Origin of the sequence: Streptococcus mitis (assembly GCF_946190065.1) — a bacterium.
GTDB lineage: Bacteria > Bacillota > Bacilli > Lactobacillales > Streptococcaceae > Streptococcus > Streptococcus mitis_DE.
Genome location: NZ_CAMHZD010000011.1, coordinates 1 through 57,671, shown reverse-complemented (window position 1 = coordinate 57,671; position 57,671 = coordinate 1). Strand labels below are relative to the sequence as shown.

Below are 57,671 nucleotides of genomic sequence, written 5' to 3'. Positions count from 1 at the left end.
TCAAGATCAGGAACTTAAAAACTTCCTCTCCTATCTCGATAACCTGGAGAATACCTTTATCAATTTTTATGATACTGTGCTTTATAAAACGCTCCTAGCTACTGGACTGCGCATCCGTGAATGTCTGGCCCTGGAATGGTCTGATATTGACCTGCAGAACGGAACGATCGATATTAACAAAACACTCAACATTTTAAACCAGGTAAACAGTCCTAAGACAAAATCAAGCTATAGAGTTTTAGATATCGATCATAAAACAGTGCTCATGCTTCGTCTCTACCGAGCAAGACAAGCAGAAAACGGTAGAAACATTGGCTTAACCTATGAGAAAGTATTCTCTGATAGCTTTGACAACTATGTCAATACTCGAAAGGTTGATTATCGCCTACATAAGCACTTAAAAAACGCTAACTGTACTGATTTAGGCTTTCATGCTTTCCGACACACTCACGCTAGTATCTTGCTTAATGCCGGATTACCATACAAGGAGATACAGACACGGCTTGGCCATGCAAAAATATCTGTAACTATGGATACGTACAGCCATTTATCAAAAGAGAACCAAAAAAGAGCAGTCTCATTCTTTGAAACTGCCCTCGAAAAAATAAAAAGTTCTTAAAAAAGTCCACAAAATAAAAAAAGTGACACATAAAACCCTTATGTATCAACGATTATAGAATGATTTCGGTATAATGACTATTATACCGAAATTTTCTCATTTTTAAAAGAAAAAGGGCGCTGGTAAAGGATAATCTTCACCAACTCCCTATTTTTCTACTTATCTAAGCCTAATTCTGCCAAGATTTGACGTTTGTAGGCAATCTTTTGGACTTCCTTGTCCTCATCTTCAGACCAATCTAGTTTAATTTCTGAAACAATCTGCCCAGGGCGATTTTTCAAGATATAGATGCGGTCGCTGAGACTGAGGGCCTCCTCGATACTATGCGTGATGATTAAGGTTGTTAGCTGCAACTGCTTGTGAATCTCAAGGTACCAAATGTGTAGTTCCATCTTGGTCATCTCATCCAAGGCGCTAAAGGCTTCATCTAAGAGAAAGAGCTTGTGCCCGAAAAGATAGGTACGGAGTAAGGCTACACGCTGGCGCATCCCACCACTGAGTTCATGAGGGTATTTATCTCTTACAGCTGTCAACTGGAAGGTCGCAAGAATTTCATCCGCGCGAGCAATAGCTTCTGCCTTATCCACCTTTTGAATCAAGAGGGGCAGAATGATATTACCAAGCACGGTCTTGTGCTCCAAGAGCAGATCCTTTTGCAACATATAACTCACGCGCCCCTTGGGATTTTCTTCACCATCAAGGACAATTCTCCCTGACTGAACTTCTAAAATCCCCGCAATTAAGTTGAAAAGCGTAGTCTTACCAACACCACTTGGGCCTAGGATAGAAACCACTTCACCTGCAGTCACTTTCAGATTGATATCCTCTAAAATCCTCTCTTGACCATAGGCATAACTGACGTGTTCTAGTCTAATTTCTGTCATTATTTCACAAATTCATTGGTAAAGCCTTTGTCTGTCAAATCTTCTTTAAGGATACCATTTTCTTTATCCCATTTGTAGAAGGCATTCCAGCGAGCTGCATCAAATTGACCCCATTTTTCCTTGTCGCTTGCGTATTCTTTTGACAAGTATTTTTGAGATTCGATGACAAAGTCACGTTTTTCCTGAAGTTCAGGTGCATTTTTGATGAGGATATCAGCTGCTTCCTCTGGATGCTCCATGGCATATTGGTATCCTTTTTTGATAGCTTGGGTGACTTTACGTGCTTCTTCTTTGTTGTCTTTCAAATAGTCGTTGTTTGCGATGATAACTGGTGAGTAGTAGTCAAATTCTTTAACGTAGTCTTTCAAGTACATGAAATTAGCATCTACACCTTGAGATTTTGCAAGGATACCATCCCATCCGTAGTAGATCCATGCAGTATCAAATACTCCATTAGCAATCGGTGTGATAGAGTTTGAGTCGTTATTTGGTACTTTTTCAACCTTCTCAAAGTCCCCACCTTGTGATTCTACCAAGGTTTTCAACATAGCAAGTTCAGTTGGGTCATTCCAAGTCCCGTATTTCTTACCAACTAAGTCTTTTGGACTAGCTACATTGTCAGATTTACGAGAGATGATTCCTGATGTATTGTGCTCTACGATGGCTGCAACGGCAGTGATTCCTGCTCCTTTTTCCAATTTTTTAGCCATGTAGTCTTGGAAATAGACTGCAAATGGTGCCTTGCCATTGATAACCAAGTCAGAAGAACTTTCTTCTGGCGGCAATTTCAAGTCAACATCCACTCCAGCTTCTTTGAAATAGCCTTTTTCCTTAGCCACATAAAGCCCTGTGTGGTTGGTATTTGGTGTCCAGTCTAGGATAAAGTCAATCTTCTTAAGTTCTGCCTCTTTGTTGTCTTTAGAAGCAGTTCCTTGACCACAGGCCACAAGCACAACAGCTACAAGAGCTGTTAAAACAGTTAAAAACACTTTCCATGTTTTCTTCATTTCAATTTCCTCTTTTCTTTTTCAGAAACATTCTTATTCTACGAACGTTTCCATTTAATAACATATTTTTCACTGACATCAACCAGCTTCATACCGAGAAGACTGATAATCGATACCAGAATAATAATAGCAAACATAGTATCATACTGAAACAGTTTCTTGGACTGAATCATGTAGACACCTAGTCCTTCAAAGCCTCCCAACCACTCAGATACTACTGTTGTGATAAAGGCGTAGGAGACACTGACCCTCAGACCAGCATAAAAGTAAGGCAGACTGACAGGGATTTTAAAATGCCACAGGATTTGCCAAGGTTTGGCCCGCATCAGACTAAACAAGGTCAGCATATCCTTGTCACAATGCCTAAAACCGTCCAAAATGCTGACGATGATAGGAAAGGTTGTTGTCAAGATAATCAAGACAATCTTGGGCAAAATCCCATAACCGAGCCACAAAACCAGGATAGGGGCTATGGCAATGGTCGGGATAGTCTGAACAACCACCATCATAGGGTAAATCAGATCGTTAAGCCAAGTCAAACTGTCCATAAGCACAGCCATGAGACAGGCAATCAAGACTCCCAAAATCAGTCCCAATAAAGCCACTCTCAAGGTGGCCCAGCTATGGTGCCAGAGAAATTCTCTATCACGAACAAAGGACAGGAGAATTTCAAGAGGTGTCGGCAGGATAAACTTGGGGAGAAGTTTAAGAAAACCTGCTAACTGCCAGATTGACAAGACCCCCATAAAGCCCAATAGACTAATGTGTCGTCTCAGTATACTTTTCAAGTTTCTCATCAATACTTAAAATCTCTCCTACATTTATTTTGACATTGGCAAAAACATTATCTGCCTCCTGCCCTGCCACTTCTAGCGCTTCTTTGAGAATGCGCATAAGCTCATCAAACTCCCCTTCCAAGACCGTTTCAAATGGTGTCACCACCATAGTCACCTCTTGAGCTTGCAGATAAGCAATGACTTGATCGATAACAGCAATCCGATCAATCCCCTGTGATAGGGGTAAAATTTGCAAGGCGATGCTTGCTTTCATAAGAACCTCCTCTTCTCGTTTTCCTTTGACAAAAAGAAAAACCTTTGCCATATATGGAAAAGGTCAAGAGTAGACTAAGTATCGTTCCCTACGCTGGCATTACCCAGATCAGGTGCGGTCGAAGCTTAACGCTTCCTCTCAGACTGTACACAGACTCCCATATATTATATGGACATATGATAGCGCAAAACAAAAAAAATGTCAAGGAAACTGCTTACAGAAAAGAGTAGGAAAATTTTCCTACTCCCATTTTCTATACTCGTTCTCCATCACTGTTTACTCTGTAGCCATCCACCGTCGTATTAACAGCTAAGGCACCTGAAGAGTAAGAATAATACCACTTATCAGAGACTTGATACCAACCTGTTTTCATTGCCCCTGAGCTATCCAAATAATACCACAGACCATTTTCCTTTAACCATCCTGTCTGCATTTCACCAGATGATTTCAAATAATACCAACTAGATCCGTCTTTCAGCCAACCCGTTGATTTAGACCCATTTGATTTAAAATGATACCAACTACCATTTATTTTCTTCCAACCGACAGTTGAACTGTTATTGGATCCATAGTTAGAGCTATTTCCTGATTGATTCTGATAATTCTGTGAAGAGCTTACTCCCTCTAGCTGGATATAGCGACGACTTCCGTTATAAGCCGTATAACTCAACCACTTGTACCCATCTTTTTCGAGAATTTGATCATAATGAACATTCTCCCCAGGATAATAGTAATCAATCGTAGTTGCGCTAGCTAGAGGCTGATTTTTGATCGCAGCCTTAGTCTTAAAATAATGTGTTCCTCCTGTTGAAACTGAGGATTGACTATTCCCAACACTGCCACCAGCTAAATCTTTAAAATGAATAAAACCAGTCATAGTATTTGCCTTCACGACGCGCTTATTGTAAGATTCCCTTATTCCATAATTGTATTCTTCAATCTCAATCTCATCTCCTATTACATTTGACACCCAAGCAACATGACCATAAGTTCCTGCAGTAGACCAAGCAATGGAGCCAATCGCTGGTCTATTATCTACACGATAGCCTTCACGACGAGCCCGATAGCCCCATTCATTCGCATTCCCATAAGCAGCAGGAATCTCAAAACCATTCACATTACTCAAACGAAAGGCTGCAAAAGAAGTACATTGACGAGAATACATGCGCCACTTGTCAATTTCCTGACTGCCATTTTTATAGTAAGCAGGATAATCATCCCCACGCGCAATCGATCCATTTCCTCCGGAATAAGCATATGCACTATCACCCGCTGCTAACATCAATCCTACTACTAAAAAGGGAACAACTTTTTTGGCTGATTTTCTAAAAGAAAATCCTGTCTCTGTTACTTTAAATGGTAAAACTTTCATTCTTCCTCCTTGAAAAATAATATAAATCGAAGATTACCTTCACTTAAACTATTCGGAGAAAAAAAGAAAAAGTGAGAAAATTTCTCACTTTAGTCAAGATAATGAATCAAATTCTTTTCTGTAAGGATATCTGAGTAAGTAAAGGATTCAACGTAAACATTAGCTTGTTTATCTCCTTCAACGTTCCCAAATTCAACGATAAATAGGGATGGATAAACCTCAATTAGCTTACCCAATCTATTTTTTTGGCGCTTACGACCATTCTCCAAAGTCATTTCTACGACTTGTCCCTCATGTGCCTTGATTTCTTCTTTTATTTTTTTCATCTTGGCTACATCTGTAAATGCATCTGACATCTTATGCCTCCCTCTTTGAGATACTTGAAAATTTATTGTATTCTTTTTGGAAAATTAATTCCACCGTTCCACGAGCTCCACTACGGTTTTTCTCGATAATAACTTCTACCTTATTATTCGGTATGCCTTCCTCTTCTTCACCACCACGCTCATAGTAGTCGTCTCGATAAAGAAAGGCTACGATATCAGCGTCCTGCTCAATAGACCCAGATTCACGAATATCAGACAAGACCGGTCTCTTATCCTGACGTTGTTCTACGCCACGAGAAAGCTGACTTAGAGCGATTACTGGAACCTTCAGTTCCTTAGCTAAAATTTTCAACTGACGTGAAATTTCTGAAACCTCTTGTTGACGGTTTTCTCGACCAGTTCCCGTGATAAGCTGTAAATAGTCAATCAAAATCAAACCAAGATTTCCAGTTTCTTGAGCCAGTTTACGTGAGCGCGAACGAATTTCCGTGATCCGAATCCCTGGTGTATCATCGATATAGATACTCGCGTTTGCTAGATTCCCTTGAGCAATGGTATACTTTTGCCACTCCTCATCAGTCAATTGACCCGTACGGATAGAATGAGACTCCACCAAGCCTTCGGCCGCCAACATACGGTCTACTAGACTTTCCGCACCCATTTCCAGTGAAAAGATAGCTACCGTCTTGTCCAACTTAGTCCCAATGTTCTGAGCAATATTCAAGGCAAAGGCTGTCTTACCAACCGCCGGACGGGCTGCTAGGATAATCAACTCCTCCTCATGAAGTCCAGTCGTCATATGATCCAAATCACGATAGCCCGTAGCAATACCTGTAATATCAGTCGTTTGTTGAGAGCGAGCCTCCAGATTTCCAAAGTTGACATTCAACACATCTCGAATATTCTTAAATCCACTTCGATTAGCATTTTCACTGACATCAATCAGTCCTTTTTCTGCCTGAGCAATGATTTCATCAGCTGGTTGCGAAGCCTCGTAAGCTTGATTGACAGACTCTGTCAACTTGGCGATTAATCGCCGTAGCATGGCCTTCTCTGCAACGATTTTAGCATAATACTCCGCATTAGCAGAAGTTGGCACAGAATTGACAATCTCAACCAAATAAGAAAGGCCACCAATATTCTGCAAATCACCTTGATTATCAAGAATGGTACGAACTGTTGTTGCATCTATAGCATCGCCACGATCGGATAAATCTACCATGGCTTGGAAAATCAAACGATGGGCATACTTAAAAAAGTCCCGAGACTCAATATATTCTCGCACAAAAACAAGCTTACTCTCGTCAATAAAGATAGCCCCTAAAACGGATTGCTCAGCCAAGATATCTTGAGGTTGTACTCGTAACTCTTCTACTTCTGCCATCAGACTTCCCTTCCTTTTACAATCTTGTCAAGAAAGTGTAAATTTACCCTTCTTTCACACGAAGATTGATCACACTTGTGATATCTTGATAGATTTTCACTGGTACATCAATCAAACCAACTGCTCGAATCGGAGCTTGTACTTGAATATGACGTTTATCAATCTTAATTCCAAATTGCTTTTGCAGTTCTTCTGCAATCTTCTTATTGGTAATAGAACCAAAAGTACGGCCATCTGGACCAACCTTTTCAACAAATTCTACAACCGTTTCTTCTGCTTCTAGTTGGGCTTTAATTGCTTTTGCTTCTGCAATCATCTCAGCGTGAGCTTTTTCTTCGGATTTTTGTTTACCACGAAGTTCACCTACAGCTTGAGCAGTCGCTTCTTTTGCTAGGTTCTTTTTGATAAGAAAGTTTTGCGCATACCCTGTTGGTACTTCCTTAATTTCTCCTTTTTTACCTTTTCCTTTGACATCTGCTAAAAAGATTACTTTCATTCTTCTTTCTCCTTTTCCTTTATTTCATTTAATACAATTTCTGTCAGTTTTTCACCTGCTTCTGACAAGGTTAAATCCTTAATTTGAGCTGCTGCTAAATTAAAGTGGCCTCCACCTCCCAGCTCTTCCATAATCCGTTGTACATTCAATTTACTACGACTTCGAGCTGAGATAGAGATAAATCCTTGTGTATTCTTCGCAAGAACAAAACTCGCTTCAATACCTGACATAGCTAACATGGCATCTGCTGCCTTACTAATAACAACTGTGTCATAGCATTTCGAGTCCTTAGCCTCTGCTATGAGTACATCTGAACCTAATTTACGCCCCTGTAAAATAAGTTCGTTGACCTCACGATATTCTTCAAAATCTGTCGCAGCCATTTCTTGAATAGCAATACTATCACTTCCGCGCGTTCTGAGATAGCTAGCAACATCAAATGTTCGACTGGTTACTCTAGAAGTGAAATTTTTAGTATCCAGCATCATACCAGCCATCAAGACACTTGCTTGCATACGAGTCAGACGATTCTTCTTAGAATTTTGGAACTGAATCAATTCTGTTACCAACTCACTGGCACTGCTTGCACCACTTTCGATATAAGTGATAACTGCATTATCTGGAAAATCCTGATCCCGTCTGTGGTGGTCAATAACGATGGTTTGGGTAAACAAATCATAAAAATCTTTTGATAAAGTTAAGGCTGTCTTTGAATGGTCTACAAGAATCAACAAAGAACGATTGGTCACCATCCCCATTGCATCCTTAACAGACAACAACTTTGTAACGCCTTCTTTTTCTAAGAATGAAACAGCTCGTTCAATATCCGGAGACATTTGTTCTTCGTCATAAAGAGCATAACTATTTTCAGTCACATTACTAGCAAATAACTGCATACCTACAGCAGAGCCCAAAGCATCCATATCCAGATTTTTGTGACCAACTACAAAAACCTGATCCACACTCCGAATCTTATCTGAAATAGCTGTCATCATAGCACGCGTACGAGTTCGTGTACGCTTGATTGACGCAGCAGACCCACCACCAAAATAAACGGGATTTTTCGTTTCGTCATTCTCCTTGACAACCACTTGGTCGCCACCACGCACTTCAGCCAAGTTCAAGTTGAGCAATGCAACTTTCCCGATTTCATCGTGATTTCCATCACCATAAGAAAATCCCATACTTAAGGTCAAAGGCAACTGTCTCTGTTTCGACTCTTCTCTGAATGCATCAATCACAGAAAATTTATCATTCATCAATCCCTCAAGCACTGTGTAGTCCGTAAATAGATAAAAGCGGTCCATACTCACTCGACGAGAGAACATGGCATGCTTCCCAGCAAATTCTGAAACAAAATTGGCTACAAAACTATTAATATGACTGATATCAGACTCCGATGTTTCATCTTCTAAGTCATCATAGTTGTCAACGGAGACAATCCCAATAACAGGTCTACTCGTAACTAACTCAACAGTCGCTTCGTATTCTCCAGACACATCAAAGAAGTAAAGAACTCCAGATACCTTGTCCATATGAACCGAATAACGGATCTCACCTAAGGTTGCATAAGAACCTGGATTCCCCACAGACGCCTTTATAATTGTTTGAATTAATGCAACATCAATCTCGCCCACTTCATTAGTCAAAATCAATTCAGCGTAAGGATTGAACCATTCAACTTCACCTGACGATAAGTCTAGTTTAATAACTCCGACAGGCATCTGTTCTAACAAGGTTGTCAAACTATCTTCAGCTTGGTGGTTTACATACTGGATTTGTTCTACTTCACTCTTTGAGTAGTAGTCTCTCTGATGGATGAATAGTAAAATATATGAACCCAAAATAAGTAGCAAAAGAAATAGCGTTACCAGTGTATTCGTTACAAAAACAAGTTGCACAGATAGCACTCCGAACGCCACTATTCCTAATATTAAGGGGAAAATAGGACTTACATAAAATTTTTTCATTCCAAACCTCTTGGCACCCATTATACCATAATAACCACCAAAAAGCGACTTTTTAAAAGTGTAATCAGTAATTCTATCAATTATAAGAAAAAGGAGGTTTACAATTCAGTAAACCTTCCTTTACACATATTGAAATTAAGATTCTTTAACTTCTAACAAGCCAATCTCGCCATCCTCACGACGATAAATCACATTGGTTGTCTGATCTTCAACATCCACATAGATAAAGAAATCATGTCCCAACAAATCCATCTGTAGAATAGCTTCTTCCAAATCCATTGGTTTTAAATCAATTTGTTTTGAACGAACCACTCTAGATTGGACAACATTTGTATCTTCCACCAAAGCATCTGTAAATAATTGACTAGTTGCTACCTTGTTTTTATTTTTACGCTCGATTTTTGTTTTATTCTTACGAATCTGACGTTCAATTTTATCGGTTACAAGGTCTATTGAACCATACATATCTTGAGACACATCTTCTGCACGAAGAGTAATTGATCCAAGTGGAATCGTTACCTCCACTTTAGCCGTTTTTTCACGATACACCTTCAAGTTAACTCGAGCATCCAACTCTTGTTCAGCTTGAAAATACTTTTCGATCTTTTCGAGTTTAGAAACTACATAATCACGAATTGCTTCTGTTACTTCTAGGTTTTCACCACGGATACTATATTTAATCATATGAGTACCTTCTTTCTAAACATTTTTGTTTTTCTGATTTCATTATAACGCTTTCATTTTATTTTTGCAAATTTTTTCCTCATCTTACAAGGGAAAATGTTTTCACATCCTCAGCACCAGTTTCTTCCAACAGTTTCTTCACACGATTTATAGTTGTTCCAGTAGTATAAATATCATCTATAAGTAGGATTTTTTTAGGAATAGTGACTCCACTTTTGACAAAGAAAGGAAGTTCTGTTGCCAAGCGTTCTGAACGATTTTTAGAAGAACTAGCCCGTTCTTCTCTCTTCTCTAGTAAGTCTTGAAAAGAGAACCCTGCTGCTTCAACTAAACCTTCAACCTGATTAAATCCCCTCTCGAGCAATCTTTCAGGACTTAGGGGAATGACGACAAATTGATACTCTTTGTACTTTTTTAACTCCTCACTTAAAACTGAAGCAAAAACTTTTCTTAAAAGGAAGTCTCCATCAAACTTATACCGACTGAAAAAATCCTTCATAGCTTGATTGTAAATAAAAATCGCTCTATGACTGACTTCAACTCCTTCTTTACACCAAAATTGACAATCTTGACACTTTGTTGACAATTCTGTTTTCATACAGTTTGGACAGTACTCTTCTCCAATTCTCTCAAAAGTAGAATCACAATCTAAACAAAGACAGGAGGCATCATTCTTCAGAAGTAAAAGACTACTGAAAGTTAAAACAGCCTTCATAGTCTGCCCACATAATAAACACTTCATAGACCCGCCTCCTTATTCATCTGTTGAATTTCCTTAATTGCCTTTTTGATTGAAGTATTTAACCCGTCATGGAAGAAAAGCAGATCTCCTGTCGGTCTATCCATGCTTCGTCCAACTCGTCCACCAATCTGAATCAAACTAGATTTGGTAAACAGACGATGGTTGGCTTCTACTACAAAAACATCTACACAAGGGAAGGTAACTCCACGCTCCAAGATTGTCGTACTGATAAGTATTGTCAGTTCTCCATCTCGAAAAGCTTGTACCTGCTCTAATCGATCTTCCGTAACTGAAGACACAAAACCAATTTTCTCATGCGGAAATTCCTTCTGTAAGACTTCTTTTAATTGCTCCCCTTTCTTAATTTCTGAAGCAAAAATGAGTAACGGATAAGCTGTCTTTCTCTGCTTCTCAATATAAGACTTTAGCTTTGGTGACAACCGACTTTTCTCTAAACAGTGATTAAAATCTGATAACCAGACAGGTTTAGGAATAATCAAAGGATTTCCATGAAATCGTCTTGGTAAACTCAATCGTTTTAATTCTCCGATGCGAACCTTCCTATCTAACTCATCTGTAGAAGTTGCTGTTAAAAAGATTCTCAAGCCATTCTCCTTTACACTATTCTTGACAGCATGGTAAAGCGTGGAATTGTCAACATAAGGAAAGGCATCTACTTCATCCACTATCAGCAAATCAAAAGCTTGATAAAACTTCAATAACTGATGGGTCGTCGCAACAACTAGTGGTGTTCGAAAATACGGCTCTGATTCTCCGTGTAGTAAAGATATCTTGCAAGCAAAATCATCTTGCAGGCGCTTATACAGCTCCAAACAAACATCTATGCGAGGACTAGCCAAGCATACTACCCCACCCGCATTGATCACTTTAGCTACTACTTGATAAATCATTTCTGTCTTTCCAGCTCCTGTTACAGCGTGAACCAAGGTTGGTTCCTGCTTGTCTACTGCTTGAATCAATCCCTCTGACACCTTTTCTTGAAAAGGAGTTAATTGACCACGCCATTTAAGAACATCCTGTTTAGGAAAATCCTCCTGTGGAAAATAGTATAAAGCTTGGTCACTCCTGACTCGCTTCATCAGCAAGCACTCTCGACAATAGTAAGCACCGATAGGCAAATACCACTCCTCTGGAATAATACTATTACAACGTTGACAGAAAAATTTCCCCTTCTCCTTTCTCATTGCTGGAAATTTCTCCGCCAACTGACGTTCCTCTTTAGTTAATTCATTCTCCGTAAACAACCGACCGAGATAATTTGGATTTACTTTCATACTTCTTTATTCGTAAAAATCTAGCGCTTTAGATGATTTTTTAGTACAATTAAATCATGGAATTTAGAACAATTAAAGAGGACGGACAAGTCCAAGAAGAAATCAAAAAATCCCGCTTTATCTGTCATGCCAAGCATGTTTATAACGAAGAAGAGGCTCGTAACTTCATTACTGCCATCAAGAAAGAGCACTACAAAGCTACGCATAACTGCTCTGCCTTCATTATTGGAGAACGTAGTGAAATCAAACGTACAAGTGATGATGGTGAGCCCAGTGGTACTGCTGGAGTTCCCATGCTTGGGGTACTAGAAAATCACAATCTTACTAATGTCTGTGTGGTAGTGACACGCTACTTTGGTGGCATTAAACTAGGCGCTGGAGGATTGATTCGTGCCTACGCAGGTAGTGTCGCCTTAGCTGTCAAAGAAATTGGCATCATTGAAATAAAGGAACAGGCTGGCATTGCTATTCAAATGTCTTACGCTCAGTACCAAGAGTACAGTAACTTCCTTAAGGAACATAATCTCATGGAACTGGATACAAACTTTACAGATCAAGTCGATACGATGATTTATGTTGACAAAGAAGAAAAAGAAACTATTAAAGCTGCGCTTGTAGAGTTTTTTAATGGAAAAGTCACTTTAACTGATCAAGGTTTACGAGAAGTTGAAGTTCCTGTAAACTTAGTGTAAATAAAGGAGAAAAATATGGCATTTGGTAAATTCATTCAAGGACTCGCTGGTAACTTTAGCGAGCAAAACAAAGAAACTCTTATCAAAGAATATGGACAATATCTACTAGAATTAGCCTATCACAATCGCTTAAAAATTAATGGCTTAGACTTGTGATATAAAAAAATCCTATCGCTTCGATAGGATTTCTATATTTTACAAATGGTATAGATAGCGTTATACTAGAAATATCTTATACAAAGAGGTATCCATATGTCTATTTATAACAACATTACTGAACTAATCGGACAAACACCGATTGTTAAACTCAATAACATCGTGCCAGAAGGTGCTGCAGACGTTTATGTAAAGCTTGAAGCATTTAACCCTGGTTCATCTGTAAAAGATCGTATTGCCCTTAGCATGATTGAAAAAGCTGAACAAGACGGTATTCTAAAACCAGGTTCTACTATTGTCGAAGCAACAAGTGGAAATACTGGTATTGGACTTTCATGGGTAGGTGCTGCTAAAGGGTATAAAGTTGTCATCGTTATGCCTGAAACGATGAGTGTAGAACGACGTAAAATTATCCAAGCTTATGGTGCTGAACTCGTCCTAACTCCTGGTAGCGAAGGAATGAAAGGTGCTATTGCTAAGGCCCAAGAAATCGCTGCTGAACGTGATGGTTTCCTCCCACTTCAATTTGACAATCCAGCTAATCCAGAAGTACACGAAAGAACAACAGGAGCTGAGATACTAGCTGCTTTCGGTAAAGATGGATTAGATGCCTTTGTTGCTGGAGTTGGTACCGGTGGAACAATTTCTGGTGTTTCTCATGCACTCAAAACAGCAAATTCAGGTATTCAAGTTTATGCAGTAGAAGCAGATGAATCTGCTATTCTATCTGGTGAAAAGCCTGGCCCTCACAAAATTCAAGGTATCTCAGCTGGATTTATTCCTGATACACTGGATACAAACGCCTATGATGGTATCGTTCGTGTAACGTCAGACGATGCTCTCGCACTTGGCCGTGAGATTGGTGGAAAAGAAGGATTCCTTGTTGGTATTTCTTCAGCTGCAGCTATCTATGGAGCAATTGAAGTTGCTAAGAAATTAGGTACAGGTAAGAAAGTCCTTGCTCTAGCACCAGATAACGGCGAACGTTATTTGTCTACAGCACTCTATGAATTTGAAGTGTAGTCTCCTAAATACACTCAGCCCTTATAATAGGGCTTTTTATTTATACCTTAAAATAGAAAACTCTCCCTATAAGAATCTACTGAATAGAAAAAAGGAAGCAATTTAGCTTCCTTTTTATTATTAGTTATTCAAGGCTGCTGCCATTGTAGCTGCAACTTCAGCTTCGAAGTCGTTTGCAGCTTTCTCGATACCTTCACCAACTTCAAAGCGAGCGAACTCAACTACTGAAGCTTTGACTGATTCAAGGTATGCTTCAACTGTCTTGCTGTCATCCATGATGTAAACTTGTGCAAGAAGTGTGTAAGCTTGGTCAACTTTAGTGTTGTCAAGCATGAAGCGATCCATTTTACCTGGGATGATTTTGTCCCAGATTTTTTCTGGTTTGCCTTCTGCAGCCAATTCAGCTTTGATGTCAGCTTCAGCTTGGGCGATCACTTCATCAGTCAATTGTGATTTTGAGCCATACTTCAAGTGTGGAAGAGCTGGTTTGTTAACCATTGCACGGCTTTCATTGTCTTGGTCGATTACGTGGTTCAATTGTGCCAACTCATCTTTAACGAATTGCTCATCCAATTCTTTGTAAGAAAGAACTGTTGGTTTCATCGCTGCGATGTGCATTGACAATTGTTTAGCAAGTGCTTCGTCTCCACCTTCAACAACTGAAATAACACCGATACGTCCACCGTTATGTTGGTAAGCTCCAAAGTGTTGTGCATCTGTTTTTTCAATCAATGCAAAGCGACGGAATGAGATTTTTTCTCCGATAGTTGCTGTTGCAGATACGTATGCAGCTTCAAGAGTTTCACCTGAAGGCATTGTCAAAGCAAGTGCTTCTTCATTATTAGCAGGTTTTCCTTCAGCAATAACTTTAGCTGTAGTATTTACCAATTCAACGAATTGAGCGTTTTTCGCAACGAAGTCAGTTTCAGCGTTTACTTCAATAACTGCTGCAACATTACCGTTAACATAAACACCAGTCAAACCTTCTGCAGCAACACGGTCAGCTTTCTTAGCTGCCTTAGCCATACCTTTTTCACGAAGCAATTCAATCGCTTTTTCGATGTCACCGTCTGTTTCTACAAGCGCTTTTTTAGCGTCCATAACACCGGCACCAGATTTTTCACGCAACTCTTTTACAAGTTTAGCTGTAATTTCTGCCATTTTGATTCTCCTATATTTTTTAAAAATAGGAGAGCCGGGCTAAGCCCCGCCCTCCTAGGTAATTACTATTTATATAAATTAAGCGTTGTCGCCTTCTACAACTTCAACGATTTCTTCGATTGAATCTGCTTGAGCTTCTGAAGCTGCAAATTCTGCTTCAACTGCTGCTGCATCTTCACCTTGACGTCCTTCGATGATAGCGTCAGCCAATTTAGCTGTGATCAATTTAACAGCGCGGATAGCGTCATCGTTAGCTGGGATGATTACATCGATATCATCTGGATCTGTATTTGTGTCAACCATCGCTACAACTGGGATTCCCAATTTTTTAGCTTCTTTAACAGCGATTTGCTCTTTATGTGGGTCAACTACGTACATTACGTCTGGAATACGAGGCATATCTTCGATACCACCCAAGAATTTTTCAAGACGTGCACGTTGTTTGTTAAGAAGTGCAACTTCTTTCTTAGGAAGAACTTCGAAAGTCCCATCTTCTTCCATGCGTTTGATTTCTTTCAAACGAGCGATACGTTTTTGGATTGTTCCCCAGTTTGTAAGAGTTCCACCCAACCAACGGTGGTTGATGAAGTATTGACCTGAACGTACTGCTTCTTCAGCAACTGCATCAGCTGCTTGTTTCTTAGTACCAACGAACAATACAACTGCATCATTAGCTGCTGCATCACGCATGAAATCGTAAGCTTGGTCAGCGTATTTTACAGTTTGTTGTAAGTCGATAACGTGGATTCCGTTACGCTCAGTGAAGATGTACTTAGCCATCTTAGGGTTCCAGCGACGAGTTTGGTGACCAAAGTGTACACCAGCCTCAAGAAGTTGTTTCATTGAAATTACTGCCATGAGTATTTCTCCTTTTTGTTTTTTTCCTCTTCTTGACTTCAACTCGCAAAACGACCCAAGGGCAACTGTTTCACAATTCATCAAGAATGAGTATTATCGTTCACACGACAAGTTTCATTTTACCATACTTTTTCAATATTTTCAAGCCATTTTAATAGATTTTTAAAGCAGGTAACTATATAAATCATAAAAGAGACTCAAATCGAGCCTCTTTGTTTCATTCATTAGTTTGGATAGATATATGTTACAAAACCTTCTGAAGTTGTAGTAGGATTGAACCATCCACGTTTATTTCCGATTGTACGATTTCCACCATAGTTTGATTCAGATACTTGGATACTTGTTGATGATGAAACAGCTGTAACCACGGCTACGTGTCCATATCCACCATCATTCCAACATGCAATAGCACCAACTTGAGGTGTAGATCCTGTACGGAATCCTGCTGCAGCTGCACTTGTAGCCCACTGCGCTCCATTACCCCAATAGTCTCCTGCCCAAGGTGCCAATGTCTTAGCTCCCCATGTACACTCACCAGTTGGATAACTTGAAGCGTTAGTACTGTATGTTGGATGATGTTTTACTGGTGCAGGAGTGTAGCTTGTTGATTCTGTTGAAGCACTGCTTGAAGATGATTCAGACGAACTAGATTCAGATGAACTTGATGATGAAGAAGTAGTAGATACTGCTTGAACCTGCGCTGTAAAAGTTGTATTTCCAGAAGCAACTACTGTTTGTTGTTGACTTGCTTGTTTAGCTTTGTAAGCTGCTTCTGCTTCTGCAGCTGCTTTAGCTTCTGCTTCTGCTTCTGCTTTTTTCTCAAGTAAACTTGCTTTTTCATCCTCTGCAGTAGCCTTTTCAGCAGCAAGATTCAATTCTGCAGCTTTCAACTCAGCTTGTTTTGTAGTTAATGATTGAGCATCATCAGCTAGTTTTTGCTGATTTGCAATAACTGTATTAATTGCATCATTGTTTGCTACTTGTTTTTCAGAAATAGCTTTTTTATCTGCTTTTTGTTGTTCCAACATTTTGTTGTTTGCAGACACGATTTCACTCATTGCAGCAACACGTGAGATAGCTTCTGTAATTGATTTTGAATTTACAATTGTATTGATGTAGTTTGTTGCAGCTCCATTTGTTTGAGCGCTACGAGCTTGTTTTTGCAATGAATCATTACGAGATACAATATTCTTAGAAAGTTCTGTAATTTCACCCTCAAGCTTTTTAGATTCTGCTTGTAGTCTATCATTTTCAGATTGCAAGTTTGATTGCTCTGTTTGAATAGCAGATACTTGCTCCTGAATTTGATCAACTTGTTTTTGGGCTTCTTGTTGTTGTGCTGTTAAGTTACTAATTTTATTATCTTGAGCAGCAATTTTGTCATCAGTAGTTTCTGCATGCGCAGTTGTTAAAACAGCTACTTGAGAAACCAATACTGTACTTAATAAAAGTGACGCTAAGATTTTTTTCTTCATATTTCGTAAATACTCCTTCTTTTAAAGACAATACTAGTATACCAAAAAAAGGCCTAATGAATATTACGCCTTTGTTACATTTTTATTTCTTTCTTATAGGTAAAATTTTTCAAAAATAAACTGAAAAATAATCATCCATATAAGGTTCAAAATCATTGATGGCACTAAACTATAGACTATAAACAAAGACATACTATCCACAGTTAGACCTACTACTATTGCAAGTATATAAGCTCCCATCTCAAATAGAAAAGTCATGACAATAATTGCCAACATTCTCGTCCAACGATTCAATAAAATAACACTATTAAATTTATGGAGAAATGCCCCCAACAAGACGAATAACAGAGTCGCAATCCCTACCAAGTGGAAAAAGTAAATATCATAAACCAAACCCACTACAAAACAATAGGCTAAATAGAGATACTCTGATACTTCAATCGTCTCAAATAAGAGAAACAAAAATAGAAAATGACTGGCCAACTGCACGTGGGGAAAAAACGAGCCCAGAAGCTGACTAATATGGGCATCAATTAGAACAAAGAAAGGAAGCAATAAAAATACTCCAACCCGCTTCAACTGTCTCATTATGAATTCCCCACTAATTCTATCACATTCACATTATGAGTATCTGCACTCAATTTAACAGTTACTTCTCGTGTCAAATAGTCCGTACTATGCGTTGTGGCAACCACTTCACCAACTGGAATATCCGCAACATTAAAGTTTCCTAATCCACCAGTGGTCACCTTATCGCCCGCACTAATATCGCTATTACTATTTAATTGGCTAATTTTAAGAACCTCATTTTCCTTGTCATAACCAACAATAATCCCATAAATTGTAGTAGAACCATGTTGAATTTTAACAGAAATCTTATCAGCGTTTTCCGTATTTGTCAGAAGGTTGACCATAGTAGAGTTCTCTTCCACTTTTGAAACACTCCCAATCAAACCACCATTTGCAATGGCTAACATGTTCTCAGAAGCTCCTTTTGATTTGCCTACATCCAGGGTCAACTCCTGCTTCCAAGATACTGGAGAACGCATAATAACATCTGATGCCAAAGTCTTTGTGGCTTGTAACTTGGACTTCATATCAAGCAGTTGACGCAGTTGTTCATTTTCCGTCTTTAAACTTTCCGCCTCATTTGATTTAACTTCTAATTGGTAAATCTGTTTCTTCAAACTTTCATTTTCATTATAAGTTCGTGTCAAATGAGCCAAATCTGATTTGACAGAATCAAACCACTGAAAAGGTTTTTGCACAACTCTATCAACCAATGAGATTCCATCGCCTAATTTTGTCACAATTGTACTTGAATAAGTCGTCGCTAAGAGAGCTGACACAAGCAGAACAGTGACAAAAACAATAATGACATATTTTGATTTTTTAAAACGGTTCATATCCCTACCTTTATATCAAAAACTGTTACAGTAACTTTTAAGCAATTCTTTAAAATCTACTAAGATTTTAAGAAAAATAAGCAACAACCAAGTACGATAATAACAAGGATTGCTAGCGTATCCTTTCGAGTCCATTTCAGTTGTCGATATTGACTTCTGCCTTTTCCACCTTGATACCCACGCGCTTCCATAGCGATAGCCAAGGAATCCGCACGTTTTAAACTTGTCGCAAAAAGAGGAATCAAAATGGGAATCATAGCCTTCACCTTTTGAACAATGCTTCCTTCTCCAAAGTCCACTCCACGCGCTTTCTGTGCATTCATAATCCGCGTCGTATCATCCATTAATGTCGGAACAAAACGCAGACTCATAGATAGCATCAATCCAATTTCATGAACTGGAACTTTCACACGCTTTAAAGGTGCTAACAAAGCTTCGACAGCTGAGGCCAAACTTAAGGGCATGGTCGTTAAGGTTAACAAAGTTGAAAAGAAAATAATCAATACAAAGCGACAAAAAATAATTCCAGCTTGTTGCAATGCATAATCCGTGATTCTCACAAACGAAAACTCAAATAAAACATTCCCATTAGAAATGAAAAACAGTTGAAAAATAGTTGTGAAGGCAATCAAGAAAAACATAGATTTCAAGCCCTGAATAAAAAATGAAAGAGATACTCCTGACAAGGCAATAAATATCCCTGTCGCTATAAAAAGAATTAGATTCGTCAAGGGATTATTAGCCCAAAACACAATCAAAATCAGTAGCATCATAGCAAGCAATTTGCTACGTGGATCCAAGCGGTGAACAATCGAATCACCTGGGATATAACGCCCCAAAATCATACTATCCATTTAGCGACTCCTTGAACTCCTCTATCTTAATCGGTAATCGTTTAAATGACACGCCTCTATCAGCCAATCGTTTACAAAAGGCTGTAATTTTAGGTACTCCCAACTGCACTCCTTCCATGAAGACAACATCTTGAAAGACATCACTCGGTCTACCAAACTTAACTAAACGTCCCTTTTCCATCACATATACTTGATTAGCATATTCAGCAACATCATCCATCAAATGCGTTACCAAAACAATAGTCATCCCTGACTGGTGGAGTTTTTTGAACAAATTCATCAACTCTTTTCTCCCCAAGGGATCTAAGCCTGCTGTGGGCTCATCTAAGACTAATATAGCTGGCTCCATGGCAAGTATGCCTGCAATTGCGACACGTCTCATTTGTCCACCTGACAACTCAAACGGACTACGATCAAAAAGTGATTCATCAATTCCAACCAAAGCCAGTTTCTCACGCGCAATCTGCTCCGCATCTTCTTCAGAAACTCCAAAATTTTGCGGTCCAAAAGCAACGTCCTTCAAAACTGTTTCTTCAAAGATCTGATTTTCAGCAAACTGAAATACCAAGCCAACCTGTTTTCTAATTTGACGAATATCTTTATTTTTAGAATTCGAGGTGATTAAGGTATCAAATACCCGCACACTGCCTGCACTTGGTACCAATAAACCATTTAAGAGTTGTAAAATAGTCGATTTCCCGCTACCTGTATGTCCAATTAAGGCCGTATAAGAACCATCTTCAATCGTCAAAGAAACATCCGACAAAGCTGCTGAAGCTAAAGGAGTCCCTTCTTGATATGTAAAACTCACATTTTCTAGAGCAATTCCCATAGCTTATCCTCTAGCTCACTTTCTGTCAAATAATTTCCAGGCAAATCATAGCCATTCTGGCTCAAAGAATGTTTTAATTGATTGGCAAAAGGGTCGTCTAATCCAATTTGATCTAAATCATTTCGAGAGAAAAGCTCCCTTGGACTACTAGTTGATTCAATTGACCCTTTTTTCATGATCAACACACGATCACTCATGGCAACTTCTTCCAAATCATGTGTAATGGAAATGACCGTCACATCATAGTCTTTCCGAATTCCTTTTACTGTCTCAATCAGTTCTCTACGTCCCTCAGGATCCAACATACTCGTTGCTTCATCTAGGATTAAAATAGCTGGTCTTAGGGCTACAACACCTGCAATAGCCACACGTTGCTTTTGGCCACCTGATAGACGCGCTGGCTCTCTCTTTTTAAAGTCCAACATGCCAACCAAATCCAGAGCTTCTTCCACTCTCTTTTTCATTTCTTGACGAGAAAGTCCCTGATTTTCCAAACCAAAGGCAACATCATCTTCAACAGTCGCTCCAACAAATTGATTGTCTGGATTTTGAAAAACCATACCGATTTGACGACGTATATTCCAAACATTTTCCTCAGTCAGCCGTTGGCCATCAATTACAATCTCTCCGGAGTCTGCTTCCAGTAAGCCATCAATTAAGCGAACCGTCGTTGATTTACCACTACCATTATGCCCTACAATCGAAAGCCATTCTCCACGTTTCACGTGAAACGTAATATCCTTCACATCGTAATATTCCTGACTTTCCTTATAGCGAAAAGAAAGATTTTTTACATCAATTATTGATTTCATTTCGAACCAAATGTCCCTTTAAATACATAGGCACTACCCTTGAAATAATCATAGCCAGAGTAGATAGTGAAAAACAAGGCTACATAAAGTAGAACTTGGCCAATCAAAGTCCAGTGTAATAGCAAGAAAATAATGGCAAACATCTGACTGAAAGTTTTAATTTTTCCAGGCATTGCTGCTGCTAAAACCGTCCCACCAGTTTCAACCAATAAAAGCCTTAAACCTGTCACAGCCAACTCACGACAGATAATCACTGCAACAATCCAAGCCGGAGCCATACCTAACTCAATCAGCATAATAAAAGCCGACATAACTAGTAACTTATCCGCCATAGGATCTGCAAATTTACCAAAATTACTGACCACATTCCATTTACGAGCTAAATATCCATCTAAATAATCGGTAATACTGGCAATAGCAAAGATAATAGCTGCTACTATATGACTCTCTATCGAATTTCCTACCGTTAAAATAAAGATAAAAATAGGTATAAAAAGAATTCGACCTATTGTTAAGAGATTTGGAATTTGTTCTTTTTTCATTCGTTTTTCCTTAATTTTTCGTAAAGGTTACAGTGATTTTTCCAGTCTGAGATGTTAATTTTGATAAGTCAACGGTCTGATTATCTACTGTTAAAGCGACACCTTTGACAACACCTAAAGTAATGGTCACAGAATTTTTAGTTGAAACTGTTGTTTCCGCACTTTTATTATCTGGTGATAAGGTCACTCCACCCTCAAGATCACTTTCTGAAACACTAACCCAACTTCTAGCATCTGAGACTGATAATTGTAATTTTGCAGTTTCCTTACTCGTTTTATAAGCAACTTCTACTCTATTTCCTTCACCTGATACCGTTATAGCTGGTTCCATATTCGAAGAGCTACTTGATGAACTACTACTTGAAGATGAAGTTACAGAACTAGTTGAGCTTGTTGCTTGGACTACACTATAACTAGACGCAGATGAACGCTCCGGTTGAGTCTGGAGATAATTCCAAACATAATAAGTCACAAAAATGACAATCGATAGTGCAAAGAGTATAAAATAAAATAAAGGTAAAAATGATGCCTTATTTTTCTTACTTGAACGTCTCCTACCTGTCAACTCGTCTTCATCAACATCTACTTCCTCATAAGTAATCATGCTCCCAGAATCATAAGCATCCAAGACAATTCGCTCATCTAGCTCAACTGCCCACGCATACTTTCTCAAAAAAGAACGAGTATAAAAGGGACTAGGAAGTTGATCAAAATCATCAGCTTCCATCGCTTCCAACATATCCAACTGAATTTCTGTTTTTTTGTGTAATTCTTCTAAAGTCAACCCTTGGTTGGTTCTAGCTAAACGTAAAACCTCACCAATTGTTTTTTTCCTCATACTTGTCATTCCTTCTTTCTAGTATCGATTATGATAGGTTACTACGATGGGAATATTGTAAAATCAACTATATCACCATCATCTATTAAATGATGTCCAGCATCAAGGACATCCTCTAAAGTAATTTCCTGTAAAATTTTTGGCAAATCAAAAATTGTCTCACCATTTTCAAAAGCATCATATTGCGTTGCAATAAATTCAAGAGAGTTCATGCTACTGAAAAATTCTCCAAACATCTCTCTTTTGATAATATCTAAATGATCCTCTGTAATATCTAAATCCTTTGTAAAATTACGAATAGCCTTCCTAAACTGATGAGATAAAGCAACTGGCTCTTTTGTATCCATTGTCAACATGACAAAATGAAAGCGACTTGTTACTTCAACTTCCAGAGATAAGGATGCGTCAATTTTACCTGATTCATATAATTTCTGAAAACGATCCGAAGTCCAACCAAACATCATTGCAAACAATAATTTTAATAAAATATGATGTCGATAGCAATCCGCTTCGGCAACTTCTTGTTTACCTCTAACACCAATCGCTAGTTTGGGAGAAGATACTTCCATCCTCATGCTGTCTGTTTGCTTTACAGGTTGTAAAACAAACTTTTCTCTTGCTAGTTCCTGAACATCTAAATCTTCCAGTTCTTTTCTTTCAAAATAATCCTGTACCTGACCCACGTCAAAATTGCCAACTAAAAACAGAGACATGTTTACAGGTTTGTAAAACCTTGTAAAATTTTCTTGCAAATTAGTTAGATTAATTTGGGCAATTGATTCCTCACTTCCAACTATATCAGTTGCTAAAGGTGTGTCAGGATACAAATTCGCTAAAGTTGAAAAGAATAAGCACGAATCTGGATCATCTTGATACATTTCTCGTTCTTGCTGGATAATATCCTGCTCTCTTAAAATGGAATCTTCAGTAAAATGTGCTGATGTTACCAATTCATCAAGTAAGTCCAAATTTTCTAAAAAATGATCCGTTGCTGAAAAAAGATAGCTTGTTTTTGTAAAGCTTGTAAAGGCATTACTATCTGCACCTAGACTCGTAAAAGCCGACATCAAATCGCTAGCATTTTCTCTCTCAAACAATTTATGTTCAAGAAAATGAGCAATTCCCGCAGGATATTGTTTTACATCTCCGTCAACTTCTGTGACAAGCGTATCTACCGAACCAAACTGTACAGTTACACTCCCGTAAACCTCTTTAAATTCTTTTTTAGGCAAAAGAGCAACTGTCAATCCATTTAACAAACGAGTTCGATAAACCATTTCTTTTACAGCTGGATAGTATTTTTCTTCAAAAACAACCTTTGTCATTCTATTCCTTCCATAAAGTAAATCGCTTGTAGTTTCACATTATTAGCTGCTCTACAAATAGCATCTTTGTCAACTTTCTCGAGTTTTGCAACCCAACTTTTAAAGTCTGCTGAAGATTTTCCAAGTAAGGCATTTTGATAAGCACGTTCAATCAATGAAGATTGATTATCTTGAGAAAGTAACAAAGACCGACGAATCATCTCCTTTGTCTGCTCTAATTCAAGCTCTGTAAAATATCCTTTTTTTAAATCAAGCAGTTGATTATTCATCATTTTACGAGCCTGGTTCCGATTTTCTCGATCAATACCAGCATACATCCTCAAGAACCCACTAAATAAATCGAGCTGACTGGAAATTGTATAAGCTAATCCAGCATCTTCACGAACATTTGTAAAGAGTTTAGAGTGAGCAAATCCGCCCAGTAAACCATTCATTACAATCATTGGTAAATGTTGCTCATCACCATATTCAGAAGGGAAATGATAACCCAATTCCAAAATGGATTGTCCCACATTTTTCCGAATCATACCTTCCTGAAGGATATTAGAATATGGTTGACAATACTGAGCCTTCACATCTCCATCTCGACCTTTGAAGCCAACTGATTCTAATACATTTTGAATTTCAACCTCATTAAAGTCACCTAGGAAAAAGAAATCTATTCGATCATTAGCCAAAAATTCTTGGAAACAAGAATAAGAACTTTGTGGAGTTTCAGCTAAAATACGATTTCGTAAATCACTGTATTCCAATTTGAGACGTTCATCATGAAAAAATAATTTATCTAATTCTTTATGTGCGAAATAAAAAGAATCATCCATATCGGCTGCTAAACTTGCTAGTAATTGTTTTTTCTCAATTTCAAATAAGGCCGAATCAAACCCATTGTCAACTACTACGGGTGAAAAAAGAGTTTCTTTTACAAGTTCCAAAACCTGAGAAGTTAGCACATTTTTCCTACTTAAAAACTCATCACGAACATAGGTAAATGTCAATTCTACAATGTGACTTTGCCCTCTTCTGAAACAATTGGTTGACATATCTGTACCGTATAGACTGGCCAAATGTTTTCTCAAATCTTGAGAAGTGGGGTACATCTGATTAGCAGTCTCTAGCATACTCGCACTCAACATGCGACCTGCAATCGTATCAAGAGATAATGGAGCGGTAAAACGCACGGTGATTTTGTTCGTTTTAAACTTTTTTGATTGGATAAAATGTGTTGAAATTCCATGCACTAACTCCATGATTTACCTCCTTATATACAGACTTCTATTATATCACGAAAACCTGAAATTTTCTTGTTCTCTGTAACACTTTTGAAATAAAAATCGCTTACATTTCTCCCTATTTCTCTCACTATTTTTAGGAAAATATGGTATAATACCAAAGATTGAGGTGAATTATGGAATACAAATTATTTGAAGAATTTATTACCCTCCAAGCACTACTCAAAGAACTTGGAATTACACATAGCGGAGGAGCTATCAAATCATTTCTCTCTGAACATTCTGTTTACTTTAATGGGGAATTAGAGAATCGTCGTGGTAAAAAACTTCGTATTGGTGATAAAGTTGACATCCCTGACATGAATATTGACATCTTGTTGACACAACCTACTTCTGAGGAGCAAGGGGAATACCAAGCTGATAAAGTTGAAAAAGAACGAATCGCTAAGCTTGTTAAAGAGATGAATAAGGGAGTAAAAAAAGATAAATCAAAACCTACTTCTTCACCCAAAAGCAAACAAGCTCCGCGATTCCCTGGTAGATAATCATGTGGCTACAACATCTATCTCTCAAAACTTTTCGTAACTATAAAGAGACGAAAATAAACTTTAATCCTAAATTAAATGTCTTTTTAGGACGTAATGCTCAAGGAAAAACAAATATGTTAGAGGCTATCTATTTTTTAGCCTTAACACGTAGTCATCGAACTCGAACAGATAAAAATCTCATTCATTTTGATGAGGAACAACTTCATCTTTCAGGTCTTGTTCAGAAAAAAACGGGATCCGTTCCTCTCGAAATTGAACTAACACAAAAAGGACGTGTGACAAAAGTGAATCACTTAAAACAGGCACGACTTTCAGATTACGTAGGACACATGAATGTTGTCTTATTTGCTCCTGAAGATTTACAACTAATTAAAGGAGCACCTTCAGTTCGACGAAAATTCATTGATATGGAGCTTGGGCAAATTAAGCCAATCTATTTATCTGACTTAACCAATTATAATCACATCCTTAAGCAAAGAAATACCTATTTAAAATCAGCTCAAACAATAGATGAAACCTTCCTTTCAGTACTAGATGATCAGCTAGTCGATTATGGATGTCGCGTAATGAAGCACCGCTTAGATTTCATAAAAAAACTAGAGCATTTTGGGCGTAAGAAACATTTTGAAATCTCTAATCAGATTGAAGAACTGTCAATATCCTATCAATCTTCTGTTAAGCTAACTGACAAAGAAGACTTATCAGAATCTTTCAAAATTGCTTTAGAAAAAAGTAGGTCCAGAGATTTATTTAAAAAGAATACTGATGTTGGTCCTCATCGAGATGATATTTCTTTTTATATAAATAGGATGGATGCTAGTTTTGGAAGTCAAGGTCAACATCGTAGTCTCGTCCTATCTATAAAATTAGCAGAAATCGAATTAATGGAAAGTATTACTACAGAATCTCCAATATTACTGCTTGACGATGTTATGAGCGAACTTGACAACACTAGACAACTAAAACTATTAGAAACGATTTCACATTCAATACAAACCTTTATCACAACAACCAGCTTAGATCATCTTCAAAATCTGCCAGAAAATCTAAGCATTTTCACTATTCAGGATGGTAAAGTTACTGTAAAGGTAAGTTGACAACATTGTAAAAGAACTCCTGTTTTCACGGGAGTTCTTTTCATTGTTTTTACATGGAATAATTTGGTGCCTCATTCGTAATTTGTACATCATGAGGATGGCTTTCTTTCAAACCAGCACCAGACATTTCAATAAATTGAGCATTATCATGTAGTTCTTTAAGGTTAGCTGCACCACAATAACCCATACCAGAGCGAATACCACCAATCATTTGGAAGACAATATCAGCTGCCGCTCCTTTATAAGCAACACGACCTTCAATTCCTTCTGGAACGAGTTTGTTTGCTTCATTGACAGAACCTTGGAAGTAACGGTCGCTTGAACCTTTCTTCATAGCAGCGATTGAACCCATACCACGGTAAGTCTTGAATTTACGTCCTTGGAAGATTTCGGTTTCTCCTGGAGCTTCATCAGTTCCAGCAAACATAGATCCAAGCATAACGGCATTGCCACCTGCTGCAAGGGCTTTTACAATATCTCCAGAATACTTGATTCCACCGTCAGCAATGATCGTTTTACCATATTCACGCGCAACAGCTGCAGCATCATAGATAGCTGTTACTTGCGGAACACCAACACCAGCAATCACACGAGTAGTACAGATAGAACCTGGGCCAATCCCAACCTTGACAACGTCTACACCTGCTTCATAAAGGGCACGTGCACCTTCAGCAGTAGCAATATTTCCAGCAATCAGTGTACGGTCTGGGAAATGAGCACGAATCTCAGCAATTTTACGCAAGACACCTGCAGAATGACCATGCGCAGTATCAATAACAATCGCATCCGCTCCTGCCTCAAAAAGAGCCTCTGCACGTTCAAATGTATCTGAAGTAACACCTACTGCACCAGCAACCAGAAGACGACCAAACTCATCTTTAGCCGCATTTGGAAACTCAATAACTTTTTCAATATCTTTAATAGTAATCAAACCAGAAAGACGGCCTTCTTCATCTACCAACGGAAGTTTTTCAATACGGTGTTCTTGAAGAATGCTTTCAGCCGTTGCAAGATCTGTACCCACAGGAGCAGTCACAAGATTTTCACTAGTCATATGATTTGAAATTGGTTGGTTATAATCTGAAATAAAACGAAGATCTCGATTTGTCAAAATACCAACTAATTTACGATTTTCAAGTGTTTCAACAACTGGAACACCACTGATACGGTAACGTCCCATAAGCTCATCAGCTTCAGCGATTGTATGTTCAGGCGTCAAGAAGAACGGATCAATAATAACTCCATTTTCAGAACGTTTTACCTTACGAACCTCGTCTGCTTGTTGAGCAATTGACATGTTTTTATGGATAACTCCGAGACCGCCTGCACGAGCAATAGCAATGGCCATTTGACTCTCTGTAACTGTGTCCATGGCAGCGGTAATAATTGGGATATTTAAAGTCAAATTATCTGCCAATTTAGTTGTTAAATCTGCATCGTTAGGCAACACATGACTTTCAGCTGGAATAAGCAATACATCATCAAAGGTAAAACCTTTTTTCAAAAATTTAGTGTCCCAATTAGACATTCGAAGTTTCCTCTTTTCTTTCTTTTTGAGCTTGACTCTTTTTATATTGTATCTATCATACCATTCTATAAAAATTTGTCAAATGTTACAGGAGCAAATAAAAAACTATCTTTTCTTTGATATAGAAATGATAGTTTCTTGTAAAATAAACTCAGTTAAAGTAATGAAGTCCCATGGCCCCTTTAACATCAGATAGGGTTTGACCCGCAACTTCACGTGCTCTTTCACTACCTTTTTGAAGCATATTATAAACTTCTCCCATATCCTTAGCAAATTCGATACGGCGCTCACGAATAGGACCAAGTTCACGTTCTAATATTTCAAGTAGATAACGCTTGGTCTTCACATCACCAAGACCACCTCGTTGATAATGTTCTTTCATATCAGCAATTTCTTGAGCATCTTCTGGACGACCAAAAACATCTAGATAATGGAAAACCATATTTCCTTCAATCTTACCTGGATCCTCAACACGGATATGATCTGGATCTGTATACATACTCATTACTTTTTTACGCAAAGTATCCGCATCATCAGCTAAATAAATACCGTTATTAAGGGATTTAGACATTTTAGCATTTCCATCTAAACCAGGCAAACGCCCTGCTCTCTCATTTTCTGGATAAATACCTTCTGGCTCTACCAAGACATCACAGTTATATGCATTGTTAAATGAACGAACAATTTCACGAGTTTGCTCAATCATTGGTTTCTGATCTGTCCCAACAGGAACATAATTAGCCTTAAAAGCTGTAATGTCAGCTGCTTGAGCTATTGGGTAAACTAAGAAGCCTGTCGGAATACTTTCTCCAAATCCTTTCTGAGCAATCTCTGTCTTGACAGTTGGATTACGCTCCAAACGTGCTAATGAAACTAGATTCATATAATACATAGATAACTCAGCTAATTCTGGAATTTGGCTTTGAATAAAGATAGTTGATTTACTTGGATCCAATCCAACTGCAAGATAATCCAAAGCAACATTTCCGATAGACTCTACAATTGTTTGAGGATCTTTAGCATGATCTGTCAAAGCTTGTTGGTCAGCCAAGAACACAAACATATCATACTTATCCTCTTCCTGTAACAATACTCGATTTTTGAGACTGCCAACATAATGTCCAATATGCAATTTTCCTGTTGGACGGTCTCCTGTTAAAATAATGGGTTTAGTCATTTTATTCTCCTTCGATGTGGTCCCTTCAATTATAGCATTTTTTTAATAAAATAACCGTAATTTATCAAAATAAATCAGTCTTGCCATTTACGGATTTGTGTAAAGGATACTGTAAATATAGTTTACACAAAATTGACAAATAAAAATTTGAATATTTCTGTATTTTCTAGTAGAATAAATATATTACACATATAGGAGAAAAATATTGCTTACAGTATCTGATGTTTCACTACGTTTTAGTGATCGTAAACTTTTTGATGATGTCAATATCAAATTTACAGAAGGAAATACTTACGGATTAATCGGTGCTAATGGTGCCGGAAAATCAACCTTTTTAAAAATTTTAGCTGGAGATATCGAACCTACTACTGGTCATATTTCTCTTGATCCAGATGAACGTCTCTCTGTGCTTCGTCAAAATCACTTTGACTATGAGGATGAACGTGCCATTGATGTCGTTATTATGGGAAATGAAAAACTTTATAGCATCATGAAGGAGAAAGATGCTATCTACATGAAGGAAGATTTCTCAGATGAGGATGGCGTCCGTGCTGCCGAACTCGAAGGAGAGTTTGCCGAGCTTGGAGGTTGGGAAGCAGAGAGTGAAGCCTCTCAACTACTTCAAAACCTAAACATTCCAGAAGAATTGCACTATCAAAACATGAGCGAATTGGCCAACGGTGAAAAAGTAAAAGTTCTCCTAGCCAAAGCACTTTTTGGTAAACCAGATGTTCTTCTTTTGGACGAGCCAACCAACGGTTTGGATATCCAATCGATTACTTGGTTAGAAGACTTCTTGATTGATTTTGATAACACCGTTATCGTAGTATCCCACGACCGTCACTTCTTGAACAAAGTATGTACTCACATGGCCGACCTTGACTTTGGAAAAATCAAACTCTATGTCGGAAACTATGACTTCTGGAAGGAATCTTCTGAACTCGCTGCTAAATTGCTAGCAGACCGTAATGCCAAAGCAGAAGAAAAAATTAAGCAATTGCAAGAATTCGTTGCTCGTTTCTCTGCCAATGCTTCTAAATCAAGGCAAGCAACATCACGTAAGAAAATGCTTGATAAAATTGAACTTGAAGAAATTGTACCATCTAGTCGTAAATATCCATTTATCAACTTTAAAGCGGAACGTGAAATCGGTAATGATCTCTTGACAGTAGAAAATCTATCTGTAAAGATTGATGGTGAGACTATTTTAGATAATATCAGCTTTATCTTACGTCCAGGTGATAAGACAGCGCTAATTGGACAAAATGACATCCAAACGACTGCATTAATTCGTGCAATCATGGGTGACATTGACTATGAAGGAACTATCAAGTGGGGAGTAACTACTAGCCGTTCTTACTTGCCAAAAGATAACTCGGCAGATTTTGCAGGAGGAGAGTCAATCCTTGACTGGTTGCGTCAATTCGCAAGTAAAGAGGAAGATGACAATACTTTCCTACGTGGCTTCCTCGGCCGTATGCTCTTCTCTGGAGATGAAGTTAACAAACCTGTAAATGTCTTGTCAGGGGGAGAAAAAGTGCGTGTCATGCTTTCAAAGCTCATGCTCTTGAAATCAAATGTCCTTGTACTTGATGATCCAACCAATCACTTGGACTTGGAATCTATCTCAAGCTTGAACGATGGATTGAAAAACTTCAAAGAATCAATCATCTTTGCCAGCCATGACCACGAGTTTATTCAAACTCTTGCTAACCATATTATTGTCTTGTCTAAAAATGGCGTCATTGACCGTATCGATGAAACCTATGATGAATTCCTAGAGAATGCAGAAGTACAAGCAAAAGTTAAAGAACTTTGGAAAGACTAAAAAACTTCAAAACTCAGTTGGGTTAACCAGCTGAGTTTTCTAACATTTTATGAGGTAACATGAAATTATTTTTTAAAACATATTGGACCTATTTTGTTTCTTTCATCATTCCTGTATTGATTATGATAGGAGTATATCTATCTCAAGGTATCTACTGGAATAGCGATACATCTCCACTATTAGGAGATGGCTTTCATCAATACGTTATTTTTGATGTAGCTTTACGAAATATCCTACATGGAAATGGTAGTTTGTTTTACACCTTTACAAGTGGTCTAGGACTAAATTTCTATGCCCTATCTAGTTATTACTTGGGGAGTTTCCTTTCACCTCTAGTTTACTTTTTTGATCTAACGAATATGCCAGATGCTGTCTATCTGACAACTCTCTTAAAATTTGGATTGATTGGACTGTCAACTTACTTTAGTTTAAATAAACTATTTCAATCGATTCCTAAGCCTTTAAAACTAGCTTTATCTACTTCCTATGCTCTGATGAGTTTCTCTGTCAGTCAATTAGAGATAAAAACCTGGCTAGATGTTTTTATCTTGATTCCTTTAATTATAACTGGTTTACACCTGCTTATAACTGAAAAGAAATTCTCATTATACTTTACAAGTCTGTCAATCTTATTTATCCAAAACTATTATTTTGGCTATATGACAGCATTGTTTCTTATTTTCTGGTATCTCTGTCAAATTTCTTGGGACTTTAAAACTCGAAAATCATCTTTTCTTGATTTCATAATCACCTCCTTTTTAGCTGGTATGGCTAGCTTGATTATGACTCTTCCCACTCTGTTTGATTTACAGACACATGGGGAAAAATTGACTGAAGTTACAAAGTTTCAAACTGAAAGTAGCTGGTATCTTGATCTCTTTGCTAAGCAATTCATCGGTTCCTTTGACACAACAAAGTATGGGGCCGTTCCAATGATTTTTGTTGGACTACTTCCCTTTATTTTGACTATTTTATTTTTTACGCTGAAATCTATTAAGTTTCACGTGAAACTTATCTATGCAATCTTCTTTACATTTCTAATTGCAAGCTTTTATATAGAAGCTCTTGATTTATTTTGGCAAGGTATGCATACTCCAAATATGTTTTTACATCGCTATGCTTGGATTTTTTCTACCTTGTTAATTTACACAGCAGCAGAAGTCTTAAATCGTCTGAAAGAAATTAAAGTCTGGAATTTTTTAGTTTTGCTTTTTCTTCTAGTAATAGGATTTTTAGCCACCATCTATCTAAAATCGCATTATTCTTTTTTAACAGATTTGAATATTCTTCTTACTCTTGAATTTTTGGTTGTCTATTCTCTTTTACTCCTTGCAGTTATCAAAAAGTTTATATCTGTGAATCTGTTTACCATTCTAATCTCTTTATTTATAATAGTTGAAATAAGTTTAAATGCTTCATCTCAAATGAACGGAATTGCTAAAGAATGGGGCTTTGCTTCTCGAAGTGCATATAATCGAGATATCCCAGCTATGGAATCTTTCTCAACATATATTGGAAATCAATTTACTCGTACTGAGAAACTAGAGACTCAGACAGGAAATGACAGTATGAAATTCAACTACAATGGAATATCTCAATTTTCATCTGTTCGAAATCGTTCAGCAAGCTCTACTTTGGATAAACTTGGGTTTAAATCCTCTGGGACTAATCTCAATCTACGCTATGCAAATAATAGTATTTTGGCTGATAGTTTATTTGGTATCCAGTACAATATCTCAGACAGTCCTATTGATAAGTATGGTTTTAAAGATATCTATCAAAAAGATAATCTTACCCTATATGAAAATCAATACTCTCTTCCGATTGCATTTGCTAGTCAATCTGTTTACAATGATGTCAAGTTCAATGAACACACTTTGGATAATCAGGCCTCGTTTTTAAATCAACTTGCTAACGTCAATTTTGATTATTTTTCTCCAATACCTTATGACAAAACAGAAAATACTAATGATTTGATTAGTGTCACAAGTTCTTCAACTGAGGATGCAGCAATCCAGTATCAAATTGAAGTGCCAGAAAACAGCCAAGTTTATCTTTCTTTCACAAACCTTCACTTTTCTAATGACAAACAAAAAAAGGTTGACATCCTTGTAAATGGAGAAAAGAAAACTTTTACAACTGATAATGTCTTCTCCTTCTTTAATCTAGGTTATACAAAAGAGACAAAAACTTTCAATATTTATGTTAGTTTCCCTGGAAATTCACAAGTATCATTTGAATCTCCTACCTTCTATCGTTTAGATACCCAAACTTTAACTGAGGCAATTCAAAAAATTAAAGAACAGCCTGTAACAGTATCAACTTCTAAAAACAAGGTTTTTGCTACATATGATGTCCAACAAGATACATCTATTTTTTTCACCATTCCTTATGACAAAGGTTGGTCTGCCTACCAAGATGGTAAGAAAATAGAGATTAAACAAGCTCAAACTGGCTTTATGAAAGTTGACGTTCCTAAGGGAAAAGAAATTATTACACTTTCCTTTATTCCCAATGGTTTTATTACTGGATCAATCTGTTCCTTTACTTCACTTTTACTATTTGGAATTTATAATCACAAACGAAAGACATCTAATACATAAAAAAATCGACCAATTGGTCGATTTTTTTAATATTCTTCCATTTTCTTAGGTTGATAGGCTAGCATACCTAAACCAGTAAATAGAGCTAGTATGACAGCTAGGAAAATGACTTGCTGATGAATATTTCCTGTCATAGAGATTGTTTCTCGTAATCCAGAAACTGAATAACTCATTGGTAACCAAGGATTAATGGCTCTAAAGAAATCATTTGTCAAAGCAAGTGGGTAAGTACCTGCACTTGATGCTAACTGTAATAAAAGCAAGATAAGAGAGAAGAAAGCTCCTATACGGCTATTCCATGTTGTTAAAGCTGTAACCATAGACATGAATACTAAACTTGTTAAGATGATGAGAATAAATGTTCTCATTTCATGATTAGCAGTTAGACCAATAAGATGAACTCCTCCATATACCAAAATCCCTGCTAAAATAGCTATCATACCATTTATTTCAGCTCTAGATTTCAACCAAGACCAACGGCTCTCTGGATGACGTCCTGAAGGCAGCTTCGCAAAGATCATATTTGTTGATATTGCTGCAACAAAAAGAGCAACTGATATCATATAAGGAGCCATTGCAACTCCATTTACAGGAACTTGATCATTGTCTGTTTTGGAAAGACTGAGAGGATTTGATAAAATCTCTGCATTTTTAGATTCCGTTGATGCTGATTTGAGTTGATCACTGGCATTACTCAATCCTTGTCCTAAAGAAGCAACTCCTGTCTGTAAACCTTCCAAGCCAGAAGTTAACTTTGTTCCACCTTCTGCTAGTTTCCCAGCTCCATTTGCCAATTTATTAGCTCCACTTTCTAATTGAGAAGCACCTGAAATTAACTGACTGGATTTGTCAGCTAGTTGGCTAGAGCCTGATTGCAATTTATCAACTCCTGCTATCAATTCTTGACTCTTTTGATTCAATTGGTTAGAGCCAGTTGATAATTTTTCAATACCAGACACTAATTCTGGAGTTTTTTCAACTAATTGACCAACTCCTGCTGTCAAGTTAGAAGATTTTTGTGTCAAGGTAGTTGAGCCTGAAACTAATTGGTCCAAACTACCTGTCAAGGTGGAATTCTTTTCACTTAGTTGACTTGCGCCTTGAGAAACTTTATCAACACCTGCAGTATATGCATTTACACCTGATGTAATAGACTGACTGGCAGGAACTAATTTGCTAGCAACAGCTCCTTGTATCTCTGTTAATCCACTTGACAATTCTGTCAAAGAACTAGAAGCGATAGGTAATACTTGATTAGCTTGATTTTTTAAAGTCGAAAGATTAAAAGACTGATTTTGTAAGTTTTCCAAACTTCCCTGTAAACCTTGAGCTAAAGCTACAATTGACTGAGCCGATTGAATACTATCAGTCGAATTTTGAGATACAGAAGCGCTTATCTCAGCTTGTTGCTCACTTGTCAATGATTGATAAGCTGCTGTCGATTGAATATTGGCTAATGTAGTTGCTTTATCAGACTGAGCACTTGCTAACATTTGATTAGAAAGAGATACTATACTTGATAAAACAGAATCTAATTGTTTTGTATCTCCAACATCAATATTTTGAATGGCTTGATTTAACTGATTCAGACCAGAAGATAATTGATTAATTTGATCTTTTTTCCCAGACGAAGCATCTAACTTGCTAGAAAGTTGTTGAATCCCTTCACTTAATTGCTCCACCCCCATTCGAAGTTTGGCTGATTGATTAGATAACTGATTAGCACCTGTTGCAAGACTTCCCACTCCATTGGTGTAGGCACTAACACCAGATGAAAATTGATTAAGACCAGCATTAAGCTGAGAAACACCGCCAGTATAGGATTCTACACCAGTATATAACTGATTGATTCCTCTTACTAATTCAGGACTTTTAGAAGATAATTGACCTAACCCGCTATCTAATTGACTCACTGCACCAGTATATGTAACTAAACCACTATTAAAATTCCCTAAGCCAAGATGAAGTTGTTCAACACCAGAGACATAAGCAGATAATCCTTTAGTAAACTGCTCCGTTCCATTTGAAAATGTTAAACTTGAAGCTGCTAAAGAGTGTAGGTTAGTAGTTAATGTTTGACTTCCTGCCACTAACTGATTCGCTCCATCAGTTAATTTTTCACTACCAGAAGCCGCTTGACTCATGCCATCCTTTAAATCGACCATTTTGTTAAATAAAGCTTTGGTATAGGTCTCGGTTACATTGGTAGAAACATTCTGCTTTAATTGTGTCATTGCAGAATCACTCATCTTGCTTGCAATAAAGCTATGACCACTTGAAGTCTGATAATCGATTTGCATTTGCTCTGGATGATCCGTTAAAATCGAAGCTGCTTTTTCAGATAAATCACTTGGTAAAGTCACTACCATATAGTAATCGCCATCTTCCAATCCCTTCTTTCCTTCCTCTTCATCCACGAAATGAAAATCCAAGGTTTTATTTTCTTTTAAATTGGACACCATGTCTTTTCCTATTACCATAGTATTACCATTATAGGAAGCCTCTTTATCATTATTGACAACTGCCACAGGTAAGTCAGACAATTGCCCATATGGATCCCACATTGATGACAAAAATATGATATTGTACAGAGCTGGAATAAGAGAAATCCCTATCATGACAATAATAAAGGTTGGTTTTTTAAAAATTGCTTTCCATTCTTTAAACATAGTTTCTCCTTTTTTAAACATATTGTCTAAAATTTTGATATAATAGATTATACATTAAAAAATCTAAATTACAAGATAAAAAATCCATTTTTAGACATATAGTCTAATTTGTTTACAAGGAGGAAATATGCAAGAAAGTAACAAACGCTTAAAAACAAAGCGAACTATTGAAAATGCTATGGTACAATTACTGATGGAACAGCCATTTGATCAAATTTCTACTGTCAAGTTAGCAGAAAAAGCCGGAATTAGTCGTTCCAGCTTCTATACTCACTATAAGGATAAGTATGATATGATTGAGCACTATCAAAGCAAGCTATTCCATACATTTGAATATATTTTTCAAAAACATGCTCATCACAAAAAAGATGCTATTTTAGAAGTCTTTGAATATCTAGAGTCAGAACCACTTCTGGCTGCCCTTCTTTCTGAAAATGGGACTAAAGAAATCCAAAATTTCTTACGAAATAAACTTCATATCATGCTCAGTACAGATTTACAAAAGCAATTTATGCAACTAAATCTCAATACAACTGAATTAGAATACAGCAGCATCTATCTAACTCACGCACTTTTTGGTGTCTGCCAAACTTGGATTGCACATGGAAAAAAAGAAAGTCCTCAAGAAATAACAGACTTCCTTATGAAGATGCTTGGTGATGCAAATTGATATAAAAAGAGGAACACAGTTGTGTTCCCTTTTATCTATACTCCGCCAGTAGGACTCGAACCTACGACATCATGATTAACAGTCATGCGCTACTACCAACTGAGCTATGGCGGATAAAATAGTCCGTACGGGATTCGAACCCGTGTTACCGCCGTGAAAAGGCGGTGTCTTAACCCCTTGACCAACGGACCTTCTATCTGTAGCAGATATAACCATTATATCAATTTCTTACTAATTGTCAATCACTTTTGAGATTTTTTCTCCAAAATATCTTTCAATTTTCTAATTTTTAACCTTGAAATAGGACAACGATGGTCTTCATAAAAAACAATTTCTAGATTCTTTCGGTCAATTTCTCTAATATTGCCTATATTTACCAAAAATGACTTATGAGGAGAATAAAATCGTTGGGTATGTTTATCCTTTTCCTGAATATCTGTCATGGTACCGTAAAATTCTTTGGCAAAATTCTTACCAATAATGCGCAATTTATGAGAGACACCTGTCGTTTCAATATACAAAATATCATGGTAAGGAATTTTTAAATCATTTCCCTTGTAATTGTAATCAAAATAATCTACAACATCTTCATTTTCAAGTAACATACTCTTCGTGTAGAATATATTTTGCTCAATTCTCTTCTTAAACATCTCATCATTGATATCCTTATCAACAAAATCTAGGGCTGATACCTGGTATTTATAGGTTAGAGTTGCAAACTCTGATCGACTGGTGATAAAGACGATAATTGCATAAGGATTGTAATGACGAATGAGCTGAGCAACCTCAAATCCCTTTTTCTCAATTCCATGAATATCGATATCTAGGAAATAAAGCTGATTTACTTCATCGTTTTCAATGTATTCTTCAAATTCACGGACTTTTCCCGTTGTCTTGTATGATATTGGAATATTCGATTCTTTCGAAATTTCATCCAATATTCTTTCTAGTCTCACTTGATGTTCAATAACATCCTCTAAAATTAAAACTTTCATTCAAATTCCCTCTTAAATCTAATAATTTGTCTAAATGTACTGCCTTCCATCTCTGTTTCTAAAATAATATTGTTGTACTTATCTAGTAGTTCTTTCACATTATTTAATCCAACTCCCCGATTTCTTCCCTTAGTGGAGAATCCTAAAGCAAATAGATCTCCTGAAGGAGTCATCGTCATTTTACATGAATTCTGAATCACAATAACTGTTTCAGTTTCCATCTTAATAACTGCTACTTCCATCTGCTTTTTATAACTATCAGCCGATCCTTCGACAGCATTATTCAATAAAACGCTCATGATACGAACCAAATCCAAGAGTTCAATTGGGAGTTTGGTAATCGTATCTTTTACTTCCAGTGTAAACTCTACACCATTATTTCGAGCATAGACAATTGACTGAGCAACCAAACTTCGTAAAGCTGAATCTTCTATGTTGTTCAAATCAAAGTAAGTGTACTTATCTGAACGCAATTTGTGATTTGCTTTGACCAAAACTTCATTATAAACTCTGTCAATTTCCTGTAAATTACCACTGTCAATTGCCATCTGCATACTGACAAGCATCCCAGCATAGTCATGTCGAAAACCACGGATTTCATTATACAGTCCAACAATTTCATCTGTATAATTCTGTAAATGTTTCTGTTCAAATTTCTTCTGCTTCAACGCAATCTCTTTCTCCATTTGCACTTTATGAGAATTCATTGCAAAGAAGGTCAAAAGTAAAGAGATAAAGACAATAGATGACAAAATACTTCCAAAACTATTCAAATGTTTAATCGTACTTACCATATCTGAAACGAAAGATACAATATGGAGCAGTAGTAAAGCAAAAAATACTTTTTTCAAGAAAGGATAAAGGTAGTCCTTGTCAAAATAGGCTAGTTCCAAATGGAAATAATGAATGATTTTTAAGACAACAAAATAGGTCAACACCGTTACAACGAAAAAGAATGGGGCGTGATATTGTGAAACAAAATTGTCTCCTGTTATAGAGGAGAAAGTTACGGACAGAAAGGTATGAGTGCTCTCATATAAAAGAGATAGTAGTAAACTTAGGAATAATCCTCTAGCCCTCTCATATTGTTTAATCCATCTAAAATAGGAATATAAGCCCAAAGGAAATAAAAATGTTGCAATCCCTAACCCATCTAAATTTAGAAGATAGAAGGGAAAATCAAGTATTATTGCTGTTAGTAATGTATAAGCACCAAAAACGTATAGTTCCTTTGCTTTTATTTGACCTTTACAAATTAAATGGTAACTGTTACTAATAATTAAAAAATGAACAAGAACTATCCCAAATACAAGTAAATCCATTACTCTTTCTCCTTATTTCATTATTTTTTTCGTCGGAAAAGAAAATTAAGGAGGATGTCTGAAACCCTACTTTCCCCACCTTTAATTTCCTGCAAGTCTTTTTCCTTCAAGGCTACAAACTGTTCCAATTTAACTGTGTTTTTCATAATAAAATCTCCTTAAATGTTTTTTTCTTGTAAGCTAACTTACAAAAACTATTATACAAAATGGAATTTCATTTTAGATAAAATTCTCTCAACTGTCATTTTTTTCTCCCCAAGTGTACTTTTTTAAGAAAAAAGCCGGGAAAATTCCCAGCTTTGCTACTATATTGATCCCAGCAGGATTCGAACCTGCGACCGTTCGCTTAGAAGGCGAATGCTCTATCCAGCTGAGCTATGAGACCTAACACAACTATTCTACCAAAAATTCAATTAAAAGTCAATTTTCTATTTATGATAGGGGGATCCCTGCTGAATCGTAAAAGCGCGATAGATTTGTTCAACAAGGACTAGTCTCATTAACTGATGGGGCAAGGTTAAGCGACCAAAACTAACAGAAAGATTGGCTCTCTTTTTTACATCCTGTGCTAATCCCAGACTCCCTCCAATAATAAATGTAAGAGTAGAAAATCCTTTTATAGAAGCTTCTTCTAACTGCTTACTAAATTCTTCTGAAGAAAGTGTTTTCCCCTCAATGGCTAACACAATAACAAAATCACGGTCACCAACTTTTGATAAAATTCTCTGACCTTCTATTTCTAAAATCTTTTGATTTTCTAACTCACTAGCCCTATCTGGTGTTTTTTCATCTGCCAGCTCAATCATTTCAAGCTTAGCAAATCGAGAAATTCGTTTTGAATACTCTGAGATACCATCTTTTAAATACTTTTCTTTCAGTTTCCCAACTGTTACAACTTTAATTTTCATAACTCTATTCTAACATATTCTTTATTTTTTTCACATCTTATTCACAAAATAAAAGGTTAATTTTCACCTAGAAAACCACAGATTTTTAAAAGTTATCCACACTTTGTGAAAAACTTTTGTGTTTAAGTTATAATTAAGTTAGTCAGTTTATACTTTCAGTAATTTCAAACATATGGAGGCAAATATGAAACATTTAAAGACATTTTATAAAAAATGGTTTCAATTATTAATCGTTATCGTCATTAGCTTTTTTAGTGGGGCTTTGGGTAGTTTTTCAATAACCCAACTAACTCAAAAAAGTGGTGTAAGTAACTCCAACAACAATAGCACTATCACACAGACTGCCTATAAAAACGAAAATTCAACAACGCAGGCTGTTAATAAAGTAAAAGATGCCGTTGTTTCTGTTATTACTTATTCAGCAAATAGACAAAATAGCGTATTTGGTAATGATGATACTAATACAGATTCTCAGCAAATTTCTAGTGAAGGATCTGGGGTCATTTATAAAAAAAATGACAAAGAAGCTTACATTGTCACCAACAATCACGTTATAAATGGCGCCAGTAAAGTAGATATTCGCTTGTCAGATGGGACTAAAGTGCCTGGAGAAATCGTCGGAGCGGATACTTTCTCTGATATTGCTGTCGTCAAAATCTCTTCAGAAAAAGTGACAACAGTAGCTGAGTTTGGTGATTCTAGTAAGTTAACCGTAGGAGAAACTGCTATTGCTATTGGTAGCCCGCTAGGTTCTGAATATGCTAATACTGTCACTCAAGGTATTGTATCTAGTCTCAATCGAAATGTGTCCTTAAAATCTGAAGATGGACAAGCCATTTCTACAAAAGCCATCCAAACTGATACTGCTATTAACCCAGGTAACTCTGGTGGCCCACTGATCAATATCCAAGGACAGGTTATCGGAATTACCTCAAGTAAAATTGCAACAAATGGAGGAACATCTGTAGAAGGCCTTGGTTTCGCAATTCCTGCAAATGATGCTATCAATATTATTGAACAGTTAGAAAAGAACGGAAAAGTGACGCGTCCAGCTTTGGGAATCCAAATGGTCAATCTCTCCAATATTAATACAAGTGATATTAGAAGACTCAATATTCCAAGCAGTGTAACATCTGGTGTAGTTGTTCGTTCTGTACAAAGTAATATGCCTGCCAATGGTCACCTTGAAAAATACGATGTTATTACAAAAGTAGATGACAAAGAGATTGCTTCATCAACAGACTTACAAAGTGCTCTTTACAATCATTCTATCGGAGACACCATTAAGATAACCTACTATCGTAACAGTAAAGAAGAAACTACATCTATTAAACTTGACAAGAGTTCAGGTGATTTAGAATCTTAATTGACATCTATGTAAAGAAAACTTTACATAAGAGAAAAGATGTGTTAGTGTAGAATCATGGAAAAATTTGAAATAATTTCTATCACAGATATACAAAAAAATCCCTATCAACCTCGAAAAGAATTTGATAGAGAAAAACTACATGAACTAGCACAGTCTATCAAAGAAAATGGGGTCATTCAACCGATTATTGTTCGTCAATCTCCTGTGATTGGTTATGAAATCCTTGCAGGAGAGAGACGCTATCGGGCTTCACTTTTAGCTGGTCTAAGGTATATCCCAGCTGTTGTTAAGCAGCTTTCAGATCAAGAGATGATGATCCAATCTATCATTGAAAATTTACAGAGAGAAAATTTAAATCCAATAGAAGAAGCACGCGCCTATGAATCTCTTGTAGAGAAAGGATTTACCCATGCTGAAATTGCAGATAAAATGGGCAAGTCTCGTCCTTATATCAGCAACTCTATTCGCTTGCTGTCCTTGCCAGAACAGATCCTTTCAGAAGTAGAAAATGGCCAACTATCACAAGCCCATGCGCGTTCTCTAGTTGGGTTAAATAAGGAACAACAAGACTATTTCTTTCAACGGATTATATGTGAAGACATTTCTGTAAGGAAATTAGAAGCTCTTCTGACAGAGAAAAAACAAAAGAAACTTCAAAAAACGAATCATTTCATACAAAATGAAGAAGAACAGTTAAAAAAACTACTCGGATTAGATGTAGAAATCAAACTGTCTAAAAAAGACAGTGGAAAAATCATTATTTCTTTTTCAAATCAAGAAGAATACAGTAGAATTATCAACAGCCTGAAATAAGGCTGTTCTTTTATTTTTTTATCTCACAAGGTTATCCACTATTTTTTTCAAAAAAAAGCTTCATAAATCAACAGTTTCTGATTTTATCCCCAACCTGTGGATAAAACTTGATAACATTGTGGATTATTTTTCACAGCTTGTGGAAAATTCTTGCTATCTATGGTAAAATAAATCTAGCATTAAACTTTTAAATAGTAAAGGAGGAGAAAGGATTGAAAGAAAAACAATTTTGGAATCGTATATTAGAATTTGCTCAAGAAAGACTGACTCGATCCATGTATGATTTCTATGCTATTCAAGCTGAACTCATCAAGGTAGAGGAAAATGTTGCCACTATATTTTTACCACGATCTGAAATGGAAATGGTCTGGGAAAAACAACTAAAAGATATCATTGTAGTAGCTGGTTTTGAGATTTATGATGCTGAGATAACTCCCCACTATATTTTCATCAAACCTCAAGATACTACTGTCTCACAAGTTGAAGAAGCTCCAAATTCAACTCTTTATGACTATAGTCCAAAGTTAGCATCTATTCCTTATTCGGATACTGGATTAAAAGAAAAATATACCTTTGATAATTTTATTCAAGGGGATGGGAATGTTTGGGCAGTATCAGCCGCTTTGGCTGTTTCTGAAGATTTAGCCTTGACCTATAATCCTCTTTTTATCTATGGAGGACCTGGCCTTGGTAAGACTCACTTACTCAATGCAATTGGGAATGAGATTTTGAAAAATATTCCTGATGCGCGTGTTAAGTACATTCCTGCTGAAAGCTTTATAAACGACTTTCTTGAACATCTGAGACTGGGTGAAATGGATAAGTTCAAAAAAACCTACCGTAGCCTCGATCTCTTGTTAATTGATGATATTCAATCGCTGAGTGGAAAAAAAGTTGCAACTCAGGAAGAATTTTTCAATACTTTCAATGTTCTCCATAACAATCAAAAACAAATTGTTCTGACTAGTGATCGTAGCCCTAAACACTTAGAGGGCCTTGAAGAAAGACTTGTCACGCGCTTTAGCTGGGGCTTGACGCAAAACATCACACCACCTGACTTTGAGACACGTATTGCCATTTTACAAAGCAAAACAGAGAATTTAGACTACCATTTCCAAAGTGATACCCTAGAATACCTAGCTGGTCAATTTGATTCAAACGTCCGAGAACTTGAAGGAGCAATAAACGACATCACTTTAATTGCCAGAGTGAAGAAGATTAAGGATATCACTATCGATATCGCTGCAGAAGCTATTAGAGCTCGAAAACAAGATGTTAGCCAAATCCTCGTCATTCCAATTGATAAAATCCAAACTGAAGTAGGGAACTTCTATGGTGTTAGTGTCAAAGAAATGAAGGGAAGCAGACGCCTTCAAAATATTGTTTTGGCCCGTCAAGTAGCCATGTATTTATCTAGAGAATTAACAGATAATAGTCTTCCAAAAATTGGGAAGGAATTTGGTGGAAAAGATCACACAACAGTCATACATGCCCATGCCAAAATTAAATCTTTGATTGATGAAGACGATAATTTACGTTTAGAAATTGAATCCATCAAAAAGAAAATTAAATAACTTGTGGATAACTTTTACTTTATTATCTTTTTTATCCACATTTTTTAAACAAGCCAAAAAACTTGATATGACTTGTTTAAAGTCTGTTTTCCACAGATTTCACAGACCCTATTATTACTATTATCCTTCTAATACTAAAAATAAATAAAGGAGAATCCATGATTCATTTTTCAATTAATAAAAATTTATTTCTACAAGCCTTAAATACTACTAAGAGAGCTATTAGCTCTAAAAATGCCATTCCTATTTTATCAACCGTAAAAATTGACGTAACCAATGAAGGTGTTACTTTAATTGGTTCAAATGGTCAAATTTCAATTGAAAATTTTATTTCTCAAAAAAATGAAGATGCTGGTTTGTTAATTACTTCTTTAGGTTCGATCCTTCTTGAAGCTTCTTTCTTCATCAATGTTGTATCTAGTCTACCTGATGTGACTCTTGATTTTAAAGAAATTGAACAAAATCAAATTGTTTTAACCAGCGGTAAATCAGAAATTACCCTAAAAGGAAAAGATAGTGAACAATATCCACGAATCCAAGAAATTTCAGCAAGCACTCCTTTGGTTCTTGAAACAAAATTACTCAAGAAAATTATCAATGAAACAGCTTTTGCTGCAAGTACACAAGAAAGTCGTCCAATTTTAACAGGTGTTCATTTTGTATTGAGCCAACACAAAGAGTTAAAAACAGTTGCAACAGACTCTCATCGTCTAAGCCAGAAAAAATTGACTCTTGAAAAAAATAGTGATGATTTTGATGTCGTGATTCCTAGCCGTTCTCTACGCGAATTTTCAGCAGTATTTACAGACGATATTGAAACTGTAGAGATTTTCTTTGCCAACAATCAAATCCTCTTTAGAAGCGAAAATATTAGCTTCTATACTCGTTTGTTAGAAGGTAACTATCCTGATACAGATCGTTTGATTCCAACAGACTTTAACACTACTATTACTTTTGATGTGGTAAACTTACGCCAGTCAATGGAACGTGCTCGTCTTTTATCAAGTGCGACTCAAAATGGTACTGTGAAACTTGAAATTAAAGATGGGGTTGTTAGCTCCCATGTTCACTCTCCAGAAGTTGGTAAAGTAAACGAAGAAATCGATACTGATCAGGTTACTGGTGAAGATTTGACCATTAGTTTCAACCCAACTTACTTGATTGATTCCCTCAAGGCTTTAAATAGCGAAAAGGTGACCATTAGCTTTATCTCAGCTGTTCGTCCATTTACTCTTGTGCCAGCTGATACTGAAGAGGACTTCATGCAACTTATCACCCCAGTTCGTACAAATTAAGTGAAAGAGGTTGAGCCTAGCTCGCCTCTTTTATGATATAATCAAAAAAGAAAAGGAGAGTAGTATGTATCAAGTTGGAAATTTTGTTGAGATGAAAAAACCACACGCTTGTACAATCAAGTCAACTGGTAAAAAAGCAAATCGTTGGGAAATTACACGTGTTGGGGCAGACATCAAAATTAAATGTAGCAATTGTGACCATGTTGTCATGATGGGGCGCTATGATTTTGATCGAAAAATGAATAAAATTATTGACTGAAACCCCTCAGTTAGAGGGTTAGCAAGTTTTCCCTTTTTGTGTTATAATATTAGGGATTGAAATGAAAACGGAGAATGAGAAAATATGGCTTTAACAGCAGGTATCGTTGGTTTGCCAAACGTTGGTAAATCAACACTATTTAATGCAATTACAAAAGCAGGAGCAGAGGCAGCAAATTACCCATTTGCGACGATTGATCCAAACGTTGGAATGGTAGAAGTTCCTGATGAACGCCTCCAAAAATTGACGGAAATGATTACTCCTAAAAAGACAGTTCCAACAACATTTGAATTTACAGATATCGCAGGGATTGTAAAAGGAGCTTCAAAAGGAGAAGGGCTAGGAAATAAATTTTTGGCCAATATCCGTGAAGTAGATGCGATTGTTCACGTAGTTCGTGCTTTTGATGATGAAAATGTCATGCGCGAGCAAGGACGTGAAGATGCCTTTGTGGATCCACTGGCGGATATTGACACCATTAACCTGGAATTGATTCTTGCTGACTTAGAATCAGTTAATAAGCGTTATGCGCGTGTAGAAAAGATGGCACGTACGCAAAAAGATAAAGAATCAGTAGCTGAGTTTAATGTTCTTCAAAAGATTAAACCAGTCCTAGAAGATGGAAAATCAGCTCGAACTATTGAATTTACAGATGAAGAACAAAAAGTTGTCAAAGGTCTCTTCCTTTTGACGACTAAACCAGTGCTCTATGTTGCCAATGTGGATGAGGATGTTGTTTCAGAACCTGACTCTATCGACTATGTTAAACAAATTCGTGAATTCGCAGCGACAGAAAATGCTGAAGTAGTCGTTATTTCTGCGCGTGCTGAGGAAGAAATTTCTGAGTTAGACGAAGAAGATAAGCAAGAGTTTCTTGAAGCACTTGGTTTGACAGAGTCAGGCGTTGACAAGTTGACTCGTGCAGCTTACCACTTACTTGGATTGGGAACTTACTTCACAGCTGGTGAAAAAGAAGTTCGCGCTTGGACCTTTAAACGTGGTATGAAGGCTCCTCAAGCAGCTGGTATTATCCACTCAGACTTTGAAAAAGGATTTATTCGTGCAGTAACTATGTCATATGAGGATCTAGTGAAATACGGATCTGAAAAGGCTGTAAAAGAAGCTGGACGCTTGCGTGAAGAAGGAAAAGAATATATTGTTCAAGATGGCGATATTATGGAATTCCGCTTTAATGTCTAAAAAAAATTAATGAATAGTGTCAATTAGGTTGGAAAAAAATTCCAACCCTTTTGGCTTTTGAAAGGAAAAATAAATGACCAAATTACTTGTAGGATTAGGAAATCCAGGGGATAAATATTTTGAAACAAAACACAATGTTGGTTTTATGTTGATTGACCAACTAGCGAAGAAACAGAATGTCACTTTTACACATGATAAAATATTTCAAGCTGACCTAGCATCCTTTTTCCTAAATGGAGAAAAAATTTATCTTGTCAAACCAACGACATTTATGAATGAAAGTGGAAAAGCGGTTCATGCTTTATTAACTTATTATGGTTTGGATATTGAAGATTTACTCATCATTTACGATGACCTTGACATGGAAGTTGGAAAGATTCGCTTAAGAGCAAAGGGATCCGCAGGTGGTCATAATGGTATCAAGTCTATTATTCAACATATTGGAACCCAGACATTTAATCGTGTTAAGATTGGAATCGGAAGACCTAAAAATGGAATGTCAGTTGTTAACCATGTTTTGAGTAAGTTTGACAAGGATGATTATATTGGTATTTTACAGTCTATTGACAAAGTTGACGATTCTGTAAACTACTATTTACAAGAGAAAAACTTTGAAAAAACGATGCAGAGGTATAACGGATAAATGGTGGCCTTATTAGATTTATTCTCAGAAAATGATCAGATAAAAAAATGGCATCAAAAACTGACAGATAAGAAAAGACAATTAATGTTAGGATTGTCAACTTCTACAAAAGCTTTAGCAATTGCTAGTAGTTTGAGACAGGAAGATAAGATTGTGTTATTGACGTCAACTTATGGAGGAGCAGAAGGACTTGTTAGTGATCTTATATCTGTCTTGGGTGAGGAACTTATCTATCCATTTTTGGTAGATGACTCCCCTATGGTCGAGTTTTTGATGTCTTCACAAGAAAAAATCATTTCACGGGTTGAAGCCTTGCGTTTTTTGACTGATTCATCTAAGAAAGGGATTTTAGTTTGTAATATCGCAGCAAGTCGATTGATTTTACCGTCTCCCAATATATTTAAAGATAGTATTGTAAAAATAACAGTTGGTGAAGAATATGACCAACACGCACTTATCCATCAGTTAAAAGAGATAGGCTATCGAAAAGTTACACAAGTACAAACTCAGGGAGAGTTTAGTATACGAGGAGATATTTTAGATATTTTTGAAATATCCCAGTTAGAACCTTGCCGAATTGAGTTTTTTGGTGATGAAATTGATGGTATTAGGTTATTTGAAGTCGAAACACAATTATCGAAAGAAAATCAGACAGAACTCACTATCTTTCCAGCTAGTGATATGCTTTTGAGAGAAAAGGATTATCAACGAGGACAGTCAGCTTTAGAAAAACAAATTTCAAAAACGTTATCACCGATTTTGAAATCCTATCTAGAAGAAATTCTTTCAAGTTTTCACCAAAAACAAATACATTCAGATTCACGGAAGTTTTTATCTTTGTGCTATGAAAAGACATGGACTGTCTTTGACTATATTGAAAAAGATACCCCAGTATTCTTTGATGATTATCAGAAATTGATGAATCAGTATGAAGTCTTTGAAAGGGAGTTAGCACAATACTTTACAGAAGAATTACAGAACAGTAAAGCATTTTCTGAGATGCAGTATTTTGCAGATACAGAGCAAATCTATAAAAAGCAGAGTCCGGTTACCTTTTTCTCTAATCTGCAAAAGGGGTTAGGCAATCTCAAGTTTGACCAAATTTATCAATTTAATCAATATCCTATGCAGGAGTTTTTCAATCAATTTTCTTTTCTAAAAGAAGAAATTGAGCGATACAAAAAAATGGATTATACTATTATCCTGCAGTCTAGCAATTCAATGGGAAGTAAAACATTGGAGGATGTTTTAGAGGAATACCAGATTAAATTGGATTCTAGAGATAAGTCAAGTGTTTGTAAAGAATCTGTAAACTTAATTGAGGGTAATCTCAGACATGGTTTTCATTTTGTAGATGAAAAGGTTTTATTGATAACTGAACATGAGATTTTTCAAAAGAAATTGAAACGTCGTTTTCGAAGACAACATGTTTCAAACGCAGAGAGATTAAAAGATTACAATGAACTTGAAAAAGGAGATTACGTTGTTCACCATATCCATGGAATTGGTCAATATCTAGGGATTGAAACAATTGAAATCAAAGGGATTCACCGTGATTATGTCAGTGTTCAATACCAAAACGGGGATCAAATCTCTATCCCAGTGGAACAGATTCATCTACTTTCCAAATACGTTTCAAGTGACGGTAAAGCTCCTAAACTCAATAAATTAAATGACGGTCATTTCAAAAAAGCCAAGCAAAAAGTTAAGAACCAGGTAGAGGATATAGCTGACGATTTAATTAAACTTTATTCTGAACGCAGTCAGTTGAAGGGTTTTGCTTTCTCAGCTGATGATGAGGATCAACATGCTTTTGATGATGCCTTCCCTTATGTTGAAACGGATGATCAACTTCGTAGTGTTGAGGAAATCAAGAGAGATATGCAGGCTTCTCAACCAATGGATCGACTTTTAGTTGGGGATGTTGGTTTTGGGAAGACTGAAGTTGCTATGCGTGCAGCCTTTAAGGCAGTCAATGATCACAAACAGGTTGTCGTTCTCGTTCCGACGACGGTTTTAGCTCAACAGCACTATACGAATTTTAAGGAACGATTCCAAAATTTTGCAGTTAATATTGATGTATTGAGTCGCTTTAGAAGTAAAAAAGAGCAGACTGAAACACTTGAAAAATTGAAAAAGGGTCAAGTTGATATTTTGATTGGAACACATCGTGTTTTGTCAAAAGATGTTGTGTTTGCTGATTTGGGCTTGATGATTATAGATGAGGAACAGCGATTTGGTGTCAAGCATAAGGAAACATTGAAAGAATTGAAAAAACAAGTGGATGTCCTAACCTTGACCGCTACTCCAATTCCTCGTACCCTCCATATGTCTATGCTGGGAATCAGAGATTTGTCTGTTATTGAAACTCCGCCGACTAATCGTTATCCAGTGCAAACCTATGTTTTGGAAAAGAATGATAGTGTCATTCGTGATGCGGTCTTGCGTGAAATGGAGCGTGGAGGTCAAGTTTACTATCTTTACAACAAAGTTGACACGATTGACCAAAAGGTTTCAGAATTACAGGAGTTGATTCCAGAGGCTTCGATTGGTTATGTTCATGGGCAAATGAGTGAGATTCAGTTAGAAAATACTCTACTGGATTTCATTGAAGGTCAGTATGATATTTTGGTGACAACTACCATTATTGAGACAGGGGTAGACATTCCAAATGCCAATACTTTATTTATTGAAAATGCGGACCATATGGGCTTGTCAACCTTGTATCAATTAAGAGGAAGAGTTGGTCGTAGTAATCGTATTGCTTATGCTTATCTCATGTATCGTCCAGAAAAATCAATCAGTGAAGTTTCTGAAAAGAGATTAGAAGCTATCAAAGGATTTACAGAATTGGGTTCCGGATTTAAGATTGCAATGCGCGATCTTTCGATTCGTGGAGCAGGAAATCTCTTAGGCAAATCCCAGTCTGGTTTCATTGATTCTGTTGGTTTTGAATTGTATTCGCAATTACTAGAGGAAGCTATTGCTAAACGACATGGTAATGGGAACACAAGAACCAAAGGAAATGCCGAATTTCTTTTGCAAATTGATGCCTATCTTCCTGATACTTATATATCTGACCAACGACATAAGATTGAAATTTACAAGAAAATTCGTCAAATTGACAACCGTGTCAATTATGAAGAGTTACAGGAAGAGTTGATGGACCGCTTTGGAGAGTACCCAGACGTGGTAGCTTATCTTTTAGAGATTAGTTTGGTCAAATCATACTTGGACAAGGTCTTTGTTCAACGTGTTGAAAGAAAAGATAATAGAATTACAGTTCAATTTGAAAAAGTCACTCAACGACTGTTTTTAGCTCAAGATTATTTTAAAGCTTTATCTGCAACAAACCTAAAAGCAGCCATAGCTGAGAATAAGGGATTAATGGAAGTTGTATTTGATGTCCGAAACAAGAAGGACTATGAAATTTTAGAAGGTCTGCTCATTTTTGGAGAAAGTTTATTAGAGATAAAAGAGTCAAAAGAAGGCAATTCTCTTTAACATTTTTCTTCTATAAAATGGATAAAAATGGTACAATAATAATTTGAGGTAATAAAAATGAGATTAGACAAATATTTAAAAGTATCACGAATTATCAAGCGTCGTACAGTCGCAAAAGAAGTAGCAGATAAAGGCAGAATCAAGGTAAATGGAATCTTGGCAAAAAGTTCAACGGATTTGAAAGTTAATGACCAAGTTGAAATTCGCTTTGGCAATAAGTTGCTACTTGTAAAAGTACTAGAGATGAAAGATAGTACAAAAAAAGAAGATGCAGCAGGCATGTATGAAATTATCAGTGAAACACGGGTAGAAGAAAATGTCTAAAAATATCGTACAATTGAATAATTCCTTTATTCAAAATGAACACCAACGTCGTCGTTATCTGATGAAGGAACGACAAAAACGGAATCGTTTCATGGGTTGGGTTCTTATTTTGATGATTTTATTGTTCATTTTACCAACTTATAATCTTGCTCAAAGCTATTACCAATTACTCCAAAGACGTCAACAGTTATCAGACTTGCAAACTCAGTATCAAACCTTGAGTGAGGAAAAGGAGAAGGAAACAGCTTTTGCCACAAAGTTGAAAGATGAAGATTACGCTGCTAAATACATGCGTGCAAAATATTATTATTCTAAGAATCGGGAAGCCGTTTATACGATTCCTGACTTGCTTCCAAGGTGATGAAATGGAAAATTTATTAGATGTAATAGAGCAATTTTTGAGTCTATCGGATGAAAAGCTGGAAGAGTTGGCTGAAAAAAATCAATTATTGCGTTTACAAGAAGAAAAGGAAAGGAAGAATGCGTAAATTCTTAATTATTTTGTTGCTACCGAGTTTTTTGACCATCTCAAAAGTCGTTAGCACAGAAAAAGAAGTCGTCTATACTTCGAAAGAAATTTATTACCTTTCACAATCTGACTTTGGTATTTATTTTAGAGAAAAATTAAGTTCTCCTATGGTTTATGGAGAAGTTCCTATCTATGCGAATGAAGATTTAGTAGTGGAATCTGGAAAATTAACTCCAAAAACAAGTTTCCAAATAACCGAGTGGCGCTTAAATAAACAGGGAATTCCAATATTTAAGTTATCCAACCACCAATTTATAGCTGCGGACAAACGATTTTTATATGATCAGTCAGAGGTAACTCCAACAATAAAAAAAGTATGGTTAGAATCTGATTTTAAACTGTACAATAGCCCTTATGATTTAAAAGAGGTGAAATCATCCTTATCAGCTTATTCGCAAGTTCCGATAGATAAGACCATGTTTGTAGAAGGAAGAGAATTTCTACATATTGATCAGGCTGGATGGGTAGATAAGGAATCAACTTCTGAAGCAGATAATCGGATGAGTAAAGTCCAAGAAATGTTATCGGAAAAATATCAGAAGGATTCATTCTCTATTTATGTTAAGCAACTGACTACTGGAAAAGAAGCTGGTATCAATCAAGATGAAAAGATGTATGCGGCTAGTGTTTTGAAACTCCCTTATCTCTACTATACGCAAGAAAAAATCAATGAAGGTCTTTATCAGTTAGATACGACTGTAAAATACATATCTGCAGTCAATGATTTTCCAGGTTCCTATAAACCAGAAGGAAGTGGTAGTCTTCCTAAAAAAGAGGATAATAAAGAGTATTCTCTAAAAGATTTAATTACGAAAGTATCAAAAGAATCTGATAATGTAGCTCATAATCTATTGGGATATTACATTTCAAACCAATCTGATGCCACATTCAAATCCAAGATGTCTGCTATTATGGGAGATGATTGGGATTCAAAAGAAAAATTGATTTCTTCTAAGATGGCTGGGAAGGTTATGGAGGCAATTTATAATCAAAATGGATTTGTATTGGAGTCTTTGACTAAAACAGATTTTGATAATGAGAGAATTGCCAAAGGTGTTTCTGTTAAAGTAGCTCATAAAATTGGAGATGCGGATGAATTTAAGCATGATACAGGTGTTGTCTATGCAGATTCTCCATTTATTCTTTCTATTTTCACTAAAAATTCTGATTATGATACGATTTCTAAGATATCCAAAGATGTTTATGAGGTTCTAAAATGAGGGAACAAGATTTTTTAAATCATTTTCTCAAGAAGGGATATTTCAAAAAGCATGCTAAGGTGGTTCTAGCTCTTTCTGGTGGATTAGATTCTATGTTTCTATTTAAGGTGTTATCTACGTATCAAAAAGAGTTAGAAATTGAATTGATTCTAGCTCATGTGAATCATAATCAGAGAGTAGAATCAGATTGGGAAGAACAGGAATTAAGGAAGTTAGCTGCTGAAGCAGAGCTTCCTATTTATATCAGCAATTTTTCAGGAGAATTTTCAGAAGCGCGTGCACGAAATTTTCGTTATGATTTTTTTCAAGAGGTCATGAAAAAGACAGGTGCGACAGCCTTAGTCACTGCCCACCATGCTGATGATCAGGTGGAAACGATTTTGATGCGCTTGATTCGAGGAACTCGTTTGCGCTATCTATCAGGAATTAAGGAGAAGCAAGTAGTCGGAGAGATAGAAATCATTCGTCCCTTCTTGCATTTTCAGAAAAAAGACTTCCTATCAATTTTTCATTTTGAAGATACATCAAATAAGGAAAATCATTATTTTCGCAATCGTATTCGAAACTCATACTTACCAGAATTAGAAAAAGAAAATCCTAGATTTAGAGATGCAATCTTAAGTATCGGTAATGAAATTTTAGATTATGACTTAGCTATAGCTGAATTATCAAAAAATATTGATGTAGAAAATTTATATCAGCTATTGTCTTACTCTGAGTCGACACAAAGAGTTTTACTTCAAACTTATCTGAATCATTTTCCAGATTTGAATCTTACAAAAGCTCAGTTTGAAGAAGTTAGACAAATTTTAAAAACTAAAAGCCAGTATCGTCATCCGCTTAAAAATGGTTATGAATTAGTAAAAGAGTATCAACAGTTTCGGATTTGTAAAATCAGTCCTCAGTCTGATGAAAAGGAAGATGAACTTGTGTTACACTATCAAAATCAGGTATCTTATCAAGGATATTTATTTTCCTTTGGACTTCCTTTAGATGGTGAATTAATTCAGCAGGTACCTGTTTCACGGGAAACATCAGTACACATTCGTCATCGGAAAACAGGAGATTTTTTGATTCAAAATGGGCATAGAAAAAAACTCAGACGTCTATTTATTGATTTGAAAATCCCTATGGAAAAGCGAAAATCAGCTCTGATTATTGAGCAATTTGGTGAAATTGTCTCAATTTTGGGAATTGCGACCAGTAATTTGAGTAAAAACACGAAAAATGATATAATGAACACTGTACTTTATATAGAAAAAATAGATAGGTAAAAAAATGTTAGAAAACGATATTAAAAAAATCCTCGTTTCACACGATGAAATTACAGAAGCTGCTAAAAAATTAGGTGCTCAATTAACTAAAGACTATGCAGGAAAAAATCCAATCTTAGTTGGGATTTTAAAAGGATCTATTCCTTTTATGGCTGAATTAGTCAAACATATCGACACACATATTGAAATGGACTTCATGATGGTTTCTAGCTATCATGGTGGAACAGCAAGTAGCGGTGTCATCAATATCAAGCAAGATGTAACTCAAGACATCAAAGGAAGACATGTTTTATTTGTAGAAGATATCATTGATACAGGTCAAACTTTGAAGAATTTGCGAGATATGTTTATTGCAAGAGAAGCAGCTTCTGTTCACATTGCAACCTTGTTGGATAAACCAGAAGGACGTGTTGTAGAAATTGAGGCTGACTATACCTGCTTTACTATTCCAAATGAGTTTGTAGTAGGTTATGGTTTAGACTACAAAGAAAATTATCGTAACCTTCCTTATGTTGGAGTATTGAAAGAAGAAGTATATTCAAATTAGAAAGAACAATTTTTAATGAAAAAACAAAATAATGGTTTAATTAAAAATCCTTTTCTATGGTTATTACTTATTTTTTTCCTAGTTACAGCTTACCAGTATTTCAGTACAGGTAGTGTTGCAGGGAAAAGTGAGCAAATTAATTATACAGAATTGGTAAAAGAAATTACCGATGACAATGTAAAAGAATTAACCTACCAACCAAATGGCAGTGTTATCGAGATTTCGGGTGTCTATAAAAATCCTAAAACAAGTAAAGAAGAAACAGGTATCCAGTTCTTTTCTCCTTCTGCTACAACAGTAGAGAAATTTTCAAGTATTATTCTTCCTTCAGATACTACAGTATCAGAATTGCAAAAGCTTGCTTCTGACCATAAAGCGGAAGTAACTATTAAGCATGAAAGTTCAAGTGGTATGTGGATTAATATTCTTGTATCCATTGTGCCATTCGGTATCCTCTTCTTCTTCCTCTTCTCGATGATGGGAAATATGGGAGGAAATAATAGCCGTAACCCGATGAGTTTTGGACGTAGTAAGGCTAAAGCTGCAAATAAAGAAGATATTAAAGTAAGATTTTCAGATGTGGCTGGAGCTGAGGAAGAAAAACAAGAACTAGTTGAAGTTGTTGAATTTTTAAAAGATCCAAAACGATTTACAAAACTTGGAGCTCGTATTCCAGCAGGTGTCCTTCTGGAGGGACCTCCGGGAACAGGTAAAACTTTGCTTGCTAAGGCAGTCGCCGGAGAAGCAGGTGTTCCATTCTTTAGTATTTCAGGTTCTGACTTTGTAGAAATGTTTGTCGGAGTTGGAGCTAGTCGTGTTCGTTCTCTTTTTGAAGATGCCAAAAAAGCAGCACCAGCTATTATCTTTATCGATGAAATTGATGCTGTTGGACGTCAACGTGGAGTTGGTCTTGGTGGAGGAAATGACGAACGTGAACAAACCTTGAACCAACTTTTGATTGAGATGGATGGTTTTGAGGGAAATGAAGGGATTATCGTTATCGCTGCGACAAACCGTTCAGATGTACTTGATCCTGCCCTTTTACGTCCAGGACGTTTTGATAGAAAAGTATTGGTTGGCCGTCCTGATGTTAAAGGTCGCGAAGCAATCTTGAAAGTTCATGCTAAGAACAAGCCTTTAGCGGAAAATGTTGATTTGAAATTAGTTGCCCAACAAACTCCAGGTTTTGTTGGTGCTGATTTAGAGAATGTATTGAATGAAGCTGCTTTAGTCGCTGCTCGTCGCAATAAATCGATAATTGATGCTTCAGATATTGATGAAGCAGAAGATAGAGTTATTGCTGGACCTTCTAAGAAAGATAAGACAGTTTCACAAAAAGAACGTGAATTGGTTGCCTATCATGAGGCAGGACATACCATTGTTGGTCTAGTCTTGTCGAATGCTCGTGTTGTTCATAAAGTTACTATCGTACCACGCGGCCGTGCAGGTGGTTATATGATTGCACTTCCTAAAGAGGATCAAATGCTTCTATCTAAAGAAGATATGAAAGAGCAATTGGCTGGTTTAATGGGTGGACGTGTAGCCGAAGAAATTATCTTTAATGTCCAAACTACAGGAGCTTCAAATGACTTTGAACAGGCGACACAAATGGCGCGTGCAATGGTTACAGAGTACGGTATGAGTGAAAAACTAGGTCCAGTTCAATATGAGGGCAATCATGCTATGTTTGGTGCACAGAGCCCTCAAAAATCAATCTCAGAACAAACAGCTTATGAAATTGACGAAGAGGTTCGTTCATTATTGAATGAAGCACGAAATAAAGCTGCTGAAATTATTCAGTCAAATCGTGAAACTCACAAGTTGATTGCAGAAGCATTATTGAAATACGAAACATTGGATAGTACACAAATTAAAGCTCTTTACGAAACAGGAAAGATGCCTGAAACCGTAGAAGAGGAATCTCATGCATTATCTTATGATGAAGTAAAGTCAAAAATGAATGATGAAATATAACCCTGAGAGAGGCGTGACCTCTCTTTTTTGTGCAGTTGAGACGGTAAAGGAGACAGAATAGGCGAAATGGTCCCAATTAAGTTCTTGATTTGTTAGACTGTATCTAGAAAGGGGAACGTTATGTTTAAAGAATTATATGAAGAAGTCCAGGGGATTGTATATAAGTGTAGAAATGAATATCATCTCCATTTATGGGAGCTATCAGATTGGGACCAAGAGGGAATGATTTGCTTACATGAATTGATTAGTAGAGAAGAAGGAATAGTAGAAGATATCCCACGCTTACGTAAATACTTCAAAACTAAATTCCGTAATCGGATCCTAGACTATATCCGTAAGCAGGAAAGCCAGAAGCGTAGATATGATAAAGAACCCTATGAAGAAGTAGGTGAGATTAGTCATCGTATCAGTGAGGGAGGTATGTGGCTAGATGAGTATTATCTCTTTCATGAGACACTAAGAGATTATAGAAACAAACAAAGTAAAGACAAACAAGAAGAGTTAGAACGCGTCTTAAGACATGAACGCTTCCGAGGGCGTCAAAGAGTATTGAGAGACTTACGTATTGTGTTTAAGGAGTTTGATATCCGTACTCATTAGGGAGTCATACAAAAAAACATAAAAAGTTTAAAAAAGTTGTTGACAAGTCAGAAAAAGTCTGTATAATAGTAAGAGTTAAAAATAACAACTCTGGTCCGTTGGTCAAGGGGTTAAGACACCGCCTTTTCACGGCGGTAACACGGGTTCGAATCCCGTACGGACTATGGTA

At 36.7% G+C, this 57,671-nt stretch carries 55 protein-coding genes, 4 tRNA genes and 1 pseudogene (1 of these 60 running past the window's edge); 26 read left to right on the top strand and 34 right to left on the bottom strand.

All coding sequences use genetic code 11. From position 1 onward, the window contains the following. A protein-coding gene (locus OCF96_RS06320) for a tyrosine-type recombinase/integrase (protein WP_261039004.1) crosses the window boundary here: on the top strand, positions 1-619 show its 3' portion. 548 nt of this gene lie to the left of the window's left edge; the window shows 619 of its 1,167 coding nt (coding positions 549-1,167); its start codon lies off the left edge, out of view; it ends in the stop codon at positions 617-619. A gap of 155 nt (positions 620-774) precedes the next feature. Here the strand turns inward: OCF96_RS06320 and OCF96_RS06315 are convergent, their stop codons facing one another. The 12 genes from OCF96_RS06315 to OCF96_RS06260 form a co-directional block, all read right to left on the bottom strand. After that, a complete protein-coding gene (locus OCF96_RS06315; protein WP_261446711.1) occupies positions 775-1,503 on the bottom strand; it encodes an ABC transporter ATP-binding protein in 729 nt (242 codons plus the stop codon). Further along, entirely contained in the window at positions 1,503-2,510 is a 1,008-nt protein-coding gene (locus OCF96_RS06310) for an ABC transporter substrate-binding protein (RefSeq protein ID WP_261446710.1), read from the bottom strand. The genes OCF96_RS06315 and OCF96_RS06310 overlap by 1 nt, the downstream gene beginning before the upstream one ends. A gap of 38 nt (positions 2,511-2,548) precedes the next feature. Further along, on the bottom strand, positions 2,549-3,307 hold the full coding sequence (locus OCF96_RS06305; RefSeq protein WP_024057369.1) for an ABC transporter permease: 759 nt from the start codon (positions 3,305-3,307) through the stop codon (positions 2,549-2,551). After that, positions 3,270-3,560 carry a thiamine-binding protein gene (locus OCF96_RS06300; protein ID WP_000647655.1) on the bottom strand — a complete coding sequence of 97 codons (291 nt, stop codon included), beginning with the start codon at positions 3,558-3,560 and terminating at the stop codon, positions 3,270-3,272. The genes OCF96_RS06305 and OCF96_RS06300 overlap by 38 nt, the downstream gene beginning before the upstream one ends. Before the next feature lie 253 nt (positions 3,561-3,813). After that, positions 3,814-4,932 (bottom strand): choline binding-anchored murein hydrolase CbpD, encoded by a 1,119-nt coding sequence (cbpD, locus tag OCF96_RS06295; protein WP_261446709.1) that lies wholly within the window; start codon positions 4,930-4,932, stop codon positions 3,814-3,816. Positions 4,933-5,021: 89 nt separating this feature from the next. Next, positions 5,022-5,288, bottom strand: coding sequence for a Veg family protein (locus OCF96_RS06290; RefSeq protein WP_001278169.1), 267 nt, complete (start codon positions 5,286-5,288; stop codon positions 5,022-5,024). Position 5,289: 1 nt separating this feature from the next. Continuing rightward, positions 5,290-6,642 (bottom strand): replicative DNA helicase, encoded by a 1,353-nt coding sequence (gene dnaB, locus OCF96_RS06285; protein WP_000852490.1) that lies wholly within the window; start codon positions 6,640-6,642, stop codon positions 5,290-5,292. A 43-nt stretch (positions 6,643-6,685) separates the two neighbouring features. Then, the gene (rplI, locus tag OCF96_RS06280; protein WP_000864214.1) at positions 6,686-7,138 is read right to left on the bottom strand and encodes a 50S ribosomal protein L9; all 453 of its coding nucleotides are present in this window, start codon (positions 7,136-7,138) and stop codon (positions 6,686-6,688) included. Continuing rightward, positions 7,135-9,108, bottom strand: coding sequence for a DHH family phosphoesterase (locus OCF96_RS06275; protein WP_261446708.1), 1,974 nt, complete (start codon positions 9,106-9,108; stop codon positions 7,135-7,137). The genes rplI and OCF96_RS06275 overlap by 4 nt, the downstream gene beginning before the upstream one ends. A gap of 135 nt (positions 9,109-9,243) precedes the next feature. Next, positions 9,244-9,792 (bottom strand): ribosome hibernation-promoting factor, HPF/YfiA family, encoded by a 549-nt coding sequence (gene hpf / locus OCF96_RS06270; protein WP_004255322.1) that lies wholly within the window; start codon positions 9,790-9,792, stop codon positions 9,244-9,246. A gap of 79 nt (positions 9,793-9,871) precedes the next feature. Further along, positions 9,872-10,534, bottom strand: coding sequence for a ComF family protein (locus tag OCF96_RS06265; RefSeq protein WP_084926951.1), 663 nt, complete (start codon positions 10,532-10,534; stop codon positions 9,872-9,874). Then, positions 10,531-11,829, bottom strand: a complete 1,299-nt coding sequence (locus OCF96_RS06260; RefSeq protein ID WP_084926950.1) for an ATP-dependent helicase ComFA — start codon at positions 11,827-11,829, stop codon at positions 10,531-10,533. Before OCF96_RS06260 ends, OCF96_RS06265 begins: the two co-directional genes overlap by 4 nt. Positions 11,830-11,885: 56 nt before the next feature. On the opposite strand from OCF96_RS06260, the gene OCF96_RS06255 reads away from it, so the two are divergent. The 3 genes and pseudogenes from OCF96_RS06255 (at position 11,886) to cysK (ending at position 13,700) form a co-directional block, all read left to right on the top strand. Further along, positions 11,886-12,521 carry a YigZ family protein gene (locus OCF96_RS06255; RefSeq protein WP_045605292.1) on the top strand — a complete coding sequence of 212 codons (636 nt, stop codon included), beginning with the start codon at positions 11,886-11,888 and terminating at the stop codon, positions 12,519-12,521. 15 nt (positions 12,522-12,536) lie between these two features. Next, positions 12,537-12,632 (top strand): annotated as a pseudogene (locus OCF96_RS06250) (PH domain-containing protein); the annotation flags it as partial. 141 nt (positions 12,633-12,773) lie between these two features. Continuing rightward, the gene (gene cysK, locus OCF96_RS06245; RefSeq protein ID WP_000029886.1) at positions 12,774-13,700 is read left to right on the top strand and encodes a cysteine synthase A; all 927 of its coding nucleotides are present in this window, start codon (positions 12,774-12,776) and stop codon (positions 13,698-13,700) included. 120 nt (positions 13,701-13,820) lie between these two features. Here cysK and tsf read toward each other — a convergent pair whose 3' ends face one another. The 12 genes from tsf to yfmF all read right to left on the bottom strand — a co-directional run bounded on the left by tsf (position 13,821) and on the right by yfmF (position 25,050). Then, positions 13,821-14,861, bottom strand: a complete 1,041-nt coding sequence (gene tsf, locus OCF96_RS06240; RefSeq protein ID WP_261446707.1) for a translation elongation factor Ts — start codon at positions 14,859-14,861, stop codon at positions 13,821-13,823. 78 nt (positions 14,862-14,939) lie between these two features. Next, on the bottom strand, positions 14,940-15,719 hold the full coding sequence (gene rpsB / locus OCF96_RS06235) for a 30S ribosomal protein S2 (protein ID WP_000268459.1): 780 nt from the start codon (positions 15,717-15,719) through the stop codon (positions 14,940-14,942). Between the two features lie 224 nt (positions 15,720-15,943). Then, a complete protein-coding gene (pcsB, locus tag OCF96_RS06230) occupies positions 15,944-17,194 on the bottom strand; it encodes a peptidoglycan hydrolase PcsB (protein WP_261446706.1) in 1,251 nt (416 codons plus the stop codon). Positions 17,195-17,287: 93 nt separating this feature from the next. Next, positions 17,288-17,782 carry a rod shape-determining protein MreD gene (mreD, locus tag OCF96_RS06225; RefSeq protein WP_084928711.1) on the bottom strand — a complete coding sequence of 165 codons (495 nt, stop codon included), beginning with the start codon at positions 17,780-17,782 and terminating at the stop codon, positions 17,288-17,290. Further along, complete coding sequence (gene mreC / locus OCF96_RS06220; protein ID WP_261446705.1) at positions 17,782-18,600, bottom strand: rod shape-determining protein MreC; 819 nt, start codon at positions 18,598-18,600, stop codon at positions 17,782-17,784. The genes mreD and mreC overlap by 1 nt, the downstream gene beginning before the upstream one ends. Positions 18,601-18,659: 59 nt before the next feature. Continuing rightward, positions 18,660-19,454, bottom strand: coding sequence for an energy-coupling factor transporter transmembrane component T family protein (locus tag OCF96_RS06215; protein ID WP_084928709.1), 795 nt, complete (start codon positions 19,452-19,454; stop codon positions 18,660-18,662). Next, a complete protein-coding gene (locus OCF96_RS06210) occupies positions 19,447-20,286 on the bottom strand; it encodes an energy-coupling factor transporter ATPase (RefSeq protein WP_261446704.1) in 840 nt (279 codons plus the stop codon). Before OCF96_RS06210 ends, OCF96_RS06215 begins: the two co-directional genes overlap by 8 nt. Continuing rightward, positions 20,271-21,098 carry an energy-coupling factor ABC transporter ATP-binding protein gene (locus OCF96_RS06205; RefSeq protein ID WP_261446703.1) on the bottom strand — a complete coding sequence of 276 codons (828 nt, stop codon included), beginning with the start codon at positions 21,096-21,098 and terminating at the stop codon, positions 20,271-20,273. Before OCF96_RS06205 ends, OCF96_RS06210 begins: the two co-directional genes overlap by 16 nt. Further along, complete coding sequence (gene pgsA, locus OCF96_RS06200) at positions 21,095-21,640, bottom strand: CDP-diacylglycerol--glycerol-3-phosphate 3-phosphatidyltransferase (RefSeq protein ID WP_020900979.1); 546 nt, start codon at positions 21,638-21,640, stop codon at positions 21,095-21,097. Before pgsA ends, OCF96_RS06205 begins: the two co-directional genes overlap by 4 nt. A gap of 10 nt (positions 21,641-21,650) precedes the next feature. Then, entirely contained in the window at positions 21,651-22,478 is an 828-nt protein-coding gene (gene rodZ / locus OCF96_RS06195) for a cytoskeleton protein RodZ (RefSeq protein WP_261446702.1), read from the bottom strand. Between the two features lie 41 nt (positions 22,479-22,519). Next, entirely contained in the window at positions 22,520-23,803 is a 1,284-nt protein-coding gene (yfmH, locus tag OCF96_RS06190) for an EF-P 5-aminopentanol modification-associated protein YfmH (protein ID WP_261446701.1), read from the bottom strand. Then, positions 23,800-25,050 (bottom strand): EF-P 5-aminopentanol modification-associated protein YfmF, encoded by a 1,251-nt coding sequence (yfmF, locus tag OCF96_RS06185; protein WP_261446700.1) that lies wholly within the window; start codon positions 25,048-25,050, stop codon positions 23,800-23,802. The genes yfmH and yfmF overlap by 4 nt, the downstream gene beginning before the upstream one ends. A gap of 158 nt (positions 25,051-25,208) precedes the next feature. On the opposite strand from yfmF, the gene yaaA reads away from it, so the two are divergent. Both yaaA and recF read left to right on the top strand, forming a co-directional pair. Continuing rightward, complete coding sequence (yaaA, locus tag OCF96_RS06180) at positions 25,209-25,577, top strand: S4 domain-containing protein YaaA (protein WP_000455893.1); 369 nt, start codon at positions 25,209-25,211, stop codon at positions 25,575-25,577. Positions 25,578-25,579: 2 nt separating this feature from the next. Beyond that, positions 25,580-26,677, top strand: a complete 1,098-nt coding sequence (gene recF / locus OCF96_RS06175) for a DNA replication/repair protein RecF (protein ID WP_000266680.1) — start codon at positions 25,580-25,582, stop codon at positions 26,675-26,677. Between the two features lie 49 nt (positions 26,678-26,726). Here the strand turns inward: recF and guaB are convergent, their stop codons facing one another. Then, positions 26,727-28,205 carry an IMP dehydrogenase gene (gene guaB / locus OCF96_RS06170; protein ID WP_000073418.1) on the bottom strand — a complete coding sequence of 493 codons (1,479 nt, stop codon included), beginning with the start codon at positions 28,203-28,205 and terminating at the stop codon, positions 26,727-26,729. 151 nt (positions 28,206-28,356) lie between these two features. After that, positions 28,357-29,382, bottom strand: a complete 1,026-nt coding sequence (gene trpS / locus OCF96_RS06165; RefSeq protein WP_000165456.1) for a tryptophan--tRNA ligase — start codon at positions 29,380-29,382, stop codon at positions 28,357-28,359. Between the two features lie 205 nt (positions 29,383-29,587). Between trpS and OCF96_RS06160 the strand changes: the two genes are divergently transcribed. Next, complete coding sequence (locus OCF96_RS06160; RefSeq protein WP_261446699.1) at positions 29,588-31,210, top strand: ATP-binding cassette domain-containing protein; 1,623 nt, start codon at positions 29,588-29,590, stop codon at positions 31,208-31,210. A 59-nt stretch (positions 31,211-31,269) separates the two neighbouring features. Then, complete coding sequence (locus OCF96_RS06155) at positions 31,270-33,813, top strand: YfhO family protein (protein WP_261446698.1); 2,544 nt, start codon at positions 31,270-31,272, stop codon at positions 33,811-33,813. Between the two features lie 26 nt (positions 33,814-33,839). Here OCF96_RS06155 and OCF96_RS06150 read toward each other — a convergent pair whose 3' ends face one another. After that, the gene (locus tag OCF96_RS06150; RefSeq protein ID WP_261446697.1) at positions 33,840-36,482 is read right to left on the bottom strand and encodes a YhgE/Pip domain-containing protein; all 2,643 of its coding nucleotides are present in this window, start codon (positions 36,480-36,482) and stop codon (positions 33,840-33,842) included. Between the two features lie 127 nt (positions 36,483-36,609). Between OCF96_RS06150 and OCF96_RS06145 the strand changes: the two genes are divergently transcribed. Beyond that, positions 36,610-37,152 carry a TetR/AcrR family transcriptional regulator gene (locus OCF96_RS06145; protein WP_261446696.1) on the top strand — a complete coding sequence of 181 codons (543 nt, stop codon included), beginning with the start codon at positions 36,610-36,612 and terminating at the stop codon, positions 37,150-37,152. A gap of 40 nt (positions 37,153-37,192) precedes the next feature. Here the strand turns inward: OCF96_RS06145 and OCF96_RS06140 are convergent. The 7 genes from OCF96_RS06140 to rlmH form a co-directional block, all read right to left on the bottom strand. Beyond that, positions 37,193-37,266 (bottom strand) — tRNA-Asn (locus OCF96_RS06140). A 5-nt stretch (positions 37,267-37,271) separates the two neighbouring features. Further along, positions 37,272-37,343, bottom strand: a tRNA-Glu gene (locus tag OCF96_RS06135). 51 nt (positions 37,344-37,394) lie between these two features. Next, on the bottom strand, positions 37,395-38,147 hold the full coding sequence (gene comE / locus OCF96_RS06130) for a competence system response regulator transcription factor ComE (protein ID WP_000866065.1): 753 nt from the start codon (positions 38,145-38,147) through the stop codon (positions 37,395-37,397). Beyond that, the gene (gene comD, locus OCF96_RS06125) at positions 38,144-39,469 is read right to left on the bottom strand and encodes a competence system sensor histidine kinase ComD (RefSeq protein ID WP_102211439.1); all 1,326 of its coding nucleotides are present in this window, start codon (positions 39,467-39,469) and stop codon (positions 38,144-38,146) included. Before comD ends, comE begins: the two co-directional genes overlap by 4 nt. Before the next feature lie 20 nt (positions 39,470-39,489). Then, positions 39,490-39,615 (bottom strand): competence-stimulating peptide ComC, encoded by a 126-nt coding sequence (gene comC, locus OCF96_RS06120; RefSeq protein WP_102211438.1) that lies wholly within the window; start codon positions 39,613-39,615, stop codon positions 39,490-39,492. Positions 39,616-39,780: 165 nt separating this feature from the next. Beyond that, a tRNA-Arg gene (locus OCF96_RS06115) sits at positions 39,781-39,854 on the bottom strand. A gap of 43 nt (positions 39,855-39,897) precedes the next feature. Then, the gene (rlmH, locus tag OCF96_RS06110) at positions 39,898-40,377 is read right to left on the bottom strand and encodes a 23S rRNA (pseudouridine(1915)-N(3))-methyltransferase RlmH (protein WP_055387775.1); all 480 of its coding nucleotides are present in this window, start codon (positions 40,375-40,377) and stop codon (positions 39,898-39,900) included. A gap of 184 nt (positions 40,378-40,561) precedes the next feature. Between rlmH and htrA the strand changes: the two genes are divergently transcribed. The 17 genes from htrA to OCF96_RS06025 all read left to right on the top strand — a co-directional run bounded on the left by htrA (position 40,562) and on the right by OCF96_RS06025 (position 57,666). Then, positions 40,562-41,743: a serine protease HtrA gene (gene htrA, locus OCF96_RS06105; RefSeq protein WP_102211437.1), complete on the top strand. Its 1,182-nt coding sequence runs from the start codon at positions 40,562-40,564 to the stop codon at positions 41,741-41,743. Positions 41,744-41,800: 57 nt separating this feature from the next. Continuing rightward, on the top strand, positions 41,801-42,559 hold the full coding sequence (locus OCF96_RS06100) for a ParB/RepB/Spo0J family partition protein (RefSeq protein ID WP_261446694.1): 759 nt from the start codon (positions 41,801-41,803) through the stop codon (positions 42,557-42,559). A gap of 212 nt (positions 42,560-42,771) precedes the next feature. Next, a complete protein-coding gene (gene dnaA / locus OCF96_RS06095) occupies positions 42,772-44,133 on the top strand; it encodes a chromosomal replication initiator protein DnaA (RefSeq protein ID WP_004255267.1) in 1,362 nt (453 codons plus the stop codon). A 158-nt stretch (positions 44,134-44,291) separates the two neighbouring features. Then, positions 44,292-45,428 carry a DNA polymerase III subunit beta gene (gene dnaN / locus OCF96_RS06090; RefSeq protein WP_143952658.1) on the top strand — a complete coding sequence of 379 codons (1,137 nt, stop codon included), beginning with the start codon at positions 44,292-44,294 and terminating at the stop codon, positions 45,426-45,428. Positions 45,429-45,492: 64 nt separating this feature from the next. Then, positions 45,493-45,687 carry a DUF951 domain-containing protein gene (locus OCF96_RS06085; RefSeq protein WP_000285186.1) on the top strand — a complete coding sequence of 65 codons (195 nt, stop codon included), beginning with the start codon at positions 45,493-45,495 and terminating at the stop codon, positions 45,685-45,687. Between the two features lie 84 nt (positions 45,688-45,771). Continuing rightward, the gene (gene ychF, locus OCF96_RS06080) at positions 45,772-46,887 is read left to right on the top strand and encodes a redox-regulated ATPase YchF (protein ID WP_001218713.1); all 1,116 of its coding nucleotides are present in this window, start codon (positions 45,772-45,774) and stop codon (positions 46,885-46,887) included. Positions 46,888-46,960: 73 nt separating this feature from the next. After that, entirely contained in the window at positions 46,961-47,530 is a 570-nt protein-coding gene (pth, locus tag OCF96_RS06075; protein WP_004255263.1) for an aminoacyl-tRNA hydrolase, read from the top strand. Then, positions 47,531-51,034 (top strand): transcription-repair coupling factor, encoded by a 3,504-nt coding sequence (gene mfd, locus OCF96_RS06070; RefSeq protein ID WP_261446693.1) that lies wholly within the window; start codon positions 47,531-47,533, stop codon positions 51,032-51,034. Between the two features lie 57 nt (positions 51,035-51,091). Then, on the top strand, positions 51,092-51,358 hold the full coding sequence (locus tag OCF96_RS06065) for an RNA-binding S4 domain-containing protein (RefSeq protein WP_001234978.1): 267 nt from the start codon (positions 51,092-51,094) through the stop codon (positions 51,356-51,358). After that, positions 51,351-51,719 (top strand): septum formation initiator family protein, encoded by a 369-nt coding sequence (locus OCF96_RS06060; RefSeq protein WP_084950569.1) that lies wholly within the window; start codon positions 51,351-51,353, stop codon positions 51,717-51,719. The genes OCF96_RS06065 and OCF96_RS06060 overlap by 8 nt, the downstream gene beginning before the upstream one ends. A 4-nt stretch (positions 51,720-51,723) precedes the next feature. Continuing rightward, complete coding sequence (locus tag OCF96_RS06055; protein ID WP_000429336.1) at positions 51,724-51,846, top strand: SP_0009 family protein; 123 nt, start codon at positions 51,724-51,726, stop codon at positions 51,844-51,846. Continuing rightward, entirely contained in the window at positions 51,839-53,107 is a 1,269-nt protein-coding gene (locus OCF96_RS06050) for a serine hydrolase (protein ID WP_261446692.1), read from the top strand. Before OCF96_RS06055 ends, OCF96_RS06050 begins: the two co-directional genes overlap by 8 nt. Further along, positions 53,104-54,381 carry a tRNA lysidine(34) synthetase TilS gene (tilS, locus tag OCF96_RS06045; protein ID WP_261446691.1) on the top strand — a complete coding sequence of 426 codons (1,278 nt, stop codon included), beginning with the start codon at positions 53,104-53,106 and terminating at the stop codon, positions 54,379-54,381. The genes OCF96_RS06050 and tilS overlap by 4 nt, the downstream gene beginning before the upstream one ends. 4 nt (positions 54,382-54,385) lie before the next feature. Continuing rightward, positions 54,386-54,928 carry a hypoxanthine phosphoribosyltransferase gene (gene hpt, locus OCF96_RS06040; protein ID WP_000892173.1) on the top strand — a complete coding sequence of 181 codons (543 nt, stop codon included), beginning with the start codon at positions 54,386-54,388 and terminating at the stop codon, positions 54,926-54,928. A gap of 15 nt (positions 54,929-54,943) precedes the next feature. Next, positions 54,944-56,902 (top strand): ATP-dependent zinc metalloprotease FtsH, encoded by a 1,959-nt coding sequence (gene ftsH / locus OCF96_RS06035; protein WP_000744563.1) that lies wholly within the window; start codon positions 54,944-54,946, stop codon positions 56,900-56,902. A 120-nt stretch (positions 56,903-57,022) separates the two neighbouring features. Beyond that, complete coding sequence (locus OCF96_RS06030) at positions 57,023-57,502, top strand: sigma-70 RNA polymerase sigma factor region 4 domain-containing protein (RefSeq protein WP_000471939.1); 480 nt, start codon at positions 57,023-57,025, stop codon at positions 57,500-57,502. Positions 57,503-57,594: 92 nt separating this feature from the next. Continuing rightward, positions 57,595-57,666: transfer RNA gene (locus tag OCF96_RS06025), tRNA-Glu, on the top strand. Positions 57,667-57,671: the final 5 nt, after the last annotated feature.

Bases quoted from the DNA above. Each gene is read 5' to 3' on its own strand.
- yaaA (WP_000455893.1), top strand. From the start codon at position 25,209: ATGGAATACAAATTATTTGAAGAATTTATTACCCTCCAAGCACTACTC.
- OCF96_RS06065 (WP_001234978.1), top strand. From the start codon at position 51,092: ATGAGATTAGACAAATATTTAAAAGTATCACGAATTATCAAGCGTCGT.
- OCF96_RS06060 (WP_084950569.1), top strand. From the start codon at position 51,351: ATGTCTAAAAATATCGTACAATTGAATAATTCCTTTATTCAAAATGAA.
- tsf (WP_261446707.1), bottom strand. From the start codon at position 14,861: ATGGCAGAAATTACAGCTAAACTTGTAAAAGAGTTGCGTGAAAAATCT.
- cysK (WP_000029886.1), top strand. From the start codon at position 12,774: ATGTCTATTTATAACAACATTACTGAACTAATCGGACAAACACCGATT.
- comE (WP_000866065.1), bottom strand. From the start codon at position 38,147: ATGAAAGTTTTAATTTTAGAGGATGTTATTGAACATCAAGTGAGACTA.
- dnaB (WP_000852490.1), bottom strand. From the start codon at position 6,642: ATGGCAGAAGTAGAAGAGTTACGAGTACAACCTCAAGATATCTTGGCT.
- rpsB (WP_000268459.1), bottom strand. From the start codon at position 15,719: ATGGCAGTAATTTCAATGAAACAACTTCTTGAGGCTGGTGTACACTTT.
- pth (WP_004255263.1), top strand. From the start codon at position 46,961: ATGACCAAATTACTTGTAGGATTAGGAAATCCAGGGGATAAATATTTT.
- OCF96_RS06260 (WP_084926950.1), bottom strand. From the start codon at position 11,829: ATGAAAGTAAATCCAAATTATCTCGGTCGGTTGTTTACGGAGAATGAA.
- OCF96_RS06215 (WP_084928709.1), bottom strand. From the start codon at position 19,454: ATGGATAGTATGATTTTGGGGCGTTATATCCCAGGTGATTCGATTGTT.
- OCF96_RS06145 (WP_261446696.1), top strand. From the start codon at position 36,610: ATGCAAGAAAGTAACAAACGCTTAAAAACAAAGCGAACTATTGAAAAT.
- dnaN (WP_143952658.1), top strand. From the start codon at position 44,292: ATGATTCATTTTTCAATTAATAAAAATTTATTTCTACAAGCCTTAAAT.
- OCF96_RS06265 (WP_084926951.1), bottom strand. From the start codon at position 10,534: ATGAAGTGTTTATTATGTGGGCAGACTATGAAGGCTGTTTTAACTTTC.
- OCF96_RS06030 (WP_000471939.1), top strand. From the start codon at position 57,023: ATGTTTAAAGAATTATATGAAGAAGTCCAGGGGATTGTATATAAGTGT.
- OCF96_RS06155 (WP_261446698.1), top strand. From the start codon at position 31,270: ATGAAATTATTTTTTAAAACATATTGGACCTATTTTGTTTCTTTCATC.
- OCF96_RS06310 (WP_261446710.1), bottom strand. From the start codon at position 2,510: ATGAAGAAAACATGGAAAGTGTTTTTAACTGTTTTAACAGCTCTTGTA.
- OCF96_RS06100 (WP_261446694.1), top strand. From the start codon at position 41,801: ATGGAAAAATTTGAAATAATTTCTATCACAGATATACAAAAAAATCCC.
- mreC (WP_261446705.1), bottom strand. From the start codon at position 18,600: ATGAACCGTTTTAAAAAATCAAAATATGTCATTATTGTTTTTGTCACT.
- OCF96_RS06300 (WP_000647655.1), bottom strand. From the start codon at position 3,560: ATGAAAGCAAGCATCGCCTTGCAAATTTTACCCCTATCACAGGGGATT.
- yfmF (WP_261446700.1), bottom strand. From the start codon at position 25,050: ATGGAGTTAGTGCATGGAATTTCAACACATTTTATCCAATCAAAAAAG.
- OCF96_RS06290 (WP_001278169.1), bottom strand. From the start codon at position 5,288: ATGTCAGATGCATTTACAGATGTAGCCAAGATGAAAAAAATAAAAGAA.
- htrA (WP_102211437.1), top strand. From the start codon at position 40,562: ATGAAACATTTAAAGACATTTTATAAAAAATGGTTTCAATTATTAATC.
- rplI (WP_000864214.1), bottom strand. From the start codon at position 7,138: ATGAAAGTAATCTTTTTAGCAGATGTCAAAGGAAAAGGTAAAAAAGGA.
- hpf (WP_004255322.1), bottom strand. From the start codon at position 9,792: ATGATTAAATATAGTATCCGTGGTGAAAACCTAGAAGTAACAGAAGCA.
- OCF96_RS06150 (WP_261446697.1), bottom strand. From the start codon at position 36,482: ATGTTTAAAGAATGGAAAGCAATTTTTAAAAAACCAACCTTTATTATT.
- OCF96_RS06275 (WP_261446708.1), bottom strand. From the start codon at position 9,108: ATGAAAAAATTTTATGTAAGTCCTATTTTCCCCTTAATATTAGGAATA.
- mreD (WP_084928711.1), bottom strand. From the start codon at position 17,782: ATGAGACAGTTGAAGCGGGTTGGAGTATTTTTATTGCTTCCTTTCTTT.
- OCF96_RS06205 (WP_261446703.1), bottom strand. From the start codon at position 21,098: ATGAAATCAATAATTGATGTAAAAAATCTTTCTTTTCGCTATAAGGAA.
- ftsH (WP_000744563.1), top strand. From the start codon at position 54,944: ATGAAAAAACAAAATAATGGTTTAATTAAAAATCCTTTTCTATGGTTA.
- rodZ (WP_261446702.1), bottom strand. From the start codon at position 22,478: ATGAGGAAAAAAACAATTGGTGAGGTTTTACGTTTAGCTAGAACCAAC.
- trpS (WP_000165456.1), bottom strand. From the start codon at position 29,382: ATGACTAAACCCATTATTTTAACAGGAGACCGTCCAACAGGAAAATTG.
- recF (WP_000266680.1), top strand. From the start codon at position 25,580: ATGTGGCTACAACATCTATCTCTCAAAACTTTTCGTAACTATAAAGAG.
- ychF (WP_001218713.1), top strand. From the start codon at position 45,772: ATGGCTTTAACAGCAGGTATCGTTGGTTTGCCAAACGTTGGTAAATCA.
- guaB (WP_000073418.1), bottom strand. From the start codon at position 28,205: ATGTCTAATTGGGACACTAAATTTTTGAAAAAAGGTTTTACCTTTGAT.
- tilS (WP_261446691.1), top strand. From the start codon at position 53,104: ATGAGGGAACAAGATTTTTTAAATCATTTTCTCAAGAAGGGATATTTC.
- comD (WP_102211439.1), bottom strand. From the start codon at position 39,469: ATGGATTTACTTGTATTTGGGATAGTTCTTGTTCATTTTTTAATTATT.
- yfmH (WP_261446701.1), bottom strand. From the start codon at position 23,803: ATGACAAAGGTTGTTTTTGAAGAAAAATACTATCCAGCTGTAAAAGAA.
- OCF96_RS06305 (WP_024057369.1), bottom strand. From the start codon at position 3,307: ATGAGAAACTTGAAAAGTATACTGAGACGACACATTAGTCTATTGGGC.
- mfd (WP_261446693.1), top strand. From the start codon at position 47,531: ATGGTGGCCTTATTAGATTTATTCTCAGAAAATGATCAGATAAAAAAA.
- OCF96_RS06255 (WP_045605292.1), top strand. From the start codon at position 11,886: ATGGAATTTAGAACAATTAAAGAGGACGGACAAGTCCAAGAAGAAATC.
- OCF96_RS06210 (WP_261446704.1), bottom strand. From the start codon at position 20,286: ATGGGAATTGCTCTAGAAAATGTGAGTTTTACATATCAAGAAGGGACT.
- OCF96_RS06085 (WP_000285186.1), top strand. From the start codon at position 45,493: ATGTATCAAGTTGGAAATTTTGTTGAGATGAAAAAACCACACGCTTGT.
- pgsA (WP_020900979.1), bottom strand. From the start codon at position 21,640: ATGAAAAAAGAACAAATTCCAAATCTCTTAACAATAGGTCGAATTCTT.
- pcsB (WP_261446706.1), bottom strand. From the start codon at position 17,194: ATGAAGAAAAAAATCTTAGCGTCACTTTTATTAAGTACAGTATTGGTT.
- cbpD (WP_261446709.1), bottom strand. From the start codon at position 4,932: ATGAAAGTTTTACCATTTAAAGTAACAGAGACAGGATTTTCTTTTAGA.
- rlmH (WP_055387775.1), bottom strand. From the start codon at position 40,377: ATGAAAATTAAAGTTGTAACAGTTGGGAAACTGAAAGAAAAGTATTTA.
- OCF96_RS06055 (WP_000429336.1), top strand. From the start codon at position 51,724: ATGGAAAATTTATTAGATGTAATAGAGCAATTTTTGAGTCTATCGGAT.
- OCF96_RS06050 (WP_261446692.1), top strand. From the start codon at position 51,839: ATGCGTAAATTCTTAATTATTTTGTTGCTACCGAGTTTTTTGACCATC.
- hpt (WP_000892173.1), top strand. From the start codon at position 54,386: ATGTTAGAAAACGATATTAAAAAAATCCTCGTTTCACACGATGAAATT.
- comC (WP_102211438.1), bottom strand. From the start codon at position 39,615: ATGAAAAACACAGTTAAATTGGAACAGTTTGTAGCCTTGAAGGAAAAA.
- OCF96_RS06315 (WP_261446711.1), bottom strand. From the start codon at position 1,503: ATGACAGAAATTAGACTAGAACACGTCAGTTATGCCTATGGTCAAGAG.